Origin of the sequence: Marinobacter sp. EhC06, assembly GCF_001650915.1 — a bacterium.
Classification (GTDB): Bacteria; Pseudomonadota; Gammaproteobacteria; order Pseudomonadales; family Oleiphilaceae; genus Marinobacter.
The window spans coordinates 113546-158452 of sequence record NZ_LXYO01000002.1 but is presented as its reverse complement, the minus strand read 5'-3'; the positions used below and the strand labels follow the sequence as shown (position 1 = coordinate 158452).

At 50.6% G+C, this 44907-nt stretch carries 32 protein-coding genes (1 of these 32 running past the window's edge); 13 read left to right on the top strand and 19 right to left on the bottom strand.

The window, feature by feature from the left end:
* The first annotated feature begins 220 nt into the window (after positions 1 to 220).
* The 9 genes from A8B84_RS03115 (at position 221) to A8B84_RS03075 (ending at position 11983) form a co-directional block, all read left to right on the top strand.
* Positions 221 to 2011 carry a PA14 domain-containing protein gene (locus A8B84_RS03115; protein ID WP_227512732.1) on the top strand — a complete coding sequence of 597 codons (1791 nt, stop codon included), beginning with the start codon at positions 221 to 223 and terminating at the stop codon, positions 2009 to 2011.
* 84 nt (positions 2012 to 2095) lie between these two features.
* The gene (locus A8B84_RS03110; RefSeq protein ID WP_064228370.1) at positions 2096 to 3220 is read left to right on the top strand and encodes a glycosyltransferase; all 1125 of its coding nucleotides are present in this window, start codon (positions 2096 to 2098) and stop codon (positions 3218 to 3220) included.
* Positions 3221 to 3248: 28 nt separating this feature from the next.
* On the top strand, positions 3249 to 4457 hold the full coding sequence (gene wecC / locus A8B84_RS03105; protein ID WP_064228369.1) for a UDP-N-acetyl-D-mannosamine dehydrogenase: 1209 nt from the start codon (positions 3249 to 3251) through the stop codon (positions 4455 to 4457).
* Between the two features lie 9 nt (positions 4458 to 4466).
* Positions 4467 to 5609, top strand: coding sequence for a non-hydrolyzing UDP-N-acetylglucosamine 2-epimerase (gene wecB, locus A8B84_RS03100; protein WP_064228368.1), 1143 nt, complete (start codon positions 4467 to 4469; stop codon positions 5607 to 5609).
* Positions 5606 to 7135, top strand: a complete 1530-nt coding sequence (locus A8B84_RS03095; RefSeq protein WP_064228367.1) for a lipopolysaccharide biosynthesis protein — start codon at positions 5606 to 5608, stop codon at positions 7133 to 7135. The genes wecB and A8B84_RS03095 overlap by 4 nt, the downstream gene beginning before the upstream one ends.
* Complete coding sequence (locus tag A8B84_RS03090) at positions 7132 to 8181, top strand: glycosyltransferase (protein ID WP_064228366.1); 1050 nt, start codon at positions 7132 to 7134, stop codon at positions 8179 to 8181. The genes A8B84_RS03095 and A8B84_RS03090 overlap by 4 nt, the downstream gene beginning before the upstream one ends.
* A gap of 5 nt (positions 8182 to 8186) precedes the next feature.
* Positions 8187 to 9455, top strand: coding sequence for a glycosyltransferase family 4 protein (locus A8B84_RS03085; protein WP_227512733.1), 1269 nt, complete (start codon positions 8187 to 8189; stop codon positions 9453 to 9455).
* Positions 9456 to 9607: 152 nt separating this feature from the next.
* Positions 9608 to 10975, top strand: a complete 1368-nt coding sequence (locus A8B84_RS03080; protein WP_064228364.1) for a NosD domain-containing protein — start codon at positions 9608 to 9610, stop codon at positions 10973 to 10975.
* Positions 10976 to 11230: 255 nt separating this feature from the next.
* Positions 11231 to 11983 (top strand): class I SAM-dependent methyltransferase, encoded by a 753-nt coding sequence (locus A8B84_RS03075; protein ID WP_064228363.1) that lies wholly within the window; start codon positions 11231 to 11233, stop codon positions 11981 to 11983.
* A gap of 8 nt (positions 11984 to 11991) precedes the next feature.
* Here the strand turns inward: A8B84_RS03075 and A8B84_RS03070 are convergent, their stop codons facing one another.
* From A8B84_RS03070 to A8B84_RS03055, 4 genes are read right to left on the bottom strand one after another with little or no spacing between them, the layout of a single operon-like run.
* Positions 11992 to 13113: a glycosyltransferase family 4 protein gene (locus A8B84_RS03070; RefSeq protein WP_064228362.1), complete on the bottom strand. Its 1122-nt coding sequence runs from the start codon at positions 13111 to 13113 to the stop codon at positions 11992 to 11994.
* Between the two features lie 24 nt (positions 13114 to 13137).
* Positions 13138 to 14250: a glycosyltransferase family 4 protein gene (locus A8B84_RS03065; protein ID WP_064228361.1), complete on the bottom strand. Its 1113-nt coding sequence runs from the start codon at positions 14248 to 14250 to the stop codon at positions 13138 to 13140.
* A complete protein-coding gene (locus A8B84_RS03060; RefSeq protein WP_064228360.1) occupies positions 14247 to 15467 on the bottom strand; it encodes an O-antigen ligase family protein in 1221 nt (406 codons plus the stop codon). Before A8B84_RS03060 ends, A8B84_RS03065 begins: the two co-directional genes overlap by 4 nt.
* Entirely contained in the window at positions 15457 to 16803 is a 1347-nt protein-coding gene (locus A8B84_RS03055) for a glycosyltransferase (RefSeq protein ID WP_064228359.1), read from the bottom strand. Before A8B84_RS03055 ends, A8B84_RS03060 begins: the two co-directional genes overlap by 11 nt.
* Before the next feature lie 128 nt (positions 16804 to 16931).
* On the opposite strand from A8B84_RS03055, the gene A8B84_RS03050 reads away from it, so the two are divergent.
* Positions 16932 to 18452, top strand: coding sequence for an EpsI domain-containing exosortase (locus A8B84_RS03050; RefSeq protein WP_064228358.1), 1521 nt, complete (start codon positions 16932 to 16934; stop codon positions 18450 to 18452).
* On the opposite strand, the gene A8B84_RS03045 is transcribed toward A8B84_RS03050, so the two are convergent.
* From A8B84_RS03045 to A8B84_RS03035, 3 genes are read right to left on the bottom strand one after another with little or no spacing between them, the layout of a single operon-like run.
* Positions 18441 to 19598 carry a DegT/DnrJ/EryC1/StrS family aminotransferase gene (locus A8B84_RS03045; protein ID WP_082905051.1) on the bottom strand — a complete coding sequence of 386 codons (1158 nt, stop codon included), beginning with the start codon at positions 19596 to 19598 and terminating at the stop codon, positions 18441 to 18443. The two genes, A8B84_RS03050 and A8B84_RS03045, sit on opposite strands and share 12 nt — an antisense overlap.
* Positions 19599 to 19629: 31 nt before the next feature.
* The gene (locus A8B84_RS03040; protein ID WP_064228356.1) at positions 19630 to 20757 is read right to left on the bottom strand and encodes a glycosyltransferase; all 1128 of its coding nucleotides are present in this window, start codon (positions 20755 to 20757) and stop codon (positions 19630 to 19632) included.
* 20 nt (positions 20758 to 20777) lie between these two features.
* A complete protein-coding gene (locus tag A8B84_RS03035) occupies positions 20778 to 21533 on the bottom strand; it encodes a 4'-phosphopantetheinyl transferase family protein (RefSeq protein WP_064228355.1) in 756 nt (251 codons plus the stop codon).
* 37 nt (positions 21534 to 21570) lie between these two features.
* On the opposite strand from A8B84_RS03035, the gene A8B84_RS03030 reads away from it, so the two are divergent.
* Positions 21571 to 22647: a polysaccharide deacetylase family protein gene (locus tag A8B84_RS03030; protein WP_227512731.1), complete on the top strand. Its 1077-nt coding sequence runs from the start codon at positions 21571 to 21573 to the stop codon at positions 22645 to 22647.
* Positions 22644 to 23762: a glycosyltransferase family 4 protein gene (locus A8B84_RS03025; RefSeq protein WP_064228354.1), complete on the top strand. Its 1119-nt coding sequence runs from the start codon at positions 22644 to 22646 to the stop codon at positions 23760 to 23762. The genes A8B84_RS03030 and A8B84_RS03025 overlap by 4 nt, the downstream gene beginning before the upstream one ends.
* Here A8B84_RS03025 and A8B84_RS03020 read toward each other — a convergent pair.
* The 10 genes from A8B84_RS03020 to prpD all read right to left on the bottom strand — a co-directional run bounded on the left by A8B84_RS03020 (position 23738) and on the right by prpD (position 40259).
* Positions 23738 to 29566, bottom strand: coding sequence for a non-ribosomal peptide synthetase (locus A8B84_RS03020; protein ID WP_064228353.1), 5829 nt, complete (start codon positions 29564 to 29566; stop codon positions 23738 to 23740). The genes A8B84_RS03025 and A8B84_RS03020 overlap by 25 nt on opposite strands.
* Positions 29567 to 29593: 27 nt before the next feature.
* A complete protein-coding gene (locus A8B84_RS03015) occupies positions 29594 to 30916 on the bottom strand; it encodes a FemAB family XrtA/PEP-CTERM system-associated protein (protein ID WP_064228352.1) in 1323 nt (440 codons plus the stop codon).
* An 11-nt stretch (positions 30917 to 30927) separates the two neighbouring features.
* On the bottom strand, positions 30928 to 31788 hold the full coding sequence (locus A8B84_RS03010) for an XrtA system polysaccharide deacetylase (RefSeq protein ID WP_082905054.1): 861 nt from the start codon (positions 31786 to 31788) through the stop codon (positions 30928 to 30930).
* 63 nt (positions 31789 to 31851) lie between these two features.
* Positions 31852 to 33141 (bottom strand): outer membrane beta-barrel protein, encoded by a 1290-nt coding sequence (locus A8B84_RS03005; protein ID WP_082905049.1) that lies wholly within the window; start codon positions 33139 to 33141, stop codon positions 31852 to 31854.
* The gene (locus tag A8B84_RS03000; RefSeq protein WP_227512730.1) at positions 33134 to 33955 is read right to left on the bottom strand and encodes a hypothetical protein; all 822 of its coding nucleotides are present in this window, start codon (positions 33953 to 33955) and stop codon (positions 33134 to 33136) included. The genes A8B84_RS03005 and A8B84_RS03000 overlap by 8 nt, the downstream gene beginning before the upstream one ends.
* Positions 33955 to 35481, bottom strand: coding sequence for an XrtA system polysaccharide chain length determinant (locus tag A8B84_RS02995; RefSeq protein ID WP_064228350.1), 1527 nt, complete (start codon positions 35479 to 35481; stop codon positions 33955 to 33957). The genes A8B84_RS03000 and A8B84_RS02995 overlap by 1 nt, the downstream gene beginning before the upstream one ends.
* Before the next feature lie 43 nt (positions 35482 to 35524).
* Positions 35525 to 36175: an XrtA/PEP-CTERM system exopolysaccharide export protein gene (locus A8B84_RS02990; RefSeq protein WP_227512729.1), complete on the bottom strand. Its 651-nt coding sequence runs from the start codon at positions 36173 to 36175 to the stop codon at positions 35525 to 35527.
* A gap of 61 nt (positions 36176 to 36236) precedes the next feature.
* A complete protein-coding gene (locus A8B84_RS02985; protein ID WP_064228349.1) occupies positions 36237 to 37649 on the bottom strand; it encodes a TIGR03013 family XrtA/PEP-CTERM system glycosyltransferase in 1413 nt (470 codons plus the stop codon).
* Positions 37650 to 37842: 193 nt separating this feature from the next.
* Complete coding sequence (locus tag A8B84_RS21750) at positions 37843 to 38604, bottom strand: PEP-CTERM sorting domain-containing protein (RefSeq protein WP_064228348.1); 762 nt, start codon at positions 38602 to 38604, stop codon at positions 37843 to 37845.
* 170 nt (positions 38605 to 38774) lie between these two features.
* Entirely contained in the window at positions 38775 to 40259 is a 1485-nt protein-coding gene (gene prpD / locus A8B84_RS02975; protein WP_064228347.1) for a 2-methylcitrate dehydratase, read from the bottom strand.
* Between the two features lie 268 nt (positions 40260 to 40527).
* Between prpD and A8B84_RS02970 the strand changes: the two genes are divergently transcribed.
* Positions 40528 to 41244: a DUF1194 domain-containing protein gene (locus A8B84_RS02970; RefSeq protein WP_064228346.1), complete on the top strand. Its 717-nt coding sequence runs from the start codon at positions 40528 to 40530 to the stop codon at positions 41242 to 41244.
* 65 nt (positions 41245 to 41309) lie between these two features.
* Here A8B84_RS02970 and prpF read toward each other — a convergent pair whose 3' ends face one another.
* Complete coding sequence (gene prpF, locus A8B84_RS02965; protein ID WP_064228345.1) at positions 41310 to 42488, bottom strand: 2-methylaconitate cis-trans isomerase PrpF; 1179 nt, start codon at positions 42486 to 42488, stop codon at positions 41310 to 41312.
* Positions 42485 to 44907, bottom strand: partial view of a Fe/S-dependent 2-methylisocitrate dehydratase AcnD gene (gene acnD / locus A8B84_RS02960; RefSeq protein ID WP_064228344.1) — the 3' portion only. Its footprint extends 175 nt past the window's final position; 2423 of the gene's 2598 nt are visible here — the last part of the coding sequence; the start codon falls outside the window, past its right edge; its stop codon occupies positions 42485 to 42487. The genes prpF and acnD overlap by 4 nt, the downstream gene beginning before the upstream one ends.

Here is a 44907-nt window from a genome sequence, read left to right as displayed (position 1 = left end):
ACATTACTAGGGAGCAGTTGGATTAAAGACTGGGGGCAGGTCAGCCGAAATGCAACATTACAGATTGGGTATTGTTGTCCTTTTCATCTTGGGCCTAACTGGATGCCAGGTATGGCAAGCTCAGGATCTTGAGAGGCTTGACGCAACAGCGGCGCTACCGAACCAGAGCGAGCCAGGCAAAGTACAGATCCGTTACTGGGATAATGTCGCAGGTGCAAAGGTGGAGGCACTGACAGCCCTGGCAAGCTACCCCGATTCCCCAACAGAGACTTCAGAACTCCAGCAACTTCAGTCACTGGCGAATCGATCGGACAACTATGGAGCGATGATCCAGGGGTTCATCGCCCCACCCTCCACCGGAGAATACCGTTTTTTCGTCAGCGGTGACGACGAGACCCAGCTCTTGCTCAGCACAGATGAAACCCCAGCCAATGCCGAATTGGTTGCCAGCGTCCCGAGCTGGACGTACCGCGAAAGCTATAACCAGTACAGTTCGCAGCAATCCGGTGTAAGGATCCTCGAGGCGGGAAAAAAGTATTATTTCCAACTGGTTTTTAAGGAAGGCATTGGCGATGACCACTTCAGTGTCGCCTGGGAGGGCCCCACCTTCTCGATGACAGTCGTTGACTCCTCCGCACTCTACTCTTGGGCCAAACCCATTTACGCCTCCGATGAAGAAGCCGAAAAAGCCTATTCGCTGGGATATCGGGTCGGTTTCACGGATGGCAAAGAAAACCTTGCCTTTGATCCAGGCTATCCTCCGCTCGACTCCGACCAGGACGGCATCTATGACAACTGGGAAGTCGTCATGGGACTGGACCCGAGCAGTGCTGCGGATGCCAGCGCCGATCCGGACAACGATCTGCTGACGGCGCTGGAAGAATTTAGCCTGGGTACGCGTGAAAACAACACCGACACCGATGCCGACGGAATACCCGACGGCGCTGAATACGCTTATGCCCTGGACCCGCTTGATGCATCAGACGCCAGCGCTGATTTTGATGGCGATGGCATCAGCAATTACGAGGAATACGTTGCCGGCACCAAACTGGACGATCCACAGGACTACCCGGTTGTTGAATCTCCCCTCGCACCTGGTTTTGTGGGTCAGTATTTCACTGGCATGGCCTTCGATCAGTTTCTCCTGAACAAGACCGAAGAAGCGCTCAATTTCAACTGGTCCGCCGACGCTCCCTTTGCCGGTGCCCCTGAAGAAAGGTTCAGTGTGCGCTGGTACGGTGTGTTCACCGCACCGCACACCTCGGGCAGCCGTGCTTACCGATTTGAACTCCGCACCGACGACGGCACTCGCCTGTTCTTGGGGAATGAGGAAGTGATCAGTTCCTGGGTAGATCGGGGACCAACAACCGATGTTATCGAGCGGTCCTTCAACGCCGGGGACGAAATACCGCTACTGGTTGAATACTATGAAAACACCGGTGGTGCGGTCGCCCAATTAGCAATATCGGATGTGCAGACTGGTGAGGTATTGGCCACCACGGAAGTCATCGGATCACCGGACCTTTCTCTTGAGTCTTCCACTGATGCCGACGCGGACGGCCTTCCTGACACCTGGGAGCTGGCCTTTGGTACCAACATCCTTGTGAACGACAGCGCCGAGACGTTCAATACCGCCGGAATAACAGCGCTTGAAGCTTACCAGTCCAACCTCAATCCCTGGACACTTGAACCTTTATCGGAATCTCCCCCATCGGAAGATACCAACGGCTCTGTCGAACCAGAGCCCATCGGGAGCGTAACACTGACCTGGACCGCGCCCTCCACACGTACCGATGGCAGTTCCATTTCACTGAGCGAGATTAGTCACTATATCCTGAGCTACGGCCAATCCGAGACCAATCTTGACCAGACTGTGAGGGTTGAAAGTGATCAAACCAGCTACACCTTTGAGGGACTGGCGCCCGGAACCTGGTATTTCAGTATCCAGGTGACGGATACAAGCGGGCTGAGCAGCCAGACATCGGAGCCGGTCAGTCAAACGGTTCAGTAAGCGCGGGATCACGGCTGTATATTCTGGCGCCACTTGTACTATACTTCGTCCTCCTCCGAGGACACGGGTATCAAGGACGAGCAAGTGGCCCAGACCAGACGTATCGGACACTTTATTGAAACTGGAATTGCAGGCGGTGCCGAACAGGTCATGATGGACCTGGCAAGATTCACCATCGAAACCCGTCCGGATTTCAGCCCCGTTATTCTCCACTTCGACCATCCCTGGATTCGCGAACATTGTGAGCGGCATGGTATCGAAGATCAGGTGATCCCGTTCCAGAGAAATTTCAAGAGCACACTTCGCCTGCCCCTGTTCGCACTCGAATTCTCTCGCTGGCTCAGACAGCAACGGATCGATCTCCTTCACAGTCATCTGTTCGGGCCCATTACAGGCGGCGCCATGGCTACAAGGCTGGCAGGCATACCCCATGTTGGCACCCTGCACGACGTCTACATGGTGGAAGAAAAACCCGTACGCCGGTACCTACTGAGACTGGCTATTCTACTCGGCACCCAGTTGGTCACTGTTTCTCGTGATATGGAAGCATTTTACCGGGACCAGTGCGGCCTAAATGCCAAATCCCTGCAGACGATCTACAACGGACTGCACGTTCCCTCGTATCCGGCGACCTCTCGACCCCGGGCCTCACGGGCGCCACAATCCAGGCTAACCATCATCTGTGTAGGCCGATTGATCAAGCTTAAAAATGTGGATCTCGTTATCGAAGCCGTCGCTGAATTGTCAAAGACCTTCCCGATAGCGCTCCGGATCCTTGGAGAAGGCCCCGAGTTGGAATCCCTTCAGCAAATCGCCGGCAAGGCTGCCGATGCCGGTGTCGTCAGTTTTGAAGGTGTTCAGAGTAACGTGGCGCAGTGGCTGGCCGATTCCGATGTTTTTGTCCAGTTCTCATCCACGGAGGGGCTTTCTCGAAGCGTACTTGAAGCGGTTGCCTCCGGCTTACCTGCCGTGGTCAGTGACGTAGGTGGTAACCGCGAAATGGTACATGACAGCGTCAACGGATTTCTGGTTGCCAGCAACGACCTGACAGGCCTTAAACAGGCGTTGTCCAAGCTCCTGGAAAACAGCGATCTCAGAGAGCAGTTTGGGCAGGCCGGCATGGCGATTGCGAGGCGCACGTTTTCACGAGAAACGTGTAACAATGCCTATATAGAACTGTATAAAAGGCTCATCGGCACTGTAGAGTAAAATTTACAGACCAATAGGAAAGGAAGCTATGACAGACGAATTCAGAAGTGTTTGTGTAGTAGGTTTGGGCTACATCGGGTTACCGACTGCCTCACTCCTCGGGACAAAAGGATTTGATGTGCTTGGCGTTGATGTGTCACAGCACGTTGTCGACACCATCAACGAAGGCAACATCCACATCGTTGAACCTGACCTTGATATTCTCGTCAAATCCTCCGTCAACGCAGGCAAACTGAAGGCGTCAACCACACCCCAGGAATCGGATGTCTTCATCCTTGCGGTGCCAACACCATTCAAAGATAACAACGAACCGGATCTTCACTTTGTCGAGCAAGCGACAAAAACCATTGCGCCTTATGTGAAGCCGGGAAACCTGGTCATTCTCGAATCAACCAGCCCCGTCGGCACAACCGAGCATACCGTCGCCAGAATTCTCGCCGAGCACGGGCTGGATATCGAAAAGGATGTTCTGGTTGCCCATTGCCCGGAACGAGTCCTACCAGGACGGATATTGATCGAATTAGTGGAAAACGATCGCATCGTTGGCGGCATCAATCCAATAGCCACGGCTAAAGCAGGCGATTTCTATCGCTCCTTTGTCCGCGGGGAAGTGCTCGAGACCAACGCTGCAACGGCGGAAATGGCAAAACTCACCGAAAATGCCTTTCGTGATGTAAACATCGCGTTCGCCAACGAAATTTCAATGATTTGCGACAACCTTGGGATAAACCCCTGGGAACTCATCGAACTTGCCAACCGTCACCCACGGGTGAATATTCTACAACCCGGCCCGGGGGTGGGCGGTCACTGTATTGCTGTCGATCCCTGGTTCATCATCGCCAGCGATCGCGACAATTCCCGGCTGCTGCAATCAGCAAGGGCTGTGAACGACCGCAAACCGGAATGGGTGATCGAGAAAGTGCGGCAGAAGGCGTCCCGCTTCAAACAACCTACCATCGCCTGCCTCGGGCTCGCGTTCAAAGCCGATGTGGATGACCTTCGGGAATCACCAGCCCTGCGTATTGTCCACCAGATCCAGAAAGATAACGTAGGCGATGTGATCGTGTGCGAACCCAACATCAAATCCCATCCGGACTTTGAACTGGCTTCCATGGAAGAGGCATTGGCGGAGGCCGATATCGTGCTTCTGCTGGTAGACCACAAGCAGTTCCGAAGACTAAAAGCCTCTGATATGAAAGAAAAAATCCTCATCGACACCCGAGGTGCCGTGCGCTAGGAACGAATCATGAAGCGAATTCTTACTGTTTTCGGAACACGGCCGGAAGCCATAAAAATGGCGCCTGTTGTCAAGGCTATTGAGGCCAGTCCTTATCTGGAAAGCGTGGTTGCGGTTACCGCGCAACACCGGGAAATGCTTGACCAAGTTCTCGGGCTTTTTGGCATCACCCCGGATTACGACCTTAACCTCATGCAACCCAACCAGGACCTTTTTGACATAACGGCAAGGGTCCTGACCGGAATGAGAGATGTGCTGCGTAAAGCCCGACCGGCGATGGTACTCGTCCACGGCGATACTACAACCTGCTTTGCAACCGGACTAGCGGCCTTTTACGAAGGCATCCCGGTAGGACATGTAGAAGCCGGACTGAGAACAGGCGACATTAAAGCTCCCTTTCCCGAGGAAGCCAACCGGACCCTGGTGGCCCGCATTACCTCACGACACTTCGCGCCCACCGGGGGGGCAGAAAAAAACCTGCTGGCAGAAGGCGTAAAGCCCGAGAGGATCACTGTTACCGGAAACACGGTCATTGATGCATTACTGGAAGTCCAGGCCCGGCTGAAAGACTACGATAACGAATTCTGGAACCAGTCTCTTGGTTCAGGACTGGTCACAGCAATACAGAATCGCAAAGGGCCGATGGTGCTCATCACCGGCCATCGACGAGAGAACTTTGGCCAGGGCTTCGTTGATTTCTGTGCCGCCATATCCAACCTGTCTAAACGTCACGCTGACTGGCTCTTCGTCTACCCGGTCCATCTGAACCCCAACGTACAAAAGCCCGTGAAGGAGAGCCTCGGTAGGCTTGAAAATGTCATTCTCACCTCACCCACCGATTACCTGCCATTTGTATGGCTGATGGATCAATGCGATCTGGTGTTGACCGATTCCGGCGGTATCCAGGAAGAGGCCCCTTCCCTTGGGAAACCGGTTGTTGTCACGCGGGATGTCACGGAAAGACCGGAAGCCGTGGAGGCCGGCACTGTTCAACTCGTTGGCACCAGCCGTCCGCGCATTGAGGAAACCATTGAGACCATACTGCTGGACGCATCCGTCTATAACCGGATGTCCAAAGCCCATAACCCTTACGGGGACGGACGCGCAGCCAGGCGTATCGTTGAGATTCTGATCCGGGAAAACCTGACGTGAGTGCCGGAAGACTTCTCTCCGGATCAGGGCTGCGGACCATCGCCCTCCTGACCGGAATGGGCATCTCCTTCTTCATGATGCCCTTTTTGATCCGGAGCCTTGGTGACCACTGGTATGGGCTCTGGATTCTTGTGGCAAGCACCCTCGGATTTTACGGCGTGTTTGATATGGGCCTCGCCAGCGCCACACAGCGCTACATCTCCCATGCGCTGGCCACTGATGATCATGATCGACTCAATACCATCCTGTCCAACTCTCTCTTTATATACTGCATCATTGCCGCATTTGCAGTTGTGGCGACCGTTATCATTTTTTTCTGTGCGCCCTTGTTCTTCGATTCATCAGAAGACACAAAAACCTTTCAGTTTATTATTTTCGTAATGGGCTGCACATTTGCCATCCATTTCGTCATGAACGCCTATTACGGAATCCTGAGTGCCTACCTCCGGTTCGACATACAGGCCATAGTGGACATCATCAAAACCGTCCTTCGGGCCTCCTGTATCTACCTGATCTTCCAATTGAATCCCAGCGTCATCAACCTCGCACTCATTACAGTCCTCTTCGATCTTGTCGCGCAATACCTGATTCTCAAGGCCGCACAACGGGAAGCCAAGTGGATTTCTCCCAGCATGACATTCGTTAGCAAGGACGGCATCCGGGAATTAATGGGGTTCGGGATAAACAGCTTTATCATGTTTATCGGCCAACAGACCCGAGACAGGGGCCCCCACTTTGCCATTGCCGGCATCCTGTCTATCGCCAGCGTAACCCTGTTCCAGATTGCGTCTCAGTTAATCCAATACCTCAACCAACTTCAATCCAGCCTTCTTGGCGTGCTTATGCCCTCGTTTACTCGACTATACGGCGAGGAAAAAAATGAGGAACTCCTCAGAAATTACCTTTTCTCTTTGAAGCTATCTGGATTAACAGCGTCTTTCCTCTGTGGAGGGATTATCACCCTCGGTGATAGTTTCATAACCTTTTGGATAGGGCCGGGTTACGACCAAGCCTATAACGCCGTTGCCTTAATGGCCCTCGGCTATTTCTTTGTTCTTCTCCATTATCCAAGCTTTCAATTGCTGGTTGCACTAGCAGAACATAAGAATTTTGCACGATTCGAGGTTACCGAGGGACTGCTACTCGTTATTGGGTCTATTGTATCGGGCATTTTTTATGGTATCTCAGGCGTAGCTACAACTATTGGAGCCTTATTGGCGGTTAGCCGATTTGTTGTTATGCCACTTCTTGTACGAAACGCATGGAGAACAAGCGATCTAAGCCTGTACATTAACGTAACTAAGATTACTACTATTTCAATAATCGTCCAAAGTACAGTATTTCTTATAATCCACTTTTTACTCCCTAACCGAACATTCCTTGAACTATTACCCTATGCGGCTTTGTTATATACAATTGGCTTAGTCATATTTGTACTAGCAGCCACCAATAAAACTGAGAGAAACTGGATCCAAAACTTTCTTCTTTCGGCAGTGCAAAAACCAAAGGGATCACAAAGACCATGAGAATACTTGCGTTCCCCTATCAAGGAATAGCTTATACCACCTCATTCTATGAGGCCATCGAGAATCAAGGTGTAGATGTGATTGAGGGTCGATGGGAAGGCCATTGGATCCTCGAGAACGTAAACAAAGAAGATGTGATTCATATTCACTGGCCGTCTTTTTTGTATAAAACGCAAGGATCGATAACTGATATCATCAGAGGCTTTCTTAGGTTTTCTGTTTTGCTTATCATCTGCAAACTTCGCGCAGGTCAGATTTGGTGGACTGCCCACAATCTATATCCACATGAGAGATCAAAGTTCCCCTTTCTTGACTCCGCGGCTCGTCGATTTTTGATTTTTCTTTGTCGAGGAATCTTGGTTCACGGAAACGAAGCAAAAAGCTTACTCATTCAAGAGTTTCCATCCTCAGCTAAAAAGTGCGTTACGATCCCACATGGAAACTGGATTGGTAGATACCCGCCAGGCCCAAACAGAGGAATGTCTAGAGACAGTTTAGATATCGGACCAGAAGTTGAATTTGTTTATCTCCTATTCGGCCAATGCCAGCCCTATAAAAACATTTTGACTTTAATTAGGGCTTTTAAAGAAACTGCAAAAGCTAATGATCGCTTAATTATCGCAGGACGCTTTTCAACTGAACAGTATTATAAAGATTCACTTCTAGAGTCAGAAAACGATCCTCGAATATTAATACATAATAGATTCATACCAGATGAGGTTGTTTCAGTATATTTCAATGCCTCAGACATTATGTGCATACCGTATTCAGAGATCCTTACCTCTGGAAGCGGTATGCTTGCGCTTAGCTATGGCCTCCCTGTACTATCTATAAAAAAGGGCTACTTAAAAGACCTCATACCAGACTACTGCGGTATTTTGATGAAGAACACTAATTTCGAAGATGTTTGCTCAGCTCTAGTTAATTGCAAGAGCAGGAAATGGGATTCAGACAAGATAAAAAGTTATGCACAGCAATTTGAATTTTATGACGCAGCATCAATATATCTAGAGGCGCTATCAAGACAAAAGGAAACGTCACCGTGAATAAGATGAATGTTGTTTGGTTATCTCATTTACTGCCATTTCCGCCCAAGGGTGGAGTACTCCAGAGATCATACAACTTATTAAAAGAGGTCTCAAAGTATCACGACGTTCATCTCATCGCTTTTTCGCAAGAATCGTTACTCAAAATTCATTACAGCACTACTTCAGAAGGTATAAATGACACTACCGAAAACCTTAAGTCGATTTGCAAGTCGGTCACATCAGTACCAATGCCATTGTCGTGGGCTCCATACACAAAGAATTTACTAGCATTTTTTAGCTTATTCTCAAGATATCCTTATACAATAAATTGGCTTAATTCGAATTCGTATCGCGAGTTGATAATAGAGATTCTGAATAGGGAATCAATTGATTTAATATACTGTGACACTATAAGCCTCGGAATTTACCAAGATGTATTTGGAGAAATTCCTTTTGTTATTGGTCATCACAATATTGAATCCGATATGATGTTTAGACGAGCAGAAAATGAAAGCAACTTTATTAAAAAACTATATTTTCAACTTGAGGCTAAAAAAATAGAAAAGTACGAGAAGGAGCTTGGACAAACAGCAAAACTAAATGTCACTTGTTCCGATCTTGACACCGAACGTCTAGGTTCATTAATACCAGATAACGAAATAGTTACAGTACCTAATGGGGTTGATTTATCATATTTTTCCGCAGAGCCAAAACATATTACGAACAAAGATTCTATTAATTTCATATTTGCAGGAAGACTGAATGCCTACACTAACTCCAAGGCTGCGATCTTTCTAGCAGACTCAGTCTGGCCAATGTTGAAAAAAGCATTCCCAGGCTCGAAGTGCTTTATTGTAGGATCAAGCCCCCCACTTAGTTTGGTAAAAAAAGCTCAAAGTGACGACTCCTTAATCGTAACAGGGTTTGTGGAGGATGTGCGTGATTACTTGAGGGAAGCCAACATATACATATGTCCAATAAACGATGGCGGTGGTACCAAGCTAAAAATTTTAGACGCGCTAGCGATGGGCATCCCAGTAATAGCTGATCCCATCGCGTGCGAAGGCATCGAAGTGATCGAGGGCAAAACCGTATTCTATGCGCAGGATCCGGGACAATACGTACAGCACGCGAGAAACCTGATTGATCATCATGATTTGTATGTCGATGCCAGCAGAAACTCTATCGCCCTGGTGAGGGATCTGTATTCATACGCTGCGATAGGAGAATCTTTTGCGCAACACCTACTCCATACCAGATATTGTTGCGCTCACCGGCCACAGGCGCAGTAGCCGCCTGTTTTTAGATACAGAAGATCTTAACCTTGGCTTTTTATGAGAAGCAATTCGTTGCTCGACCTCGAATGCTCACCCATAATTCGTGTAGGTCGTACCGGTTTGATCGCGGTACCTTACCCTTTGTGTATTATCGGGATGTAGCGCTTATGAAAGTTAGTTATAACGTATTTCCGCGGCTAGCTGTGATCCTTTTGATGGCCGTTTTCGCGTCGCCTGCCTTAGCGAAAGAACTCTTCGTCTCTCCATCTGGCGATGACTCAGTGACTTATAACGACAATAGTATAGACAACCCTTGGCGGACGGTGACTAAAGGAATTTTTAACCTCAAGGCCGGGGATGTTCTTCAGATCAGGGGGGGGACATATTACCCAACAGCTCCCCTTTTGATTCGTAGTGATTATTCCAATAAGACATACGGCGGTGATGATTCATTTACGATGAACGCCGAGACAGGCACATCGACCAGCAACAAGGTCATCGTTCAAGGCTATAGGGATGAAGAAGTGACTATAGATCTGTCAAGATCGTCTTCTCCAACTTTTATCGAAATCGATGATAAGGATTATTGGGAGTTTCGAGATTTCAAAGTTATAAACGGCGGAGCAATTTTCGTAGTGGGTAAAGACGGTCCGGCGAACCATATCGTTTTTGACAGCTTGGAACTGCGCTCCACTTCCGGCGGTGATAATTCAGGCACAATAAAAATTACCAGTTCCTATGCTGACCACATCACCATAAATAACTGCATAATTTATGGACCAGGCACTGGCTCTTCTGTTCATCTTAACACCTCAGCGATTTTCGCGCGCTTGTTAAACAATCTAACCATAACAAATAATCTGATTGCCAACGCGCCATATGGAATTTACTACAAACATCGGACTGAAGTTGATGAAGACACAACTGACATCCAGATTCGCAACAACATAATTGACAATACTTCACGCGCAGCAGCTCAACTGGAAACAGTCGGAGCTGTAATAGCTAACAATATAGTGACTCCCAAAAATGCGTCCATGAAATTCAATGAGGCTGCTGGCTCGCCAGGTGGAGACAAAAACCTGATACTTCACAACACCTTCGGTGTAAAACTTGAATTGCGCTGGGATACTCAGGATGGGGATCCCCTACCCGGCGCTTTAGAGAATACCGTTAAGAATAATATTTTTCTTGCTCCGCTCGATATTCATTGGTACTCAGACACCAACCACTTCACGACATCAGACTACAACCTCTTTTCTGGAGAGTATGCTGTGGGTGAAAACAGGCTCACCTACTCGCTCAGTGAGTGGCAGAATCATAGCGGCCAAGATAGAAACTCCTTAGAAGGGGCTGCATCTATGAGCGGACAACTTTCTACATCACCGGCGGACTATCGGCTCGTTGATTTCTCAATTGGTTATAAAGCCGCTTCGGACGGAAGAAACATGGGAGCGGATGTAGATACTGTTGGTCCAAGCGCTTTGTCATCAGTAATCGCAAGGCCTGAAGCTCCAACATTATCCATTGACTAGGCCGCGAGATTATCAACGATCGCATGCAACTCGGGAACGTTCATTCGAGTTGCATGCCGCAATACCGCCAGTCCTTATCAGGCATAATCACATATGAAGGTACCGATTAAGGCCGGCCCGCTCAACTCTCAATCGATTAGCAACAACCAACTTCGTACTTGAGAACCTCCACAAAATTGCGTCACGAACTTGCCAATCTAAAACGCTTCTACTAAGAGTTAAATAATAGGAGCAAAACTCTAGGGAAGGCTCAAAATGCGTGACGAAAAATCTGACTCCCAGTTCGTTGAGTGGTCAAGCGGAATACACCCAGACGACTACGACGTTTCCGAAGTGGCGGCTTTTCTCAACAAGCAAAACGGAGAAAAATTGAATGGACTAGACGTAGGGGGCGGAATTGGTTCCTACGCAAAAGCTCTGGCCTCTCGCTGCAACCGCAGTGTAGCGATCACAGTCGTCGACCCAGGAAAGCTAGTCCAGGAAAAATTCCTTGAGTCTGATGATCTTAATCTTGTTTCACAAGACTTCCTAGAATTTAACACCGATTCTAAGTTTGATTTCATCATCCTGAAAACCGTTCTACACCATATGATTGGGGCCGATGAGCAGTCCACAACGGCCAATCAAGTTGATGTTCTAAAAAAAGCAAAAAGTTTGCTTAAAGAAGATGGTCTAATCGTTGTGGAAGAAAACTACTTTGACGGATGGTTTAACTCGGATTTGCCTGCACGCCTGATCTTTTTTTTGACTCGGCAAAAACTTATTGAGCGCTTGGTGCGATGGCTAGGAGCAAACACTGCAGGAGAAGGAGTTCGGTTCCGAAGCACACTTAGCTGGGAACGTATATTCAGAGACCTCGGGCTCAAAACAGTCCACGAGCAAACGAGCCCCACTTGGGGAAGTGGAGGGAATTACATCTATTGGCAGCTTCAACGTCTTTTACTGATGTGCACCCGTAAATACCAAAGCATCCGAATATTAAAAAAGGCAACACAAGTTGAAAACTGACGTAGCAATTACATATTTGACATAGCTTTGACGCAAGCATTCCTGACCTTACTATTAAATGCCGAATAATTAAATTTCTCATTCGCCATCCTTAGACTTTGCTCCTTATAGCATGGAAGTGTTGTATCTCTTTCCCTATGCAAGGTTTTTATCGCCTCGCGCCAGTATTCGGGCGGGTCATAATACCCGAAAAGCTTGCCGTTAGTGCCGGACTTCACCAATTCCCCTTGCGCCCCGCATTCTCTGGCAAAGATTGCCAGACCTTGAGACATGGCCTCGGCAATGACAAGACCAAACTCATCCTTCCAAGACGGGAAAAGCAAGACATCCGACAGCCGCATCTCATGAAAAACGGCTGATTGATCCAGACCCTCCAATACCTCTACCCCATCCAACATAGCCAAGGCTTTCGAAGACGGATCATTCGAAACCACTTTTAAATTAGCTATTCTAGAGAGCTCGTCCGAAAATACCTTTTCTAGAAAGTCACCACCTTTTCGAGCAAAATCGTTACCTACGAAAATTAGATTAATCTTGTCCCGAGGCCGTTTAGCTCTTACGCATTCCATTTCAACCTGTTTAATTTCTTGAGGAGGATACGCAACAAATATCGAATCCGCCTCAACACCATAATCAACGATCAAACTCTCTTTGACATAGCTACTCATCGCAATAAAGCTATGAGCTTTTGACAAGACTCTCCTAAACAGGAAATAGTCAATTACCTTGCTTGAAAAGCTTTTTAGTAATGATCGAGCATTATTTTTTTCAACTCTTCTTTGGCCCTTTAAAGACGTTACCGGAGTAGCGTCCAGGACAATTGTAAACCTCTTCGTTCGTAGGTACCGGTACAAAAAAAGCGAAAGCTGGTGGCCAATGATTAAAAAATAATCAACACCTTCAAGCCCGTTTACTTCACGTTCTACTTTTGCCCTCATAAGGCTAGCTGCGGTCAAGGCATCGCTTATTCGAAAGACACGAGGCACTTGGAAATATTCGTAGGTATCATAATCGAATGTAACCGTCTGACAATACCCAAAATCTAAACCAGATTGCTCTAAAGCGCTTAGTACATAACGTGAATAATTTTTCCAACCTAGAATCTGTGTTGCAACAATCAACGTTCTCAAAACGAACTCCCCCTCGCCCCAACCTTAACTAGCGCCTAAAACCGCGTCATAAAATGAGACAGTGCGCTCAAGGTACTTCTCCATGGAAAACTCGATCCTATACCTTTCGTTTGCCTTTTCTCCATACCTGGCGCGCTTCACAGAAGAATTCATTAAATCCTCCAGCTTATCCCTAAGGTCATCAATGTCTTCGGGTTCAACTAACACACCGTCTTCACCATCATTGATCACTGTAGGTATCCCGCCCACTCGAGACCCAATGCGAGCTTTTGACGCGGCAGCAGCTTCTAAGAGGACTCTACCCATCGCCTCTGTGCGGGAGGGTAGTACTAATACTGCACAGGTTCCTATGTGGTAAGGCATTTGGCTGTGATCTACCGGTTCATGGATCTCAATCTGTTCACACCCGTCAATAGCGTCCTTCAAAAGTGATTTGTCAGGATAAAATCCTAGTATTTTAACTGACCAATCCGGATACCGATGCGCCAATTCGCGGAATGCAGCAATCAAAACGTCGACCCCCTTTATATAAAAAGGGAATCCTGCCAACAAAATGACCTTCTGTTCATCGAGGTTATAGAACGCACTCCCGTCAACAAAGTCCGGAAAAACATCCACCACACCATTGGTGGTAGGAAACTCGCTGATCTGGTTTTCAAAAAGAAGCTTTATACCCTGAGCACGTTTTAACGAAAACTTCTCAAAAGCGAAGCATGCACGCCGTTTAACCATCTTATATATGGGATTGGAAATATCATGGTAGATCCAAGGATTGTCATAGCAACCATTTACTTCCACAATTACTTTCGTTTTTGTTAATTTCCCCAAGATCGTAGCCATCACGCCGGTTTTCAAAGGATCGTATGAAATTAAGAGATCAACTGGCCGACCGGAAGACCGAGCTCGGAAAATCAATGCCAATGCAGAAAAAAACATCTTAATATAAGTTAAAGTCCGCTTTCCAAGAGGATCATTGAAGCATTTAACCCCAAAATTTTCATAAAATTTCTCTTCTGAAGACGGCCCACTAGTAAAAAACCATCCGCTGAAATTCTTAGACAAAAGCTCACATCTACTTTTGAAATCCTGTTCAATATTATATTTTGGGCCCGGCGCAAAAAAAATAATATTTTTCATGTATTATCTAAACCAATGTCCAGTTTAAGGCTATTGTGTACAGCAACTGAGAGTCCAACCAAATGCCAGAGCAAAGGATAATAAAGCACCGAAATGAAGGCGCCACTCACAAGAACTCCCATTAGCGAACACGTTAATGCCTTCGAAAAATCAATATAAGACCCAATTTCGCGCTGCAATCTAACACGCTTTAGGTTTTTCATTACTCGAAAGAGAATTAAACAAAAAAGCAAAATACCCAGACTGCCTAGCTCGGGTATCAATGTAAAATACAAAGAATGCGATTGTCTACCAGCTCTTCCGCGGGCACCTTCCTCATAATATGGACTGAGATGAAAATACTCGCCAGATCTCCAAGGATAATTGTTGGGCCCCACACCAAAAAACGGATTATCTTTATAAATTTCAATGGCAGTTGTCCAATGCAGGAACCTTAAATTCCTTGTTGAATCTTCTTTGTCAGTTATCGTCTGCATATCTGCGATATAGTTCTTTGGTAGGAAGCTTCCAACAACGCCAGCTAGCAGAAAGGAAATGCATATAGCAAGCAGGGTATTCCGGATCGGCTTTTTCGAGAAAAGTATCAGCAAACCCAAAACCGCAACCAATCCCAAAAGACCGCCTCTTGAGAAGGTTGTAATAACTGAAATTATAGCGACCAGGAAAACCGTGAGATAGACTAATTTCTTTTTTAGGGAGTTTTCACTCCTTGCGAGATAAAAGGAAAATGGCAACAAGGTAACTAAGACCAATGCGACATCGTTTTCGTCTCGAACAAAGCCACCAGGACCTTTTCCACCGTGAGTTAACACCCATATAGACAACAGAAAGGAAACAAAGCTAAATAGCTTGAAAATGAAGGCTATGTCCTTCTCTTTTTTTATTAATATGATAATGGCGAAAACACTTACAAAAACCATCGACATTGACTTGACAGTTTGGAAAGCGTGGAAATTATTTACCGCAAAAGGGATCCATAACGCCATGTACACCCAAAGAATCAGAAGCGATAAAGTCACCCGATCCAAATTAAGCCGTTTCACGTTCTGTATGAACAACACCGACAAAATAATCAGAAGAATCATCGGAAGTTTAAGGGGGCCTATAAACGGCAAATAACTGTCCTGAGGTCGAACGTACTCAAAGATCAAATAAAGTCCGAGAACGAAAAACCAGAACCCACCAAATTCTGTTGATGTCTTTTTCCTAACGTTCATTTGGTCTCACCAAGTTTTCGGCGAGATTCAAATAAAGTCTATTTTGATATTCTCGTGAATAGTTACTTTTTACGTCATTAGGCGGGATATAATTGCAAGGTCCATTTTCTACGATTTTAGTTAATGCAGTCGTTATCTCCTGGATGTTATCATTTACCGACAATCCCAGCTTTTCATCCACAACCAAACCATGCAAATCGGAATCTGGCTCCGATATAACAAATTGAACGCCGTTGAATTTAAGATAGTCAAACGTCTTTGCTGGTATCTGCATTTTTTGTTTTTGAGCCAAATTAAGAAATAGGTTATATTTCTCAGTTTCTTTCTCGAGCTTCTCAGAATCACTATACCCTCGAAAACTTACCAAATCGGCGATTCCGTTTTTAATGCAGAACTCTCTTAAGTCATAACCATTCCAAGTATCATCACCAAAGAAATCAAATTTAAAATTTTGAGTAGATGCAACTCCGTCTTCCTTCAATTTTTTTACAGCTAGAAGAAAATTTATCGGACTTCTATTAAAGTACAACGTTCCCGCATACATTCCGGATAATTCAGTGAAACTCTTTTCCTGATGTGGAATAGGGTTTCCATCATAGCCGTTAAATATTACTGATATTTCTTCCTTCGACATATCGAAAGAATGACTGATAGAATCTTTAAGAGACGGCGCCGTTACGACTATTAAGTCACTTTTTTCGTAATACTTTTTCTCAAAATAGTCCTCAACAGAAACACGAAGCTTTGTCTTACACTCTGGATATACAGATAACCATTGAGATATCGGATCACGAAGATCAATAATCCACCTTGATTTAAAAACCAGTTTCGCCACTAAACCAACCATATGAACGGATGCGGGCGGGCTTGAACTAATTATAAGATCGTATTTACGACCTATCACCCTGAAGCATAGAAGATAGTTAATAGCTAAAAAAATCCAGGATTTGTTGGCATCGAAAAGTGATTGCATTGAGAGAATATATCTACGGAGATTTTTCCATAAAGACTCTTCGTTTTTTCGTTTTTCGGCCACTTTCTCAAAAGATTGGGTTTGAGCTTCAAGGTTGGGCCTGCCTTGAGTTCCTTTTAAGCGCTTATATAATCGCCATAGAGGGCTCAGGAATCCCGGGTGCTGATAGACGGAAAACACACGGCCATAATACTTCCGCGATCCCAGTCTATCCTGTTCTGCGTCTCGGCCTAACTTCTTGGTTAGGACATCAACTTCCCACCCATTAGATACGAGCGCTTTTGCAAGCTGTGTAGTTCGCTTTGCCCCAACGGCTCTGTCTGGGTAAAAGTGGTACGAAATCAGTAAAACACGTTTTTTCATTACTACCGCGATCCCTTGCAAGCCTTTCAGTTTAGTGCGTGAATAGTGCCACGACTAATGCTGTCACGTCCTGTGGACTGCTGCTAGACTGTTCATCTAATCAGGAGTACGAAAAGGACTTTCGCCCCATGCCGTCAGAACTCTCTGGCTTTAAGCCCTCAGTTTGGATTTATCTTACCTTTTTCCTGTTACTGTTTCTGCCTGAGTGGCTTGAATTCTTTGAGTTATGGTACTCCGGCACCATCTATACCCATGGTTTCCTCGTCCTCGCAGCGAGTGGGTATCTGCTGTTTCAGGTACGAGACAGCCTCGCGTCGCTGGAAAGGCGCCCGTCGAAACTCGGCTTTGCTGTCCTTTTATTTTTCTGCGCGGTAATGCTTGTTGCCAAAGCCGCTGACATAAAAACTATCCGGCTTCTTTGTCTTCCATTTCTAATCGTCAGCTGGGGTTGGGCGATATGGGGTCCACGGTTTCTCAAGCTTGCAGCAATTCCGGTTGGGCTTCTGATTTTTGCCTCTCCGATCTGGGACGATATGTCGCCTATTTTCCAGGCCATCACGGTATTCGTGAACGGTCTTCTCCTTGATGCTGTAGGTATCCCTGCCGACATTCACGAACTGTACATCACCATTCCGGCGGGAACTTTTTTTGTTGCCGGCGGATGCTCCGGGGTTCGCTACCTGATGGTTGGTCTGTTCCTAGCACCATTCTATGGATTCCTGTACTTTCCCGGCTACCGGCGCACAGTTGCACTCATCGCTATTGCAGCACTGCTTTCGATGCTTGCTAACTGGATCCGGGTATTCGGTATCATCGTCATCGGGCACGTTACCGATATGCAGAGTTCCATTATCGAGGATCATGAGGCATTCGGCTGGCTGACATTCCTTGTGTTCTGTCTGATTCCGCTGTTCTTCATTGCACGCTGGCTCGAGCCCCGGAACAATAGTCCTACTCCGCTTGAGCGAATGGAAGCCAAACTGCGCGAACATCAGCAGCCAGCGGAGGGAGCGGCGACGCGGCGGGGTACGGTTACCTTCGCTTCCATCACTGTTCTGCTTGTGCCCGTGATTTTCTATTCACAGACTGTTCTGTTCGAGGAACGGAATGAGGGCTGGTCGCCCAGTCTTCCGGCGGCGGCCGATGACTGGCGCGGGCCCTTGAGATTCGCCACTATCTGGTCGCCGTCCTTCGTTAATGCCGATTTTTCACTGTCTGGCACCTACGTTTCCGATCAACTTGAACGTGTTCAGTTGCAGGTTGAAGCCTATCGGCGGCAAGCTCAAGGTAAGGAACTGGTCTACTACCGAAACAGTCTGTTCGATGATTCTGAATGGAATCTCACCACGCAGCGCTCTGTTTCTGTGCCTCAATCAAACGGCTTTGGCGTAGACCAAGTCACCGAGAGCGAACTGCTCAACCTGGAAACGGGCCGGAGAATTCTTGTGTGGTCTTGGTATCGTATTGGTGAGTTTAGCTCGCCATCCCGGGTGAAGATCAAGATATTCGGCGGTCTGCGTAGCTTGTCGGGCAAATCAGACGGCAGTTTTGTTGCCCTGGCCGCTGAATGCGATCATGTAGATGCTGGCTGTGTAACGGCCAGAGCCGCGTTCGAAAAATTTTTGAGGGATATGGAGTTATCGCTTTAGTACCCGAGCCATTGCTCGGATGTCAGCATCGGTGACATCTTCATGGCTAGGCAATGTAATCAGCCGCTGAGCAAAGTTCTGAGCGTTAGGAAACTCGCCTCGCTGTTGCCCCAGGTGGTTCTCGATGCCCTCAACCATAGGCAGTGCGACGCCATAAAGTTCATTCGCGCCAATGCCGGCATTTTGTAGGGCCTTCAGGGCTCGGTGACGTTCCTCACGGTCAGGCGCGAGCATCGAAAAGCGCAGCACCTTGTTTAATCTCGGGCCCAATGCCCCGGGGACTTTCCATTCCTCGTTGGACAACAGAACCCACCCCCGTTCCTGCAGGAAGCCGAGGTTCTCTTGCAGCTTCTGCGATTTGGGTGCTGAGCGTTCAAAACCCGATATCCCCCTCAAAACAAGGCTTACAGGTATTGCAAGGCGCGTAACCTCACCGAGAGCCAGAAAACGGGTCTCTGCAAGATGGAGCATGGGGATACGCAACATAATGCCGTAAAGAACCCTCCCCATAAGGGTATGATAAATCGCCCTTTTCAGGCGCCAGGCTGGATTGCAAACAACCGTGCGCAGGGGGCACTTTGCAAGTAAGTCTTCGACCAGCCCGGCATCTTTGGCTTTGAAAAGCAACGCTCCACCGCCCATCAGGTTCACGGGCTTGCCCCTGCCAAAACTCAATACCACATAATCCGCCAGCGGGTTCTCCGAAGATGAGGGAGGAATGGCCTGAGCTGAGTCTTCGATAAGCACCAACCCGTGTTCGTCGGCTATGTGCCTCAAAGGGCTCAGGGGCGCCAGGCGCCCCAGAAAATTCACAGCAACGAGCGCAATGGTGTTCTCACTGATACTAGCCCGGATGTTCTGAGTGTCCATCCATGGAGAATGACTGGCCAAATCAGCAAGAATAGGCTTCACCCCTGCAGCCACTGCGGCGGCCACCAGGTCTGGGCAGGCATAGGCCGGGAGGATAACCTCTGGTGCTGCAATTGTGGGCTTTTGACGGCGTGCTGCACGGAGGGCCACAGATAATGCCGCAGTTCCAGAGTTTAAACATTCAGTCTGGTAATGCGGCCAGGGATAGTCTCCATTTTCCCACCCCGTCGGAGCCGGGATTCGGTTTCCGACCGGCCGCAATACTCCAAAGCTCATACAATTCTCCCTTGCTGATCCGGTGTTTGCTTCAACGTTTTGATGGCGTCCAAACGGTCATTCGTGTCCCGGTCAGGAATCGTATGGTCGCATGAGCGATTGCGAGATTGACTTGTATGAAGAAAAACGGAATTTTCAGGTACTTGTTATTTCGTAATGCCGGCCTGAGATAGGCCAAAAGGACCGCACTGTAAAACACCAGTTGAGCCAGCAGAATGATACTGTAGAGACCTCCTCTGCCGGCCATAGGCACTGACAAAACAAACAACAAAAGAAGGAACCAGGGAACCGCCCAGCGCATCAATTTATGACTGATCACCTGGAACGAAAACCAACCGTAACGTAACGGATTCACGACTTCGGGGTGCCGCTCAAGAGCCGTTAGTCCCCGAATTATGGTTCGAAGCTTGCGTTCATATTCTTTTTTGCTGTCTGCGACATCCTGATAGTAACCAAGGACATCTGGTGCGGAAACGGCAACCAGCTCCTGGCCTGCGCAGTTGAGCGCTGTATTGAAGTCACTCGGGGCGGCAATATCCCATTCCCGGCACACCTCTTTCCTGGCGGCAAAGAAAGAACCGCTCAATCCAACCAGGCCGGCCCGTTCCGATTCAAGACGCCGTAACCACATTTCATATTTAACGTAGGCGCCCTCTCCTGCCACGTTACCATCCCGGGTGATGAAACGGTCTTCACTTGAAACCGCACCGATCATCGAGTCCCTGAAATAGGCCACCATTTTCTGTAACGCCTCGGGAGGGATGTCGGTCGCGACATCAGAAAACACCAGGATCTCGCCCTTTGCGGCCTTGATGGCCTGAAGCTGGGCGTACTCTTTCCCTTTCCGTTCTTCAGCACGCGCAAGGATCACGCCCTGTTCAGCGTAACTCTGAACGATCCGGTCGGTACCATCACTTGAGGCATCGGACGCTACGATGATTTCAAGATCTGGGTAATCAATGGCAAGGCAGTTTTCCAGCTTTTTGACAATTCGGTTCTCCTCATTATGTGCGGTGACAATGAGGGATACGTTTGGATGGAATTCGGGAGCCGTATCTTGATTGACCAACCTCTTGGGGGAAAGCCGAAGTAAAAAGGGATAAACAAAATAGCTGTAGATCGAGCCTGTAAGCGCTATCCAAAAAAGTAACTCAATCACGTCAGTGGGTCCTTGCAAAATTATGGGCGAGCATGCCCATCTCCTTCGATGATCCGAATGCTATCAGATGGCGAAATCTTGATGAATGGCAAAGTATCGATATCTCGGTCGACTAGATAAGACAGCACGTAGTGCTCACTCGTATGAACGCGAAAGGTCACATTTGGCCAATGGCTTAAAGCTCTAGCCTGGCCATCAAGCGAGTGAAAATCCAGATACTCAAAAAGATCAAGCTTTTCGAGCCCGGATAATCCCTCTCCATTGGCTTTGAGAAATGCCTCTTTAAGGGTCCAGACTTGATAAAAGCGTACTAATGATTCCCGGCGATTCGAAGCACTTACGATAAAATCGTTTTCTCTCGCAGACAATAATGTACCCGCGAGGATGTTCGTTGTATCCAAACTGTTATCCGGAGTTTCAATGTCAACTCCGCATAATCCATGCGGAGTCATAAGAATAGCCAGGTAATGTCCGGAATGAGAGACGCTGAATTCAACCCGATTGGTAGTCATTGACTGAGCGGGCAAAACCGACGGCTTTCCGAACGAACCAACGGTGAAAGACAAAGCAGCAGCGGGTACCCCCAAAGCGTTAGAAACGAGCCTGCGCCTCAAAACCCGTGAGCAGAGATGGACAACCTGATCCTGTTCAGAGTCAAAGCACAGACACTGCTCCAGTTCAGATTTTGAAAGCAAGTTGAACGCACAGGATGGCAAATCCGCCAGCGTCAGACCTTCCAGGTTGAAGAGATAGCATTTCGTTTGCTCCCAATCCATCAGTCCCATCCCCCGAGTTTTCGCTGGTTATGTTAACATGCAGGCTTATAAGTGCGATTGCATCAAACCAATTGGTGTTATTTCAGGGACGGTTCGGACAATCATGCTAAAAAAGCCGTTGAAAGGGGTTTTACACTCTCTGCTTTCAGTTGCAGGCTGGCTAAAGCTCAAGACTCTTCAGCAACCCACGCTTGTCATCCTGACTTACCATCGAATCCTTCCAATGGATTCGAAATTCCGCGATCAAGAACAACCGGGCATGATCGCCTCTCCGGAAACGTTGCAGTGCCACCTAGATCTGTTCCGGTCTCTGGGAGCGAGTTTTGTTGATCTCCAAGATTGGCTTGACCGCAAATTGGCCGGTTCTCAACTTCCAAAATTGGCCGTCGCCATCACCTTTGATGATGGGTGGCAAGACAACTATACCTACGCCTTTCCGATTCTTAAGGCATTCGAGGCACCCGCTACAGTCTTTCTGGTAAGTAAGTATCTCGATACTAATCGCGTGTTCTGGCCCGAACAGGTGATCAGGTATGTAACCATCGCACCTCAGCAACGCCCTCAAGCCGTCCATGAATGGCTCCGGAACTATGCTGGGAGCTTGCCTTTTGACGACCGGCCTCTGACCATCGAAGAGGCCGACGTGTTGATTGCCAACCTCAAGACCCTTGACGACCAGACCATCCTTGAACAACTTGACCGGTCCAAGGTCTCCGGGGAGGAGTCTGTTCGGCAGATTCTGAACAGTGAGGAGCTGATCGAGATGTACAGCTCAGGGCTGATCCGCTTTGGCGCCCATACGAGACAGCACTTCCGACTGAATCGTCTTGCTGACCCTTCAACACTCAGGAATGAAATCGTCCTATGCAAAGATGACCTTGAGGCGCTTGGCGTTGGCAAGATATCCCTGTTTTGTTATCCAAACGGAGATATCACGGATCAGGGCGAACGCTTTGTGGCGGAAACCTATCTTGGCGCGTGTACCACAACAAACGGTATCAATGTAGCTGACACCTCTCCGTACAACCTGAAACGATTCAACTTCCATGACGGTAACGGAAAATCGCGACGGCTTTGTTTTTCAACCATAGGCCGGAGCCTGATCCTCGCATGACTCTGACCGTTACACATATTGCATCCGGTGATCTTTGGGCCGGCGCGGAAGTCCAGGTATTCCAACTGATCAATGCGCTGCACGAAAGCGAAAATATCAGGGCCACCGCCATCCTTTTCAATCCCGGGATATTGGCCGACAAGCTTGAAAATGTATGCGTGCCAGTCACTGTTGCTAACGAGTCTGAACGTTCTGCTTTGCAGATTATCCGTTCCATTCGCGATCACATCAGGACAAATGAATCAGATATCATTCACACCCATGGGTTCAAGGAAAATATTCTCGGCGTTGCCGGACAACGCCTTGCCGGCGTCGCCCCATCCGTACGCACTGCTCATGGCAACCCTGAGCACACCCGAAGCTGGCGGAATCCTGTGAAAAAGCTGCTGGACCTGTCCGATACATTGACAGGCCAATGGCTCCAGCAAGGTGTAGTTGCAGTTTCCGGCCAGCTGAAAGACGTTCTCGAACCGTGCTTTCCGGGCAAAACTCACCTTATCCATAATTTCGTCGACATTCAGGCGCTACATAGAGAAGTACAAGCTGGCGTTCTAAAAAAAGAGAGCAACTCATTTACCATAGGCTTGGTCGGCCGCATGGTGCCGGTCAAACGCGTTGACCTCTTCTTAGAGGCAATTGGCATCCTGAGCTCGGACTACGGGCACCCTGTTCGCGGCGTGGTGATTGGCGATGGCCCGCTAAGATCTCAGATGGAAGAGAAAACTAGAGACCTGGGCCTACGCAACAAGATCTCGTTTGCAGGTTTTTTGAATCCGGCTTTGCCCGCAATCTCCGGCCTGGATGCGCTACTGATGCCGTCCGATCACGAAGGGCTCCCCATGACACTGATCGAAGCGCTCGGTCTCGAAGTCCCGGTGGTTGCTCACGCGATTGGCGGCATTCCAGAAGTTCTGGGCGATAGCGAGTATGGAACCCTGGTATACGACCATTCATCCAGAGGTTACGCTGAAGCTCTGCATCATCTGATCACCCATCCAGAGAAAGCCCGGGCCAAAGCCGTCGCCGGCGTCCGTCATATTCAGGCAGAGTTCGACAAAGTGAAAAACGTAGAGGCCTATATCTCCCTCTATCAGTCACTGGTTCGGCCGGACTGATCCGAGAAGAACGATTTCAGCAGATCAATCACCACGGGTGATTCCATAAACGAGTCATGGGCAACCTCTGCCAACCTGATCTCTAACCGCCCAGTCAGGAATCCCCCCCATCCGAGTTTGGGATCGGTGTAAATGCCGCCGAAGGTATCTGTTCCGCGAATCAAAAGCACATCTCCGGAATAGGGCTGCTCCCGATGTCGCGCCAGCGCTTTTTTGTTTCTGTCCTCAATAAAAAACGGACGTAACGCATAGGGTACAGGCTTGCCTAGCATTCGGTGGAACGCAACCGCCAATGTTTTGACGTAGAACGAGGCCCGAGACCTGCCCCCCTCCCACAGCCCTGAAAGTAGTCCTGGCGCTGAAATTCGACCCAGCATGCTCCCTTCCGATGCTTGATTCGCTTCTGGAGAGCGACCGGCGGGGCCAATTGTATCCAGCAGAACCACCCAGTCCACTTCGTGCCCTTTCTTTCTCAGAATGGTGGCCATTTCAAGCGCGATGGTCCCGCCCATAGAGCCACCCATCAACGTAAATGGCCCGGTATATCCAGCCTCTAGTAACTCGTCTACGTAATCGGATGCCTGTTCATGCAGCGTCGGCCGGGGCTCACCTACACCGTCAAGCCCCCGTGACTGGAAACCCACTCGGGGCCGTTCCTTGCCGATGGTTTCCAGGGTACTCCGATAGCTGAGCACGTTGCCGCCAACGGCATGAACGCAGACCAGCGGATTTCGCAGCCCCTCGCCACCCATTGGTACAAGACTTTTCCAATTTCCTTCCTCAATATGCGTCTTGCGATCGGTCATCTCGCCAGACTCCGGCATCTGGCGATCCAGTGCGGCGGCCAGCCCAGCGAGCGTAGGATGCTCCAGCAGAGTTGAGAGGGGAATATCCCGGTTCATTTCCCGAACGATGGATGAAAATACCTGGAGAGCGTTGATGGATGTGCCTCCAAGATGGAAAAAATTATCTTCCCGAGCGATCTCGTTCTGTTTCAGAACTCTGCACCAGATGTCCGCAAGCCGACGTTCCGTGCTGGTTGCAGGCGATGTCTTCTTTCCAGATTCAGCCGCCATTTTCTGAATATCGGGCTCAGGCAGTCTTTTCCGATCCACCTTGCCGGTATTCCCGACCGGGAAGCCTTCAAGTTCGACCAGATGATCAGGCACCATGTATCGTGGCAGTTTTTCTCTCAACCAGGCATTAATGCTGTCTCTTTCGGAATCAGTCTTTAGTCTTGGGCTCACATAACTGACCAGCTGCTTCTCACCGGAGGGCGCCAACCAAGGGATCGTTATCGCCTGTTCAATTCCCGGATACTGCTCCAGTAAAGTAGACACTTCGTCCGGCTCTATCCTGAAGCCCCGGATTTTCACCTGATTGTCTGAACGCCCCAGAAACTCGACAGAACCATCTTCACGCCAGCAGGCTTTATCACCGGTATCGTAGACCCTCCCGATGGACCTTCCGTACGGATCTGTGACGAAGACTTTGGCTGTTCTCTCGGCATCGTTGACGTAGCCTAGGGCCACACCGTCGCCGCCAGTATAAAGGTTACCCGGAACACCTACCGGGCAATCGTTGCCATAGGCATCCAGAATATGGACGCTGCTATTTGCTACCGGGTATCCAACAGGTATTGGGGACGGCACCTCGTCAGGAGAAGTCATCGGAAAACAGCAGGTGAACGTCGTGTTTTCGGTCGGGCCGTAGCCATTGATCAGAATCAGCCCCGGGTTGGCTTCCAGGACGGTTTTGACCCACTTTGGCGAGAGCACATCACCACCGGCCAACAGGTTGCGCACAGAGCTGAATATGTCTGGAGAGTGCTCGGCTACGTGATGGAACAGCGCTGCTGTGAGCCAGAGCGCCGTTACCTTCTCACGGTGCAGGACATCGCCCAGTTCCTCAACCGAAAGCTGTTCCTTCTCCGGCACGATCAGGGTTCCGCCATTCAGAAGTGGCCCCCAGATTTCCAGGGTGGATGCGTCAAACGCTACCGGGGCATACATAAGGAACCGGGTGTTGTCGTCCAGATGCATGAAGTTGTTATTGAGCACCAGGCGGAGGATATTCCGATTGGAGACTTCTATCCCTTTGGGCAGGCCGGTCGAGCCTGAGGTGAACATGACATAGGCTGGCGCATCTGGCCCCTGGGCTCTCTCACCGATGTCGGATTGGGTGCTGCTGCCCTCTTCCGCAGCATTATGTAATGGCACGATATCCAGAGCGAGCTCCCTTTCCTGCAACATGGCAGCATCATTCTCGTTGGCAAGAACGGTGCCCACCTCCGTCAAGGCTGTGATGGCATGAAGGCGTTCATCCGGATAACTAAGGTCGAGCGGAACATAAGAAGCTCCAGCGCGCAATATGCCCAGAATCCCCGTGACGGTCTCAACTGTCCGCCGAGACGAAATGGCAACTCGGTCACCCGCCTTGATGCCTCTGTTCAGGAGCCTGTCGGCAATTCCCAGAGCCAGAGCATCCAGTTGCCGGTAAGTGAGCGTTTTATCTCCTGATTTGATAGCAAGGTGATCCGGAGTTTCTTTAACCTGCCGCCGGAAGCGTTCATCCACGGTGGTATCACGAGGGTAGTCTCTTTTCTCTTCCCGCCAGTTCGCCAGTTGGGCCCGCTCATTTTCGGTCGCACAATCAACGTTTTCACAGAGAATGTCCGGAGAATCCAGAACCTGCTCGAACATTACGACGAACCGACTGAGAAAACGTTGTAAAGTCGCTCTGGTGTATAGGGACAGATTCCCCTGCAACAGCAACCTCACCCGATCGGGATAAAGCTCAACAAACAGGAGGACATCGAACTGCGAAAAACCGGTATCGACCACCTCCGGTGTCCAGGCCAAGTCCGGTGAAAGCCCCGGCGGTCGTTCTTCATAGTCATTCAGCCCCAGCATGGTCTGGTAAACTGGCATTCGGGATGCATCTCTATCCACGCACACCCTTTTGACAACCTCATCAAAAGGAACCATGTCATGCTTCATGGCGTCCAGCGATGACCTGCTTAAGGTCCTAACCAACTGGTCAAAGCTCTGGGTCTGATCAATATCGACTCTGAGAGGGATCGTATTGATAAATAAGCCTACAGTTTCTTGGGAGACCGGTGGCTGACGTCCGCTAACCGGGACCCCAATCACATACCCCCTTTGCTGGGCGTGCTTATCGAGAAAAAGGCCATACAGAGCCAAGGCAACGGCGAACGGAGTTGCCTGCAAATCACGTGCGATACGCCGAAGCGAATCGCCGAATTCTTTGGGCAGATCCTGAAAAACGCTGGCACCTTTAAAGCTCTGCACCGGCGGTCTTGTAAAATCTGTTCTCAGGTCCAGCGGGCCGGGTGCGTCGGCAAGATAGCCCTCCCAGTAATTCAGGTCAGAGGCGTCATATCGGGGTGGGTCAATCAGGTAGGCTGCGAACGTCGGATCTGGTGAGATGGCCCCGGTAAGCGGAGCATCGCCCCCGAAACCAGCCTTTTCGTAATTAATCGCGATATCTTTCCACACAGCTGTCTGAGATAAACCGTCGATTACCATGTGATGAGCTACAAACTGAATCACATGCCGGCCCGCATTATCGGTGTAAAGCGTGAACCTGGCCAATGGCTTCGAGTAAAAGTCGAAAGGCCGGGTGCCTTCTTCCCGCAATCGTTGCGAAAGAGATTCCCAATCCTTGTCACTGCCATTGAGCGTGACGACGTTCAAAGATTCTAATGGTTCAACAAGCCTCCACTGTAGATCATCCCCTTCTGCGATCACCATTCTGAATGCGATATGCCTGGCAAGTACCTGATGTACCGCTGCCTGGAGTCGTTCCAGATCCACGTTCCCATCAAAGCTGTAAGCTTCCGACTCGTAGAAGGTGCCAGGACTATTGGACGCCAGGACTGCATACCACATCCGTTTCTGGGCACTGGAAAACGGAATTCTTTCCGGCAAACGGGACACATCCAGCTGATGCAACTCCTCAGCGGGAGTGACAATTGAATGTTCAAGTAGTTCGGCGTGCTGCCGCAGTGTGCTGTTGGTAAGCAAATCAATCGGCCGTACCCGTTTTCCAGTTTCTTTCCCGATCAATACCGACAACCGAGCGGCAAGCAGTGAATGCCCACCCAAAAGAAAGAAGTCCGACTCTTCGCTGTCAGGCTTTGTGCCCAACAGGGTCTGCCACCGGTTTGCCATCGCTTCGATATGAGGATTATCGAAGCACACCTTTCGCTGGCTCTGATGTTCCGGAGCCTCTGATTCGATTCTGGCTTTGAGGGCCTTACGGTCTATCTTCCTGCTTGGGGTCACCGGCAATTCCGGATACCAACGCCATAGCTTTGGAACCATGTAAGCGGGCAATTTTTCTGCGAGAGCGGCCTCAATCGCAATACGATCGCCGGGTTCCTCGGATCGAATGCAACCCACCAGTGCCGCCTCGCTGCCAGCCGGGCTGGCGAGGACGACCGCACTCTCGCCAATTGACGGAATACTGGAAAGAACGGTCTCTATTTCACCGAGCTCAACCCTGAAGCCACGAATCTTAACCTGGTTGTCCAGACGATCTATGTAAAGCAGATTTCCGCTCTCAGTGAGACAAACCAGATCACCAGTGCGATAAAATCGAAGCGTCTGGCCATCATGCACAGCTTCTGCGAATCTCTCCCGGTTTAGCTCTGGCCTCAAGTAGTAACCGGGTGTTACCTGTGCACCAGCAACCCATAACTCTCCAGGCTGCCCTCGACGACATTGCCGGCCTTTGTCGTCGGTAATTCGATAGATCAGATTAGGGAGCGCATCACCCAGAGGAATTTGCGCATTATCGGTGTCAACTTCGCTTAACTTGTGAACACTGGTATATACCGTCGCTTCTGTTGGTCCATAACCGTTCCACACCTCTCCGGCGGTCGCACACAGCGTTCGGGCCAAGCCCACAGGAAATGCCTCTCCTCCACTTATTAGCCTATGGGTACTTTCGGGTCGCCACCCGTAATCAATAAGCATTCGCCATGTCGCAGGCGTCGCCTGCATCAACGTTAAGCCGTTCTCATCAATGATGGATGACAATGTCGCTGGGTCTAAGCCTTCGTTTCGGGATACCAGAAAAACAGAGGCTCCGGCGATCAAGGGCAAGAAAATTTCCAGTACTGAGATATCGAAAGATATGGTCGTCAGGGCAAGTACCCGATCATTCGGCGCAATTCCTGGCGCTTTAGACATAGCCAGAAGAAAATTGGCCATTGCCCCCCTGGGGATGGGAACACCTTTAGGCCGCCCGGTTGAACCGGAGGTAAACAAGATATAAGCCAAATCCTCTGGCTCCCACGACGGCAGATCCTGGTTCTCCAAGCTCTCCGGTTCTGCCCCCACAACAAACGTTTGGTCGGAAAACGCCTCGGGAATCAGATGGATGTTTGGCCGATCTGTAACCGCAGCTTTAGCACCCGAATCCTCGACAATTATCGCAACCCTGTCCGCCGGCAAGGATGGGTCTACAGGAACATAGCACGCACCTGAGCGAAGAATGCCCAACAGGATGGCTGGTAATTCAATGGTACGATCAACACATACCAGAATGTTGTCACCGCTGCCCAACCCATTAGAGACCAACCAGTCGGCCCATTTCCTGCTCTTCGACTCCAGTTCTGAATAAGTCAGCGCCCCATCTTTGCTCAGCACGGCCAGCTTATTGGGATCTTGCTCAGATTGCCTATGAAAAAGCACGTCGAGGGCCGTCTTTGGCCATCCCGTAATATCTGAAGAATCAACATATTTGCCAGCAGACGCTTCCAACATCTTGAAGTCCATGTCCTTACGTTCTTTGGATGATCGTTTTCAAGGTAGATATTTCACTATAGGCGGCCCTATCATTCGGCTTAACCACACTGGCAAGCACTTCCAGACGCCGATCAAAAATCGAAATTTAGGGTTGTTGGGATTCAGGCCCGGAGGTTCTGCGCCCTCGAGCAGCGCATACTCCCAGTTCAGTTGGACTGGAATCGCGCCCCACTGCTGCTTGAAGCGGTAGGTTCCTGCATCCTTGCTGCAACGCCCGAAGTCAAATAACTGATAACCATTACTAACAGCATGTTTCAGGATCCTCCAATACATCATCATATTGATCCCGGTATGGTTGTACTCACGAAGCGTAGAGGCCCAGGGTATCTCCATACGCATACCGAATCCGGTAATAAACGCACAACCGACAGGCTGTCCACCAATGCGCACAACCACCAGCCAGGCATTGTCCGACAGATAATCCAGTAGTCCATTGAAGAATGCCTTCTCGTAGACCGGAGTCCCCAGATCGCGCATATTTCTTGCGAAAACCCGGTAAAATTCGTCAAGTAATTCGTGCTTCCCGATAAGAAAGTCGGGCTTCTCTTTTTCCCCACGACGAATCTGTGCACGGACTTTCGACTGAAAACTGTCCCACAAAATCTGTTCTTCTGCAGGCAAAGGCAACCAGAATGTCAGTTTGTCTTGCCGCTTTGTGCAGTCAAGCCCCGAGTCGTTTACGTGCCTTAACTCGATACTTTGCGAACCAATTGCATTCCGCCACCGAATACCTTCTTCCAGAAGCCTTCGAGCAACCTCAGGACTATCGGCCAGTATGCCTCCGTAATTATAGTACGGTGTGGACACGATGAGGTTCCCGAACAACCTGCTGTTCAATTGGACGATCGGGAACACGCCAATGACCTTATTGCTCTCATCCATGGCGACCAGATAACGGGCACTGTGGCCATATATGTGAACGATGAAATCCAGCGCCGATGGGGTGTGCCAGATACTTCCGGCTTCATGACGGGTAACGTACTGGTCGATCTCGGCTTTTCTGGACCAGTCAGAAAAATAGTCAAAAATTTCACAGGGTGCCGTCGCGTTGTCACGAATCGCTTCGGGAATGATATCAAGCGAGGGTTGCCAGCGTTTGGGTTGTTTTTCCGGAAGCCTGTTAAGGTTTTTTTTCAGGGATTTCTGAAGATCCTTTATTTCAGCGGAAACGGCCGATAGCTCCTCTATCAGTCGTGTAATGTCCTTTTCTTCCCGCCGCGACCGAGCAACCGCTTTACCCAATCGGGCCTTCTCTGCCTTTAGATCGTTGAGACGGCCTTTGATCTCGCCTTTACTGCCCGAGGTTAAAATGGTTTCCATCGTGGACACCTTTAGACCGCGACGGCTTCAGAGTCGATACCTACACCAGCGAGGACCTCTTCGACCGTTCCAAACCTGAAGTCGCGGAGCAGATTCTCCAGTCGGCCAAAGCACACATCCAGGTTGTTGTAATGACGGAACCGCGAGAACGCTTTTACCTTCAGGCGGGGTTGGTCGGTATCAATTTCCCAGGGGTGCAAATAGAAGATGAAAGGCTGCCCTGACCGATTGATTCGCCCAAGCCCCCAACGGCTCAACCAATAGGGGAAAAGACGAAAATATCCGCCTCCGGCAATGGGTAATCGGTAATTTCCCAATGGGCAGGTGGACAGAGGAAACTCGATCAGCGTGCCTCCATTCGGCGCACGCAGTCGGTAAGGCTCATGAGGCGTCCCTGGCATGCCATAGCGGTCATGATGCACGGGGAAAATCGAGGAATCCCAGGTGAAACCCTCCTCACACAGGATGTCGAGAGCCCAGCGGGATTGTGCCGTAATTGAATAACTGGCCGCCCGATAGCCGGTAATCGCTTCGCCAGTAATGTCCTCAAGGATACCCTTCGATTTGCGGGTTTCTTCTCGAAAAACTTCAGGACTCTGGTTATAGACAAGCTGATGACTGTATCCATGGCTGGCTATTTCATGTCCAGCATTCATTATTCTTCTGACAAGATTCGGGGAACGTTCAGCCACCCATCCGAGGGTAAAAAAGGTTGCTTTCACGTCTTTATCCGAGAACAACTGCAGGAGACGGTCTGTGTTGGCTTCAACACGATATTCCATTGAAGGCCAATCCTCAGGACTGACTGCTTCGGATAACGCGGCTACCTGGAAATAATCTTCAACATCGATCGTTAGGGCATTCCTGATCACTTCCGTGTACTCCACTGCCTTCAGAGGCGCTTGAAATATTCATTCTGGGGAGGCTTAACTATTTCACCGGAACCTGTAATTCACTCCTACACTCACCCAGTTCTCTTCAAAATCATTCGCAGGAAGATCGCTTTCGCGATTCTCATGACCAATTTGAGCTGTCAGATCGAGGTCACTCGTTGCTGAATAAGTGATTCCCGTCCTTAGCCTCAGCGCCACGTCATCCTGGGTATTGACTTCGAAGCGAGAATACTCGTAATTACCGGACAGCTGGACGCTCAGCAAAGGCCTCAAGGGCTGACTGTAGGCAATATTTAAACCTGCAACATCTTCGCGGTCATCGGTGCGGAGGTAATCCGCCCTGTTTGCGTATAAACGAACGCTCAAGTCAGCATTATTGCTGTAGCTTTTATTCAACCCGGTGCTTACAGCTGTTACTTCTACTTCAGTCGTTTCCCGCAAATTGAAGACGAAGTCCTGAAACCGGATATCAAAGTCAGATGTCTGATCAGTAAGTTCCCGGCTGGCCTCAAAAAAGAATGCCAAGGATGAGGTCACATCACGTTCAAGGAACAGGTCTCCTATCCACCCATCCGAGCTCTGCTCGAAACTGCCAAAACGGCTGGTAAGCTCACTATAACCGAGACTTCCACGAAATCGAGTGGCCGCCCACTCCTTGGACCAGTTGAACGAGGCCGAATCGGTATCAATCTCACCTCCTGTATCCAGTTCTGCCCTGTCTGCAGTAAAGCTTATTCCCCCCGAGAGGGTTGCATTAAACAGATGGTTCCAGCCTGCCGACCCGATGTATCTTTCGCTGTCTGTTTCTTCAGGTTCGCGAAACTCGGTATTTTCATAGTTTATCGAGAGATTGATCTGGTCCCGGTTGCTAATGGGAATAACGTAGCTGGGCCCTGTGCGGAAGACGTTTTTGAGAGTGCGGTTATCCGGAGTATCGGTTCCGCGCGAATCCTGTTGAACCTGCCTAAGATTATCGGACAACTGCCAGGTCAACCCTGGTCGTAGTTCACACAGCCCCCTGAATGCAAGGTCGGCATAGGTCTCAGGGTCATAGGTAGAATCTGCCCAGACCCCATAGCCAAGACTGCCACCCGTTTCTGACACGCACCTGCCCGGATCAGATTGGTGCTGAACAGATAACGTAACACGGGTTTCCGTATCGCTGAGTTCATTGTTCGCGCTCTGGGTGACGTTGTCACTGTATTTGGACTCTACGCCTCCCGATAAGGTTACAGGTTTGGCAAAAACATGCTGGGCACCAAGGCCAACACAAGCAAGCAAAGCGATGTGGCAAGCGTACTGAATCGTCCCGGATTTTCCTGGCCTATCCATTAATTACCGCTCCCACGAATTTATTCGAACTAAAGGCACTCGCAGCTTGCTCCAGTCCGGAACTGGTTATCTTGCCGTGAGGAACCACCAGCATCCCGTAATCACAAAGTTCAGTGAGTATTCTGGCATCAGGCGAGTCCGAGATAGGCGCTGTATCCAAAACTATAAAGCGATCTGGATAGCGCCGACGAACCGCCTGAAGGAATTGTTTCATTCGGAAAGACGTGAAAAATTCCGCAGGTGTCTCACGCCGGCTACCAGCCGGTATCAGTCGTAGACGTGGGATCCCCGTTGGGTAGAGAATCCGACCAATGTCGAAATCGGGGTCGTCCAGAAAATCGGTCAGGCCGTTCTCTGGCATGATATCCAGTGCTGAGTGTAAGGTCGGTTCCCGGAGATTACAGTCGATAACAAGCGCGGTTTTCGCATGGTCGAAGGCAAAGGCTGCAGCCAGATTCAGTGCAACGAACGATGAGCCAGCTGATTCGGACGCCCCGCTGACAACGAGAGTGAAGTTATTTCCGCCGGATATCTCAAGCAGTTTGGTTCTGAGATTACGGAATCTGTTCACAAGATCCCTGTTTGCCGATTCAGGATAGATTATCCGGCGCTCATCCAGATCCTCTTTGGTGAGCTTCCGAGGTTCCTGCATCCGGGCAATCTGTTTGCTCAGGACATACTTGTCGACGGCGCCAGGCCCCAATTCCAAAGAGCTCGGTACCAGCAGCCTGGAATCATTCCAGTCTGCTTGCTCCTCAACCTGTTTATCCTCTTGGGAGCGTTCCAGCTTTTTGTTAGCGTCAACATCTCTCATCAAATCACCCCAATGATGGTTGCGGCAGCGACAGCAATGTAGGCCGCAGCAACCAATGCCGACAGAATAAATACAGCAACGGTGATCCGCCTGTCACGACGCTTCTCATAGGGCGTCCGAACCACCGGTATCTGCTCAAGCACCGGGAAGTCAAACTCTTCCTCCACCTGACTACGCACTCTTATTCTGGGATCGACTTGAACCCATCCGATTGCCGCCCCGAACGGAGCCACAAGACCTATGAACAGGCCCGCCATGGCGAACATCTCAAACCTTGGCCCGTCCGGGGCGAGTGGGTATTGGGCTGTTTCGTTTATCCGGTAATTCAGGCCCTGACCTTCAATATCCAGGTGCATGGATACACGCGCTTTTTCTCGACGTTTCAGGAGGTCATCATAGATCTGTTTATTTACCTCCATGTCGCGGGTCAGCTCGGAGTACTGGGCCTTATTCGCCTGGATCCGCTCCATTCTTTCCTTCTGTTCTGAAATCAGCCTCTCAATGGAGCGAATGCGGGTTTGTATCGTCTCCATATCCGCTCGGGTAGTAACCAACTCGGATCGAACCTCTTGATAGACCGGATTGGCGACGCTCTCCCCCTGATTCTGATTCAATTCAGGAGTTGCCTCCGCCAGCGCCCTGTCACGCTGCTTGCGAAGCTCTGCCAGTTGCTCTCTCAGGATTACTATGTCCGGGTAAGAATCGTGGTATTGCAGTCGAAGGGCGTCAAGACGAGCCTCGAGCGTATTGATCCGCTCCTGAAAGGCATTTTCGGTTTTGCCTTGGCGAAGAGTGGGAGGCAGATTACTCAATTGTTGTTGGAGGGAATCAGCTCTAGTTTCAAGCTCTTCTCGCTCTAGCTGTGCCAGCTCAAGTTGACGCCGGAGGTCCGCCATCCTGTTATTGGCTTCGCCTTCTGTGCCATCTACGTTCCTGGAAAGAAAGTCCTTAAGGCGCCTCTCAACTTCTGCGAGCTGCTGCTCATAGCTCTTTACCTGTTTATCAATGAAGTCGTACGCAGCTCTGCTTTCAGAACGCTTGCGTTGATTATTCTCCTCGATAAACAGCTGCCCAAAACGCTGTGCCACCTTGAATGCGCGGATCTGCGATTCTGCCGTGTACTCAATACTGAAATAGGAGTCACCACGAGGCCTGACAATAAGATTGCTCCGCAAACCAGCGATTCGACCTTCAAGAACCTCCGGAGATGGCGACGCAGCACCTTCACCAAAGATGTCCGGGTCCGTCGCTATCTGTTCTATGACGCTGCGCGACCAGAGGAGCTCCTTGGCAGCTGATGCCCGCTCATTTATTTCTGTCGGTACCGCACTCCCTTCCATCAAAGGCCTGATAATGTTTTGGTCATCAACGAAGATTACCACGCTCGATTCGTATTTGTATGGCCACAGAAAACCAAGTGCCAGAACTGCCGCACTCACAATTGCAAATAGCAGGAAAGACAGCCATTTCCGCGACCGGACTTCACGCAGGGCCTCTCGTGGCAACTGACTTAAAGGAAGAGCCATTTCAAATACTCACTCAGGAATCGATGGTCTTTCAGGGATCTATTCAGAAACTGCGCTCAGGGACGCTGATAATGTCGCCCGGTCGCAGGGAATAGTTTGTTGTGATGTCCCCATCACTCAGAATGTCTCCGAGACGAACAGGAATGGCGACCACTTCTCCCTCATGAACTCTATAGAGGCGGGTATCATTTTCGGCAGCAAATGGTGTTAGACCGCCTGCACCCAGCACCATATCAAGAACGGTCATCCCTTCACGGTATGGGACAGAGGTTGGTTGCTGGACGGCGCCAGTCACCCTCACCCGATTAACAAACTCGTTACTCCCCATGGAAGTAACAACAATGCTCACCTGAGGTTCGCGAATATATTGTGCCAATTGCGTCTCGATGGAATCGGCTAACTGTTGTGGTGATCTACCACTAGCCTGAACATCTCCTACCAGAGGCACAGAGATCTTTCCGTCCGGCCGGACAGGAACAGCTATGCTAAGGTCCTCATTTCTCCAAACGGAAACCTGAACGACGTCGGTTGGCCCCAGGACGTATTCTTCATTCTCCTGTGTCACCGGCGCCTCCAGGGCCCGTTGAATTCGATCGGGGGAGGATGACGGTGTTGAGGAGCAACCACTCAACACGATCAAAGCCAGAACAGAGGCAAAACCATTCAGCAAAAACTTCGCGCCAGTCATATTCATTACTCTCTTTCTTCTCCGTGAATGGGAAAGCTGTAATCGACGAGAAAACTCTGACCCACAGCTACCTTGATCCTTTTTTGAACAATACCACCTCTACTGTCTGAATTATAACCAACAAATCCAGAAGTAAACTTTGGTTCTTGATGTAATAAAGGTCGTACCTGAGTTTCTCGCGAGTGTCCTCTTCATTGTCGGCGTACGCAAAGCAAAGCTGCGCCCACCCGGTCAGACCAGGCTTTACGCGATGTCGTTCATTGTAGAATGGAATCTTGCGGGTCAACTGCTCAACGAACACAGGACGTTCTGGTCTCGGCCCAACAAAAGCCATGCTGCCATTCAGGACGTTGAATAGCTGAGGCAGCTCATCAATTCTTACCTTTCGAATAAAATCTCCGACCCTGGTTACCCGGGAGTCGTTTTTCTTCGCCCATACTGCGCCATCTTTCTCAGCGTCGGTCTTCATTGAGCGGAACTTGTGGACCATGAAAGGTCTGCCGTTAAGTCCAACCCTTTCCTGACTATAAAACACCGGTGCTTTCCAGCCATCCTCAATCTTGATTGCGATAGCGGTCAACAACATCAATGGGCAGGTAGCAATAAAGAGCGCGCCGGCGGCAAGCAAGTCGAGAGAGCGCTTGCCTGCGCCAAATACAGAAGAAACATTGAAACCGTCCGAGAACACCAGCCAGCCTGGCGTAATCATTTCAAGGGCAACTTTGCGCGACTCACGCTCATAGAAACTCGCGCCGTCGACAATCTTGATGCCTTCCATTTTGCATTCCAGAAGGTCCTCCATCGGCAGACCCTTTCGACGGTCATCGACAGCGACCACAATCTCGGCTACCGGGCTGCGCAGCACATAATCGTGAAGCGTACCCGGAAAGTTCAGCAGGTATTGTTGATCGACTTCAATAGCGGCATCCGGCATGGGGACAAACCCGGCCAACACAAATCCCTTCCTGTTAAATGGCGTTCTCAGATCCTCCAGCAACTGTCGGGCACGAACGCCGGCGCCCAGCACCAACACTTTCCGTTTGAACGCATCCTTGCCGATGACCGCAAAAAATACCGAACGAGCAATACCAAGAAGAAAAACACCAAATACCGAAGAGGTCGTCAGAACACTGCTGTCTCCCAGGTACCAAAGCCATTCACTTGAGGTAAACCAGGCAAAACCACTCAGTGGAAGCGCAATAACAACGGCCATGATAGTCCGGAGCATCATGCCGGACATGCCCTCCTCAACCCGGGACTGATGAACACCCAAAGCGACCATCACGACAAGGTTGAATATTGCAAAAACGACACAGGAAGGAAGAATAAATTTCAGATTAGCGCCGAAAAGCTCAACATCTCCAAAAAACCGGAAAAAGATGGCAAGTGCACAAGCCAGGACCAGGACAGCGCAGTCGATCAGGCCAAGAATGACGAAGGGGAGATGAATGTAGTGTCTAAACAATCTGACGTGGGCCACGTCGACTCCTTTTGCTGCTCACAACCATAAAACTGCATCCTTTGCGTTCTATACAGCGATTTCAGAGCAACAGTGTACTTCAATTTGGGTTTACTTCAATCGAGGCGACGTAACCTTTTCGATGCATTCCGCTATTTGTAAACAAAACTGACAGGCCGTACTTCTCCGACCTGCCAGTTACGTTAACCTCTTCTTACGATTTCGCCTGCTTTCGCTTCCGCGACAGCGCGAGCCCGGTAATACCAAGGCCAAGAAGAGCCAGAGTTCCAGGCTCAGGGACCGTCACACGGCCAACGGTAACGTTGTCTATACCAATGCCATCACTGGTGTTGTTCATATTGAAAGAAAGCTTTTCAATAGAACCGCTTAGCGAAAAAAAGCTGAGGTAGTAGGTGTTTCCGGAGGATACGTTGCCATTCGTTCCAAGTATATTTTGAATTGATTCGGTGAAAACGTCGTCAATTCCGCTAACTTTGATATCCAGGGTGCCCCACTGATCATTAGGGTCAGTAAGGAAGAAGCCAATGGCAGTAACACCGTCTATTGGCTTGAAATCGAAAGCTTGATGATCGAGGCTATCCAGATACTGTTCGTTGTCAGTGTCACTTGGCATCGGGAAGCGGCCATAAAGGTCACCTTGCACAATCCCCAAACCTTCACCGCAAGAAAAACTCCCTTGATTACAGGATTGGCCATATTGATCCGGATTATTCTCAGAGGTAGAGAATTCGCCGACACCGGTATTGACTACCAGGCTTTGAAAGCCACTTGTAAGCCCCTCAAAACCTTCCGTTTGTCGGCTGGAGAGTTGGCCCCAAAAAAACTGCTCATCATCCTGGGTGGCGCCGGGGCCGCTAACGTAATGGACGATACTGGCTTGAGCGATGGACGAAAAAGCAAACGCTGATGCGACCGAGATGCCGGCCGCCAATCGAAGGAATGAAGACATCACCATGATACTGCTCCTTGGTACTTCCCTTTTTGATGTCTGCTCCTTGAAGCAAATTCGGGGCCGAAATTTTTAACTTATTACTTTCAATTAGTTAAACAAAAAATAAGCCAATGAGCTTAACGTTCTGTAAAAATTACTGACAGGCGGCCTCGCTTGTCCCTTGTCCAACCTCGCTAAATGGTAAAAAGTGAAACAAAATCCTGTACGGCAGTTGCTTCCAGCTCCTGCTGGTCCTTGCATATTGCGTTGATCTGATCACAGCGCTGAGCTGGAAACCGCGTGGCGAGGTTGTGGCGGAATTTATCTAACAGCAATGGCATTCCATCTTTTCTCCGCCGGCGATGGCCAATAGGATACTCAACGGCTACTTTGTCGGTGCTGCTGCCATCTCTGAAAAATACCTGGACCGCATTGGCTATTGAACGCTTGTCCTCCTCCAGGTATTCCCGGGTATAGCGCTCATCTTCAACGATCTCCATTTTATCCCGAAGGGTGTCGATGATCGGGTGAGCCTCGTGAAATGAATCCTCATAGTGTTCTGCAGTGAGAGTTCCGAAAATCAAAGGTACGGCTGTCATGTACTGCAAACAGTGATCCCGGTCCGCCGCGTTCGCCAACTTTCCAACCTTGGAGATGATCCGGATAGCCGATTCGTGAGTGGTAATAACAATCCTGTCGATATCATCAAGCCGGTCCTGTATCTCTGGATGAAGCGTTACAGCTGCCTCAGCAGCGGTCTGGGCATGGAATTCGGCCGGGAAGGAAATCTTGAAAAGGATGTTTTCCATTACATAGGAGCCAAAATTCTGGGGAATGGAGAACTCTCTTTTGCCCTCTGGCTTGAGCTTCTGATCTTTGTTGGTTTTGCTGAATAGTACGTCGTAGAAACCCCATTGCGGCGCTGTCAGCACTCCCGGTATTCCCATCTCCCCACGCATGGCTATATCGGCCAGCCTCACTGCTCTCGATGTGGCGTCGCCGGCGGCCCAGGATTTTCTGGAGCCTGCGTTGGGTGCGTGACGATAAGTCCTGAGTGATTGTCCATCTACCCATGCATGGGATAACGCAGAGAGTAGCTGCTGCCGGTTGGCGCCCATCATTTTCGCCGCAACTGCTGTAGAGGCGACTTTCACCAGCACTACATGATCCAGACCCACGCGATTGAACGAATTCTCAAGCGCCAGGACCCCCTGGATTTCGTGAGCCATGATCATGGCTTCCAGAACCGCTCTCATAGTCAGGGGGGCTTTGCCCTCGGCGACCCGTTTCTGCGAGAGATGGTCTGCCACGGCCAATATGGCACCGAGATTATCCGATGGGTGACCCCATTCTGCCGCCAGCCAGGTGTCGTTGTAGTCCAACCAGCGAACGATACAGCCGATATCCCAGGCGGCTTTCACCGGATCAAGCCGGAAAGACGTTCCGGGTACGCGCGCACCATGAGGAACCACCGTGCCCTCAACGATCGGGCCAAGATGTTTCGTGCAGTCCGGAAAACGCAGAGCCAGAAGACCGCACCCGAGAGTATCCATCAAGCAGTAGCGAGCGGTGTTCCAGGCTTCGTCGCTGTCAATGCGATAGCCTAGAACGTAGTCAGTTATTTTGCTCAGGACTTCGTCATAATCGGGGCGTTCGTTTATATCGAATTGCGCAGACATAAACCGTTTTCCTCTTCTGAAGTCAGCTTTATCAGCAAGACTAGTTGAATACCCAGCGGAATTCAGTGATCGCGGATCGGCTGATGTTGAAAAAATTTACACCTCAGTGTGTCATTTTTTAGACAGAAATCCATATGTCACTGTTTATAGTGATGAATTTATTATTGGCACGAGTCTGGCTATCGAAAAGAATAGAGCAAGCGACTGCGTTGCTCAGGCAAAGGCGGGTTCGGAAACCTGTAAAAACAATTTTCAAGGAGATCTTCATATGAAAATCAAGCAAACACTCGCAGCTCTGCTTCTGGCGTGCTGCACGGCATTTGCGCCATTCTCAGCGTCAGCAGCTCCGATTACGGAATTGGCTCTGGTGGTGGATGCATCTGGAAGTATCAGTAGCAGTAACTGGAACCTCCAGATGAGTGGTTACGCTAACGCAATCAACAATGTGGTGCCCACTGACGGAAGCGTTGGCATTTCGGTCATCCGGTTTGCAGAGACCGCAAGTGTCGTGCGGACCATGACGACGATTACCGACATTACCGCCAGGACAAATCTGGCAAACTTTTTCCTTGGTCTCAGCCAAAGCGGAAATGGTAACCTCACCTGTATTTCATGCGGGATAACCTCTGCTGAAGGCACGTTTAGCGGCTTAGCGCAACGTTCCATCATCGATGTTTCAACAGACGGTTTTAACAATGTGGGAACTGATCCTGCAGGATCTGCAGCCATAACCGGCACATCAGCGTGGGCCGTGGAAAATGGCAATGCCGATGTAGTCAACGCAATTGGCATCGGAACCGGCACTGCTCCCGACTTCGCTTATGGACCAGGATCGTTTTCGCTTCTGGCGAGTAACTTCAACGACTTCCAGGCTACCCTCGAAGAAAAGCTTCGTCGCGAGGTTCAAGTTCCAGAACCCGCCACACTGGGCCTTCTAGGTTTGGGACTCCTCGGCGTTGCAGGTATGCGTCGCAAGAAAGCCTGACAGAAAGACCTGCACGATTGAGCAAAAAGCAGAATGAAACGGCGGCCAAAAGGCCGCCGTTTTTGTTAGAACGTATCGCCAGGCACCCTCACCCAACCTTCCATCAAAACCCGCGCACTGCGGCTCATAATGGCTTTGGTTGCGGTCCACTGACCATCCACTTCCTTCGCTTCCGCCCCCACACGTAAGGTGCCGGAAGGGTGACCGAAGGTCACATGGGTTCGGTCGCCACCGCCAGCGGCCAGATTCACCAGGGTTCCGGGAACCGACGATGCCGTGGCAATTGCCACCGCCGCCGTGCCCATCATGGCGTGGTGGAGCTTGCCCATGGACAGAGCGCGAACCAGGACATCCACATCCCCAGCCCCGATGCTCTTGCCGCTTGAGGATACGTAATCCGACGGCTTCGCCACGAAGGCCACTTTCGGGGTGTGTTGACGGTTGGTTGCTTCTTCGATGTTCTGGATCAGCCCCATTTTTACCGCCCCATGGGCCCGGATGGTTTCGAACATTGCCAGGGCTTTGGGGTCGGAGTTGATGTCGTCCTGCAGCTCTGTGCCCCTGTACCCGATGTCTTCGGCGTTCACGAAGATGGTGGGGATGCCAGCATTGATCATGGTGGCTTTCAGGGTGCCTACGCCCGGCACTTCCAGATCGTCCACCAGATTGCCGGTTGGGAACATGGAGCCTTCGCCATCGGCCGGGTCCATGAATTCCACCTGCACTTCGGCAGCCGGGAAGGTTACGCCGTCCAGCTCGAAATCGCCGGTTTCCTGTACCTCACCGTTGGTGATGGGCACGTGGGCGACGATGGTTTTCTTGATATTGGCCTGCCAGATGCGGACGGTGCAGGTGCCATTCTCCGGAATCCGGTCTTTGGCCACGAAACCGCTGTTGATGGTGAAAGCGCCTACAGCAGCAGTAAGGTTGCCACAGTTACCGCTCCAGTCCACAAACGGCTTGTCGATGGAGACCTGGCCGAACAGGTAGTCGACATCATGATCCGGCTGGGTGGGCTCCGCCAGGATCACGGTTTTGCTGGTGCTGGAGGTAGCGCCGCCCATACCGTCGATTTGCTTCTGGTAGGGGTCGGGACTGCCGATCACCCGCAGCAGGAGTTTGTCCCGGGCTTCGCCCGGGCTCTGGCAGGCTTCTGGCAAATCCTTCAGCCGGAAGAACACGCCTTTGCTGGTGCCGCCACGCATGTACGTGGCGGGGATTTTTATTTGTGGCTTGTGTGTCATGCCGCACCTTCCGATTGCAGGAAATCCTCGGCGAACCTCTGCAACACACCACCTGCGCTGTAGATAGACACTTCTTCAGCGGTATCCAGGCGGCAGACAACCGGAATGCGCTCGGTGCTGCCGTTCTTCCGATGGATGACCAGCGTAAGCTCAGCGCGGGGCGCCGGGGTGCCTTCCACGTCGTAGGTTTCAGTGCCGTCGATGCCCAGGGTCTTGCGGGTGGTGCCTTCCTCGAACTGCAGGGGCATCACGCCCATACCGATCAGGTTGGTACGGTGAATACGCTCGAAGCCTTCGGCAACGATGGCTTCGACACCGGCCAGCGCCACGCCTTTGGCGGCCCAGTCACGGGAAGAGCCCTGCCCGTAGTCGGCACCGGCGATGATGATCAGCGGCTGCTTGCGCTCCATGTAGGTTTCAATGGCTTCCCACATACGGGTGACCTTGCCTTCCGGCTCGATCCGCGCCAGGGAGCCCTGCTTCACGTTGCCGTTTTCGTCCCGGACCATTTCGTTGAACAGTTTCGGGTTGGCGAAGGTGGCACGCTGAGCGGTCAGGTGGTCACCCCGGTGTGTGGCGTAGGAGTTAAAGTCTTCCTCCGGCACACCCATCTTGTGCAGGTATTCACCGGCTGCGCTGTTCATCAGGATCGCATTGGATGGCGACAGATGGTCAGTGGTGATGTTGTCCGGCAACACCGCCAGCGGGCGCATGCCCTTGAGGGTTTTCTCACCTACCATGCCACCTTCCCAATAAGGCGGGCGACGGATGTAGGTGCTCTGCGGGCGCCATTCGTACAGCGGGTTGGTGTTGGCCTGCGCATCGCGAGTGATGTCGAACATCGGGATGTAGGTGCTGCGAAACTGTTCCGGCTTCACGCTGGATTTCACGATAGCATCGATTTCCGCGTCGTCCGGCCAGATGTCCTTCAGGGTGACCGGGTTGCCGTCTTTGTCGTAGCCCAGGGCATCTTTCTCGATGTCGAAACGGATGGTGCCGGCAATCGCATAGGCAACCACCAACGGCGGCGACGCCAGGAACGCCTGCTTGGCATAGGGGTGAATCCGGCCGTCGAAGTTGCGGTTACCGGAAAGCACCGCAGTGGAATACAGATCCCGATCGATGATTTCCTGCTGGATTTTCGGGTCCAGGGCGCCACTCATGCCGTTACAGGTGGTGCAGGCAAAAGCCACAACACCGAAGCCGAGTTGTTCCAGCTCTGGCAGCAGCTTGGCTTCTTCCAGGTACATCTTGACCGTTTTGGAGCCCGGTGCCAGGGAGGTTTTCACCCAGGGCTTGCGAGTCAGCCCCAGTTTGTTGGCGTTGCGGGCGATCAGGCCGGCAGCCACCATATTGCGGGGGTTGCTAGTGTTGGTGCAGCTGGTGATGGCGGCGATGATGCAGGCGCCATCCGGCATCTTGCCCTCTTCCTGTTCCCACTCACCGGCAATGCCGCGTTCTGCCAGCTCGGATGTCGGCAGGTGCGCATGGGGGTTGGAGGGGCCAGCCAGGGTACGGGTCACTTTGGACAGGTCGAACTTCAGCACTCGCTCGTATTCGGCGTTCTTCATGCTGTCGGCCCAGAGACCGGTTTCCTTGGCGTATTTCTCCACCAGAGCAACCTGATCGTCTTCACGGCCGGTCAGTTTCAGGTAGTCGATGGTCTGGCCGTCGATGTAAAACATCGCGGCGGTGGCACCGTATTCCGGGGTCATGTTGGAGATGGTGGCACGATCGCCTACTGTCAGGCTGTCAGCGCCTTCGCCGTAGAACTCCAGGTAGGCGCCAACCACGCGCTCCTTGCGCAGGAACTCGGTAATGGCCAGGACCATATCGGTACCGGTGATACCTGGCTGCAGCTTGCCGGTCAGCTCTACGCCAACAATATCCGGCAGGCGCATCATGGAGGCGCGGCCCAGCATAACGCTCTCCGCTTCCAGGCCACCTACACCCACAGAAATCACACCCAGGGCATCCACCATCGGTGTGTGGCTGTCAGTGCCAACACAGGTATCCGGGAAGGCAACACCGTCGCGGTTCTGAACCACCGGGGACATCTTTTCCAGGTTGATCTGGTGCATGATGCCGTTGCCAGGGGGAATCACGTCCACGTTCTTGAACGCGGTCTTGGTCCAGTTGATGAAGTGGAACCGGTCGTCGTTGCGGCGGTCTTCAATTTGACGGTTCTTCTCGAACGCGTCCTTCTCAAAACCGGCGTGCTCAACGGCCAGGGAATGATCCACGATCAGCTGGGTCGGGACCACGGGGTTAACCTTGGCCGGATCACCGCCCTTCTCGGCGATGGCGTCACGCAGGCCGGCTAGGTCCACCAGGGCCGTCTGGCCAAGAATGTCGTGGCACACCACGCGGGCCGGGTACCAGGGGAAGTCCAGGTCGCGCCTGCGTTCGATCAGCTGCT

Bases quoted from the DNA above. Each gene is read 5' to 3' on its own strand.
- wecC (WP_064228369.1), top strand. From the start codon at position 3,249: ATGACAGACGAATTCAGAAGTGTTTGTGTAGTAGGTTTGGGCTACATC.
- wecB (WP_064228368.1), top strand. From the start codon at position 4,467: ATGAAGCGAATTCTTACTGTTTTCGGAACACGGCCGGAAGCCATAAAA.
- A8B84_RS03090 (WP_064228366.1), top strand. From the start codon at position 7,132: ATGAGAATACTTGCGTTCCCCTATCAAGGAATAGCTTATACCACCTCA.
- A8B84_RS03085 (WP_227512733.1), top strand. From the start codon at position 8,187: ATGAATGTTGTTTGGTTATCTCATTTACTGCCATTTCCGCCCAAGGGT.
- A8B84_RS03080 (WP_064228364.1), top strand. From the start codon at position 9,608: ATGAAAGTTAGTTATAACGTATTTCCGCGGCTAGCTGTGATCCTTTTG.
- A8B84_RS03075 (WP_064228363.1), top strand. From the start codon at position 11,231: ATGCGTGACGAAAAATCTGACTCCCAGTTCGTTGAGTGGTCAAGCGGA.
- A8B84_RS03065 (WP_064228361.1), bottom strand. From the start codon at position 14,250: ATGAAAAATATTATTTTTTTTGCGCCGGGCCCAAAATATAATATTGAA.
- A8B84_RS03060 (WP_064228360.1), bottom strand. From the start codon at position 15,467: ATGAACGTTAGGAAAAAGACATCAACAGAATTTGGTGGGTTCTGGTTT.
- A8B84_RS03055 (WP_064228359.1), bottom strand. From the start codon at position 16,803: ATGAAAAAACGTGTTTTACTGATTTCGTACCACTTTTACCCAGACAGA.
- A8B84_RS03050 (WP_064228358.1), top strand. From the start codon at position 16,932: ATGCCGTCAGAACTCTCTGGCTTTAAGCCCTCAGTTTGGATTTATCTT.
- A8B84_RS03045 (WP_082905051.1), bottom strand. From the start codon at position 19,598: ATGAGCTTTGGAGTATTGCGGCCGGTCGGAAACCGAATCCCGGCTCCG.
- A8B84_RS03035 (WP_064228355.1), bottom strand. From the start codon at position 21,533: ATGGATTGGGAGCAAACGAAATGCTATCTCTTCAACCTGGAAGGTCTG.
- A8B84_RS03030 (WP_227512731.1), top strand. From the start codon at position 21,571: ATGCAGGCTTATAAGTGCGATTGCATCAAACCAATTGGTGTTATTTCA.
- A8B84_RS03025 (WP_064228354.1), top strand. From the start codon at position 22,644: ATGACTCTGACCGTTACACATATTGCATCCGGTGATCTTTGGGCCGGC.
- A8B84_RS03020 (WP_064228353.1), bottom strand. From the start codon at position 29,566: ATGGACTTCAAGATGTTGGAAGCGTCTGCTGGCAAATATGTTGATTCT.
- A8B84_RS03015 (WP_064228352.1), bottom strand. From the start codon at position 30,916: ATGGAAACCATTTTAACCTCGGGCAGTAAAGGCGAGATCAAAGGCCGT.
- A8B84_RS03005 (WP_082905049.1), bottom strand. From the start codon at position 33,141: ATGGATAGGCCAGGAAAATCCGGGACGATTCAGTACGCTTGCCACATC.
- A8B84_RS03000 (WP_227512730.1), bottom strand. From the start codon at position 33,955: ATGAGAGATGTTGACGCTAACAAAAAGCTGGAACGCTCCCAAGAGGAT.
- A8B84_RS02995 (WP_064228350.1), bottom strand. From the start codon at position 35,481: ATGGCTCTTCCTTTAAGTCAGTTGCCACGAGAGGCCCTGCGTGAAGTC.
- A8B84_RS02990 (WP_227512729.1), bottom strand. From the start codon at position 36,175: ATGAATATGACTGGCGCGAAGTTTTTGCTGAATGGTTTTGCCTCTGTT.
- A8B84_RS21750 (WP_064228348.1), bottom strand. From the start codon at position 38,604: ATGGTGATGTCTTCATTCCTTCGATTGGCGGCCGGCATCTCGGTCGCA.
- prpD (WP_064228347.1), bottom strand. From the start codon at position 40,259: ATGTCTGCGCAATTCGATATAAACGAACGCCCCGATTATGACGAAGTC.
- A8B84_RS02970 (WP_064228346.1), top strand. From the start codon at position 40,528: ATGAAAATCAAGCAAACACTCGCAGCTCTGCTTCTGGCGTGCTGCACG.
- prpF (WP_064228345.1), bottom strand. From the start codon at position 42,488: ATGACACACAAGCCACAAATAAAAATCCCCGCCACGTACATGCGTGGC.